Source organism: Pseudobacillus sp. FSL P4-0506, from assembly GCF_038003025.1.
Lineage (GTDB): Bacteria > Bacillota > Bacilli > Bacillales > Domibacillaceae > Pseudobacillus.
This window is the reverse complement of the sequence record NZ_JBBOOI010000001.1, coordinates 3037610-3095280: the sequence shown is the minus strand read 5'-3', so window position 1 is coordinate 3095280 and position 57671 is coordinate 3037610. Positions and strand designations below refer to the sequence as shown.

Sequence of the window (57671 nt, the reverse complement as noted above, 5' to 3'; positions counted from 1 at the left end):
TTTTTCTTCACTATTATGGCCTTGATTCCAGCCATAGGGGTTGGAATGGGTAATGCCTCGTGAAGCAGGCAAGCCGAATTCAGCGATTAATACGGGCATCGTGTGCGCCTTTTTCAAATCGTGCAAATATCCGGCGTAGCTGTTGGTTTTCCCGCGATGATCTTTATACTTTAAATAATTTTCATCGATATTTAAGAAATCCGGATAATACGGATAGACATGATAGGCAGCGAAATAGCCTGTTTTCAGTTGTTTTGTCGGATGAATGACATTTGGATTGATTCCGACTAGATCTTCCTGTTCAAGAGGCTCATAAGGATGGTCGAGTAAGTCCGTTGTCACCCAATTTGTAAAGCTGATAGGGTGCTGCGTACCATAATTTTTGGTTTCCTGCTGAAGGGTATAATCCATCATGGAGGCGAGCCAATATTCAAACGGCTGCGCTTTCTTTGTCTGCATATATGTGCCGGTGAAATCACCTTTTTCCTGGTGTTTTTTGTTCGTATGGTCGACCATATCCGGATACCATTCAATTCCAACAATCCATCCGATTAAATAAGGTGATACATCTGCTTTATATGAACCGCTGGCATGTCCCGGTTTTTCGGGAACTTCTGCATTGCCGTGCACTACATCTACAATGGTCCTAATGTCTGATTTAAACTGTTTCATAATTCCACCGTCAAAGGCATCCAGCTTTTCTTCAAGCGGCTCCTCATCTATCCAGATGCCATGGAATAAATAAATAGGTTTTTCGGCTTGTTCATTATAGCGTTTTAAAGCCCGGTAAAATCCAGGAGGGTGAAGAGTATATACCCGGATGGCATTGGCGTTCATTTCGCCGATTTGCTTGATCCATCGATAGTATTCTTCTTCTGAGATGGCTGCTTCTCCCGGCCATGCGCCTGGTTTTCCCATTCCCATATTGACCCCTTTAATCGTTAGGGGCTCCCATTTTCCATTCTTTAAAACTTGGAAACGGTCATCGGCTACTTTAGCATTGATGGAAATGCCGTCTACTTCTTCTTTATCCGTTTTGACAGCTTGTGTCTTTTTCGGAGATATGCGGGATGCTCGATCAATAAGCGTCTCCATCATCGGAGCATAAGTGTTCCAGTAAAAAGCATCACTATCTGCTGAGTTTTCGCTTGTGAATAGGCTTTTCACTTTAATGAGGCCCGTAACTTTATAAAAAGACGGCAAGTTGTTGATGTCATTATAGTCTCCTGCAAAATAAAAGGCGGGAGAGCCGTTTTTTTCTGTTTTAGTGACGGCCGCAAACGTATCAGGAATTCCATGTTCACTGAGAAGTTTTTTTCCTTTATTATTTAGTTTCCATTCATAGTTGGCCATCACCTCTTGTTGATTCCGCGGAGTAATGACATCAAACCAATAATTATAACGAGGGCTTTCTTTCAGATTGAATTCCTTCGTTCCGCGAGCTGTAAATTTTACAGTCAATTTATCAGATTTCAGATGCCGTTTCTCCAGTACAACGATTTTTCCATTTTCGTGAATAAACAAAAAGCCAGGACCAGAGCTTTTCCATTTGTGCTTTTCTTGAGTTTCGTATGCCTCAATGGCCCAACGAGGAATTTCCTTGTTTTTGGCCGGATCTAGCTCTTCAAAGCGGCGTCCAATCCATCCCGTCCAATCGATATTCAAGAAATTTAGAAAATCATTACGTATATCTTTGGAAGTAGGGGAAGCAAAGCTATTGTATTCTGAGACCCATACAGGTTGCTGATCATAATAAAGCTCTTGCAGCTCCGTCCATTCTTTTTTGCTTATTCCCCCACGGGAGCCTTTAGAGTGGGAAGTATCGATTCCATATGTATCAGCTGTATAAATGAGCTGCGGTGAGTTGGATAATTGCGAGATAGTTCGATCTGTATATTTTTTTTCGGCAATTGGCACGGTTCCCGCGTAATCTGTTTCCTTTCTATAAGGTGCGCCTGAAGGCTGATTATATTTCTTATAGTTTACTAACCACGTCAGACCTTGGTGTTCCCGGAACGTGTCGTCAGGCACCGTTTTATCAAAGATTAATAGATTTATCTTTTTGGTAGGTTTGGCGTGCCAAATGAGTATAGGGGATGTGATAATAAAAAGTAGAATGACCAACCAAAGCCACTTTCTCATCTTATCTACCTCCTTTTAGAATTGTAAATGGTTTCTGCTTATTATATCTCTCTTTTAGCTATAAAATAAACAACCGTTCATGGATCTAAATAACGTAGAAGAAATAATAGAGTGAGCCATAGATTCATTTTCCCTTTCAGTTTCCTCTTCATGTTTCTGTTTAGATCATTTGACAAATTTTCTCAAAAACTTTAAAAGCAAAAGAGTCCCCTTTAACAGCCTCTTTATAACGCAGCTGTTAAAGGGGACTAAACGATATTTAAATTTGTACATTAAGATTATCGAAAGGTATTACGCCAGATTCTTCTGAATATCGATGCCCCGAAGAGAAGGAAGGCAAGAAATCCAACTATTGCAAGGATCGTACTTAAAATATCAGCGATCTCTCCTAGGCCAATTAGTCCAAAGAAAGTAGAAGTTACCCCTAATACTGACAAGAGGAGCCAAGCCACGCCTGTTAGAAATCCAAGGAAAATTTCAGAAATGCTGCCATTCAACCCATTGCTCATAGAAGTTCACCTCCTTTTTAACAGGAATAGTGGTTCTATAATATAGTTATGCCGATAAATGGGTTTTGGTTTATAAAAAAGCGAAAAGAAGCATAAAAAGGGTCATTCTCTAATACAGGGAGGATATTGAAGGTATCGCCAACACTTAAGAACATCCTGAGAGGCTGGCGAAGTAACAGAAGTTCGCCTTTTTTCATAAATAGGCATTTACAAGCACCCGCCATCTTGTCTCAATAGCCGGCCAGCTGAAAGGTGGGGCGTAATAGGTGGCCGGTTTAGCGGGCGAATCGCAGGGGACACCAAAAGCATCATCACTACCTTATAGAAGCTTTAAGGCAGTCTTAAAGCTTCCTCGTGAATGCCCCCGGATAACTGACAACTAATCCATGAAAATCGATTTTAATATTTGTTTCATACATACCGCTTTAGTAATGAAATTCTCTTTCGTTATTTGCCTGATTTAAATGTTGATTGTTTTTTTATCTGCCTGATCACCAAAGAATATTATTCAATGTTCATTCCGAATTTGGGAGAACTTTCATAAGCTATAGTAGCTTATAACAAAGGTGGTGCGCTTAATGAGTGCAGGAGGTTATGGTGGAGGCTTCGCATTACTTGTTGTGTTGTTTATTCTGTTGATCATTATTGGAGCTGCTTATGCTGGTGGCGGTGCAGGATTCTGGTGATCAGTGAAAGAAATGTCATAAAACAAGGAACAGACAAGTAACCAGGCTGCCTCCTTGTTTTCATAAATAGCTGGCAAAGGGCAGAACATAGCAAGCAGGTGTCCTCTGCTTGCTATCTATACTAAAAACCATACAGTTTTTTTGTCAGACTCTTTTCTAAAAGATTTAACTGTGTGTAAGAAAGCAAACGGTTGATAAAGAAGCTAATTGGAGCATCCGGAAGTGGAAATCAACCACCCTTTTTTACGAAATAGCAATAAAGTTTACGAAAACAGCCTATTTTTTATTGACTACAAATTAGCGGCGTGTTCAGCATGTTTAATAATTGCTTTTTTTTGTCTATACTGCTCTCAAGGAAGAAATGAACAATAAATAGAGTGAAGCGGTAAGCATATATAGAGAAGAACTGTAGGAAACTGAATAGTTGAAAGTCCAGCATCCATACATCAATGTGACGGCATTTCTTTATGACTGAGAGGAAAGCTGGATGAATATTTTAGCAAGGACTTACAAAGCGGAGGGTCGCAATGGAGTTTTTCTTTAAAAAAAGAAAAAAACAATCACAATTAAAAGAACAGCATGCTGAAGAAACGGATAATGTACCTGCTAAGTCGGAAGATGAAAAAGAATCTTTTTATTACAATCAAGAGACGGGTCTCCATTTCTCCATCCGCTATATCTCTACTCTTATAGACGAGAAGGTCGTGGAAAAGGATGTTTTGCCGTACTTATTAGAAAAGCCATTTGCATCCATTGAAGATGTAAAAAAGATCCTTCCAATTGAAGACGTACAAGTGGAGACAGATGAAAGGCTCATTGAGGACAAGCTTTTTAAAGGATATCTCGTACTTAAAGCAAATAACGAGAAAGGATGTTTTGCTTTTATTGATGCTAAAGAAACACTCGTTCGCTCGCTCTCCCCTCCGGAGGTGGAAACGGCTGTTATTGGCCCAAAAGAAGCATTTATTGAATCGATTGATAAAAACATCAACCTTTTAAGAACAAGGCTGCCCGTTAAGGAGCTGATGATCGAAGAGTATACGATCGGTTCTATATCGAAAACAAGAACGGCGCTTTTGTATATTGAGAATATTGCCAATCTGGAAAACGTCAATACGATGCGTGAACGGCTACAGCGAATTGACTTTGATTTGATTAACGATAGTGCCTATATCGAACAAATTGTAGCTGACAATAAAAAATCATTATTTCCGCAAATGCTTGATACAGAGAGAACCGATCGAGCAGCATCCGCGCTTGTGGAAGGAAAATTGATTGTCATAGTTGACGGCTCTCCTCATGCGTTAATCGGTCCGACCAACCTGGTGGAGTTTTTTAGTTCATCTGAAGATTATCTATTAAATTGGATGATGGCTTCTGCCTTGCGTTTAATTCGCTTGTTTGCTGTTGTATTTTCCATTTTAATTACGCCGATGTATGTAGCCGTGTTGACCTATCATTATGAGCTGATTCCCAAAGACTTGATGGCTACATTGATTACTTCCAGACAGGCGATTCCTTTTCCGCCTGTGATAGAGGCGCTTATTCTTGAGCTCGTTATTGAACTGCTCAGGGAAGCTGGAGCACGGCTGCCCACTAAAATTGGGCAAACCATTGGTATCGTTGGCGGGATTGTTATCGGGACAGCCTCTGTTGAAGCAGGCTTAACGAGTAATGTTTTATTAATTCTAGTGGCTCTTGCCGCTCTTGCTTCTTTTGCCACTCCAGTCTATAAAATGGGCAATGTGATCCGCTTTCTGCGCTTTCCTTTTCTTTTGTTTGCTCAGCTTTGGGGACTGCTTGGGGTCGTCTTTTGTTTGCTTATTGTGATTACTCATTTGCTTCGTCTTACGTCATTAGGGCGCCCTTACTTTGAACCACTGTACCCGCCAAGGTGGAGAGATTTAAAAGATTCATTCATTAGAATGTCTTTTGATAAACAAATCCGGCGTCCATCTTATTTGCAGGCACAGAAGCCGATCCGCTTTAAACCGGATGAGCAAAAAAAACGTCATGATATTGAAGAGTAACCAGCGGAGGTTTTTTGTATGCAGCCAATAGAAGCACAAAGGAAGATAGATCCTTTTATTGTTTTTTTTGTTATTATCTCAACACAGATCGGTGTAGGGATTCTCGGCTTTCAGCAGTTGCTTGCCAAAAGCGCTGGGTATGACTCCTGGATATCGGTCATCATTGCCGGCGTTGCGACTCATATTGTTATGTTTATGATATATAAAATGCTCAACGAGGAAGATGCTGGTTTAGCCTCTATTCATGAGCGAGTATTTGGCAAGTGGCTCGGCAAGCTGTTCAATCTACTCTTTGCTGGTTATTTTCTGCTGGGGCTTCTTACGGTCACGCGTACGTATATTGAACTTGTACAAGTATGGATGTTTCCAGGTTTAAGCGTATTCTTGTTTACTTTTTTCTTTTTCTTGCTTGTTTTTTATATTGTCAGCGGCGGGTTTCGTGTCATTAGCGGATTATCGTTCTTTTCTGTTGTTTTGCCGATCTATCTTCTCATTGTTTTTCTCTTTGTCATTCCTTACACTGATTTTTATAACTTTTTTCCAATATATGAGCATTCCACAAAAGAGATATTGCAGGCTTCAAGGGATTTAACGTTAATTACGTTAGGGTACGAAACGCTTTTAGTCTTTTACCCTTTTATACAAAATGGCCAGCGGTCAAAAAAGTGGGCACACTTTGGTCTATTATTTACAACGATTGTTTATCTGTACTCGACAATTCTTTCTTTCGCCTATTTTAGCGAAGAGCAATTACAGGAAACGATATGGCCTACCTTGTCCATGCTAAAAATTGTTCAATTTCCATTTATAGAGCGCTTGGAATATATCGGAGTCGTCAATTGGAACATTATTATTATTCCAAACGTCTGCATTTATTTATGGTGTGCCAGCCGATTGTTTAAACAGACAGTGAAAATCAAACAACGGAAATCTGCTATCGGGGTGTTGTGCATTTTTCTTTTTATCACTCCGCAGCTGGAGACAAGGATTCAAGTGGATAAACTGAATGATTATTTTAGCAATGTCGGGTTTGTTATCAATTATCTTTATATTCCTCTTCTCTTTATCTTGCTGTTCATTGTGAAGAAGGTGAAAAAGAAATGATCAAAAAAGGTGTTTTGCTTATTCTTTGTTTTTTCCTGTCGGGGTGTATTCAAAAAAGCATCATTGATGAAGTTCATACAGAAAGAGGAGTAGGGTATGACACAGCATCGAACAATAAAATCCGCGGAACGATTTTGCTGGCAGAATACAGTTCAGATCGAACAACTAAAAATGTAACGATGAGCGTGGTGGATCAATCGAGTGTCAATATATTAAATAAGGCCCAAAGACAATCAGACGCAACCATTGTGTATGGCTCGCTGAAACTCGTACTTTTTAGTGAAGCCATTGCAAAAAAAGAGATCATTGAGATCAGCGATGCTTTTGTCCGGGATGCAAGAATTGGATCAAGAGTCTACTTTGCTATTTCAGAGGGAAGAGCTCAGGAGATGTTAGAGGGGGACTATGGAAAACAGGGAAATGCGACATACATTTCAGAGACATTAGAACACAATATTGCAAGCGGAGACGTCCCGAGAACGAACCTTCATTTATTTGTGTATAATTACACCCAGCAAGGAAAGACCGCCTACTTGCCTATGGTTAAGAAGCTGAATGAAGATAGAATCGATATTTCGGGCATTGGCTTATTAGATTGGCAAGGGCGCCTGATTGATAAAGTTTCCGCTGATGATATGTTCTATTTTAAGTTGCTCGTTGACAAATACAGCGCCGGAACGAAAACAGTCAAATTAGCCGGCGACCGGGCTACCATAAAAAGCATTCGTTCAGAAAATAAAATAAAAGTAAGCAAAAAAAATCCTTTTAGCTTTACGATTAATATCAAGATAGAAGGGATTATTCAGGAATACAGAGGGAGACGTTTAACCCCTCAAAAAATAAAGGAGTTTGAAAAGGCATTCGCTCAGCAAATTACTGAGAGCACAAAAAAACAAATCAAGCATTTTCAGTATCTTGGCATTGACCCGATTGGTTTGGGACGCAAAGCCAAGCAGCAAACGAGAAATTTTGATTTTAAAAAATGGGAAGAAGAATATAAAGATGTCACGGTTCAAGTAAATACCGATGTGGTCGTTTTGGAAAGCGGGGTTGTTCAGTAAGTTTCATAACGTAGACTTAAAGAAAATGGACGAATGATACCAAATGCATTCTTTCTTTAAGAAATGCGCTGCCAAGGATGCGGGCAGGACAACAAATCTATCCTTGGCAGTTTTCTCTGAGGAGAGTCGAACTCATAGGTGGAAATCGAAAAGGATGGGAGCAGTTTAGAGCAAGGCATTCTTTACCATAAGATGAGAAGCGCCATGTGTCCGATTTATTCCTTTTCCCTGACCAAACGTTCTCTATCGGGTACTCCGGGTGGCTGTTCAAGCCAGTTATGCTTGATCATAATATCAGCCCCACTTTTGGCGAGCCGGGAAATCTCCAGTGACAACCGTTCGTAATTAACCACCAAGTCACTTCTTTGGCTGACAGAAGCAGCAGTTGCATAATTGCCTATTCCTGTCGCACTTAGAAGAGACATATGGAACATCATTAGTTTGTCTGAGAATGTTTGAGTCGTTGAATCGCTAACTGAAATATCAGGAAGCTGAGGGGTTTGAAGCTCATTCTCTAAAAGTGTATCAGCAAAGATTTTAATATGCTTCTTGGAAATGTCTTTTCCTCGCATCATAAATTCTTTGATCTCTTTAGATGGTGAAGTTTGGGCAAAGCCAACACACAGTTTAACCCCGACTGTATTTGTCACTATATTCAGATAAAGGTGAGAGATTTCTACAGCATTTAATGGACGTTTGCTATTGAAAGGATTTAATCCGCTTAAATAGTTTTTACTATCTACATAATCAATTTCTTTTGGAACTTCAATCACAGGGTGTCTAGGGTAAATTCCTTTGGAAAGAGCAATCTCTGTCGTTTGGTTGTAAAGGGAAGAAGTCTCCATTAATCCTTTTGTAAAGTAATCGCGTATATCAGCTCTTGCACTCATAGAGAGAAAACCACTATAAGCCAGCATCCCGGCTCTTGCCATTTCATTCACATAGGTTAGACAGAATACGTCGGAAAACAGCCATGGGGCATCCATATTAACATCTTTATCAGTAAACCCATCTGGGACTGCATATTGTTCTTGATTAAAAAAAGTATGGAGCTGATTTAAATGGTTGGATGACAGGTCAAAAGCAAAGCGGATAGCAGGCTTGATTTCTTTGTCTTTAATATGTTTGAGCAAGTAGCCAAGTATGCATTTGGACATGCTGTCGTTCATATAGGAAGTCCAAAGAGAAGCGATCTCAGCTGCGGTAAGAGGAATTTCTTTATTAATTTTCATCGTAACCTCCACAAAGTAAATAGTAATTATTTTTCGTGTCTGCTGCAGGATAATCATAACTTTTCCTTTTTGGGGAGACACTATGCTAGATTTACTTGATAAGTTGAAGTAGGGGGATGGTTAAGTGACAAGTCATGATCATATTAAATTAACATCAAGTGAGTTATCCTCACTTTTTGGAGCATACGTGAGTGATACATTGTCCATTTGTGTGCTTTCGTACTTTCTGAATCATGTGGAAGATTCCGACATAAAAGATTGTGTAAAGTTTGCTCTGGAATCGGCCCAAACGCGTATGAAAAAAGAGGAGAGCATATTTAGAGCAGAAGGCATCGTTATTCCTGTGGCTTTTAGTGAACAAGATGTCAATGTGCGAGCGCCGAGGCTCTACAGCGATGAATTCATCTTGCATTATGTGAGTAACATAGGGGTCATGGGATTGAATGCATACGCCACTGCTTTACCGACTACAGCCAGACAAGACATTCGGGAATTTTTTAGTCTTTGCTTACAAGCAGCCACTGAATTATTCAATCAATCTGTAGATATATTGCTGAACAAAGGGCTGTATATTCGTCCGCCTTATATTCCTTATCCGCAGGTGACAGAGTTTGTTCATAAGCAGCACTTCTTGGCCGGTTGGGTGGGTGAGCAGCGGCCTTTAACAAGCACAGAAATTTCCTTTCTTTTTATGAATTTATACCGTAATACACTGGGAAGTGCGTTGTTAACAGGTTTTTCACAAACAGCCCATTCAAAGGAGATTCGAAAATACATGGAAAGAGGAGCAGAGATTGGGCAGCATCATAGTGCCGTATTTGCGAAATTTTTAGAGGAGAGCAACTTGCCCGTTCCTACTGCTTCCCACTTCACAGTGACTGATTCGGTGGAGGCCGTATTTTCCGACAAATTAATGATGAGCCATACGGCCGCTCTGTATAACGCGGGCAGCGGTTTTTATGGAAGGAGTATTGGAGGAAGTTCCAGAAAAGATCTGTCAGCTGCTTACAGCCGATTAATGATTGAAGTAGGAGAATACTCGCTCGACGGGGCTAAAATAATGATTGAAAATGGTTGGGTGGAAAAGCCGCCTTCCGCTCCAAACCGAAAAGACTTAGCAGGGGGTTAAACCGATGTGGATGCAAAAGAAAAATTGTTTTGGAGCATTGCCCTTCCCGGTTTTGGGCAACTCTTAAACGGAAAATACCTTAAAGGTCTCTTGTTAATTGTTTTAGAATTTCTTATTAATGTACAAGCTAATTTTAATCAGATGATCATTGCCAGTTTTCAAGGCAATATCGAACAGTCGATCGCCCAAGCCGACTTCCAATGGCTCATGTTTTACCCTTGTGTTTACTTTTTCGCCATGTGGGATGCCTTTAAAGATGCTGGAGGAGGAAAAGAGCCCTATTCTTTTTTGCCATTCGTGTTTTCTGCTTATTTTGTCACAGTAGGGCTTATTTTTTCAACGAAATTAAAGGTTTTTGGCATATTGATAGGCCCTATTTGGCTTCCGATGATGGGGGTGATTCCAGGATTACTAACAGGACAGTGGCTGAAAAAAATACTAAAAAAGACATAGGGTTAGGGATTAAACAGTCAGAGTGTATGATGCATTTTATGAGAACAGAGAAGATAACACAGATAAGCAAAAAAGGATTTCCGGAACGTTTTCGAGTGTTGGGCATGTTAGGAAAAGGTTTTTTCAAGTCATAAATGCTGCCAAATGAACGATGTTCCGGAGATTGCTGGTTTATCGAGCATAATCGAACTAGGCCTTCACAAACTCTCATGACCTGGAGGTAGCACAATCCATTTTTTCAGCAGCTCGATGCATAGATTAATGAAAGGATTTTCTTAAAGTGAATAACGGATTCCGCTTTAGCAGTATATTTAACAGCCAAGAATAAAGATACGTAAAGATCAGGCCAATAACGATAGCAGGCCACCCAAAGACAGCAAAGCCGAAGACCAGTACAATGATATTAATAAAACGAATAGATTTGGCGATATTTATTTTATTATTTCTTTTATGCAAAATAAGCGCAATGACGTCCATTCCAACGGTAGATGCATTTGTTGAAATGCAGCAATAATAGCCAAAAGCAATGAAAAGGCAGGCAAGTAAAATGTCGACGCCGATATTGATTGTGCAATTAAAGGGCAAGCTGTAAAACAAGGAAAAAGAAAGGGCATAAAATAAGCTGCTGCCAATTGATTTTACAAAGTTTTCTTTTCCTAAAAATAATAATGAGACGCTTAGTAATAATCCAGTCATTCCGTTGCTTACATATAGAAGTGGAACATGAAAGGCTTTGTCCACGATCATTGATAAGCTAGTTACTCCGCCATTAACAATATGATGAGGTACCATCCATTTGGCATAAGCAAATCCTAAAAAAATATTACCGATTAAAATGATTAATAAATCTGCCATAAACGGCTGTTTTTCCCTCATTCTCTCCCCCCTTTGAAGTACAAGTACTTATCCTTTTTCCCTCACAGCAAATAAAAATGCTTTTCTGCTTACTAACGCCAGTTAATTACTTACATACGATGCCAAAAGCTCTTTTTCCTTTTTCTCTTTTATGAGGATTTGTCATGAAGACTAAGCGATTTTTTCATAAGTAGATGCTGATTAAGAAAGGGCTGTCATTAAGAGTCAGGGTATAGTTGAAGGAGGCGTGACCTAAAGAATCATAGCGAAAGATGGATTTTTTGTCCACTAACCATAATCCTCTTCTGTATGTTTCTGTTAACAGGCGAAGGATGGAGAGAAGATGGAAAGAGATCGGTGCTATGTACGCGGGAAAGATAGCTCTACGCTTATTTTCTTCATTATTAAAAATAGAAGAAAATGTGCAACTTGATCCAGAGACAGATGCAATATCACAATAAAACGGTTCTCTATCTTGGTACATTGGCAGAGATAGGGTAATGATAGACTTTTATAAAAGCAGAAGAATGTTAGATGAAAAGGAAAGGAACATAATTCTCGATGAAAATATAATTGAATAAGAAGAATATTTTTTCTCAGCTAACGAAGCAAATTAATTATCGTGGATGGATGATAAGGAGAAGATTTTGAAAGAAATAATAACGGCCGATTTTTAGATGGATGATTATGATTAGAGCTCCCTTGTTGGAAGCTCTTTTTTTATTTTAAAGAATAGGGAAAGGCAGACGATTGAATCAACTTTCGCTGGTTAGACCTTTAATTTTTCATTACATTCAATGTAAAAAAGCCGTCATGTGTAGAAATTGCTACTTTTTGTTTCTCTTTTTCAAAAAATCTTACAGCGCCTAATTGTTCTTCTTTTAACTCTGTCCAGCCTGAGTTTTTAATTGCTTTTAAATACTCTTCGTGTATGCTGCTAATTTCATCAGCTTTTGAATAATTATATTTTTGGTATTGTAAGATGTTTGGATTACCAGATTGGCCTTCTGTTTCTTTCGCACTGGCGGGCACTGGAAAATCAGAGTTTATCGTTGAAGGGATAAACTTATTAGTATTTGAAGAGCATCCACTGATTAATAAGAGACTGAATAGCACACCGATTATTTTTTGCAAACGTAGTTAAACCTCCTATACTCATTTTTCTAAGTCAAAAACGTTCCTCATCTTTCCTTTCTTCCCGATAGTTAGTAGAATGTCTATCCCCAGCTATTGAGCGATTATTTTTAACACCTTTTGTAAGGTCATCGTATGGAGAGTAATGGCTAGAAGATAGTTTTTTCTTTCTAATCATTTTATAAAGAATTATTCCCACGCCAAGAACGATGATTAAAAGAACGATATATTGCATGCTGGACATCACTCCTTAAATAATAGGTTATTCGTTGAATGGGTGGGGGAAATTGGATGAAAACGTAACAAATGAACAGTATTACATTGATATTCTTTTATTATAGTATCAACACCCATAATGTACAAATAATGGGACATTTTGCTAGGATGCACACGAACAGCAAATTCACTCACTGGATTTTAGATTAGTCTAATCGCCAAAAAGGTGTGTTTTATGTAATCACTCTTTTTTTGGTTGTCTCCCTTTATTAGATAGAGCCTTCTTTTTCTTCTATTTATAAGAATTTTATGTTAAACGGCACCTGCTGTGTTGGTGTTACTTAGTAAAAAATAGGTATATGGTCAGAAGAATTTAAGGAAGTTATAAGAAGGAAAGTGTATTCTTGCTTTACATATAAGACTTATAGAGAAATGATAAGGAAAAAAGTCACGTTAAACAAAAAAGCTTTTGAAGATAAGAAGCTTAATTAATAACTGACATCATATTAAACTGCGTAAATGTAAAGCAGGCAAGCAAGTATAAAAATATAGAAGCAAAAAGCCGAATGTTTAAAGATTGTTCACGATAGCGGCTGTGTTCTCTATAGTAGGGGGGAAAGAAATGCAGGGGAAAGAGTATGTTGATCAAGAATGGTTAGCGCTGATGATCGAGGCCAAGAAAGCAGGTATTTCAATTGAAGAAGTGAAGAAATTTCTTAAAAGTAAGGAGACATCTAGTGAGTTTCTTAGTTTTATAAAGAAAGATAGAGTATAGAGGGGGAGTAGCTGTTTCAGATGGATATAAAAGAGGGAATGTGCAAGAGAATTCTAAGGGACCGTTCTCTTAGATGAAATTAAAAAAGATCTCTTATGGATTCAAAATATAAATCGACATTTCAGTTACTTTGTGATATCAATTATTTTTTAGCATCTTTGTTAAGCTAGTTGAAAGTCTCTGGCCTTCTAATAAGTCCAGCTGATTGTCGGCGAGTAGGGGGAGTTCATATCTTTGCCTGATCACGTAGAAAAGTGGGCCACCTTTATGGGGTCAGTTCAAGTAGCCCACCTCATGGGGGATCAAAGGAGAAGGTGCAATCGATCCTGTTTTCTCCTTTTCTTTGTTCACTTTTCGCCAGTAAACAAAGGGTCTTCTAACACTCACTTTAGAAGCTATTCTTTAAATAAAGATCATTTGAGCTTTTTTGCTGCTGCACATGATTTTTCTCCTTCTTGCTTCAGAGAATCCCATTTCTTTCTTTTAGGAATGGATGTAATTATGCACGCGATTTTATATGTATTTAACCAGCAGTCAGCTGGTTTTAAAAAGGGCTTTTTTATTAGAAGGTGACGGTGGATTAAAATAAGGAAAGCAAATGAAGAAACTAATATTCATACATGTGAACACTGGAAATTGTTTAAGCTATCCTCCCAAATAAGGAATCTCTTGCGGAATTCATCATTCAGGAGATAGTTAAAACTTAAGGTGTTTTTTTATGTTTGTCCCTGCTGAATATGCATCAAGGTCTCCACTGTTTCTTTTCCAGGATGAATACCGATTTCCTCTTTTAGTTTCTTCTCAAAATTTTCATATAAACGGATGGCATCGGCCCGCATGCCGAGATGTGCGTATCCTAGCATTAAGCGAGTGACGATGTGTTCTGAATAAGGGTTAAACTGTAATATTTTGTGCAAGCACCCTATATATTTATCCTCTAGACTATTTTGTTCATAGTAATCGGCCAATCTATGCAAAATAGCTATAAGCTTAGCCGAGAGTTCATCTGCTTTCGGCCTTGCCCATTCGTAAGCTTCTTCTTCCATAAAAGCACCTGTATAAAGCAGAAGCACCTTTTCGACGTCCTCTACATTGTTAGAAGAAATGCTTTCTGATAGCTTTTCAAATGAAGAAACATCCAGCACTGCGTCATGTAAGTGCAAGGTGTATTGCTGGCCTGCAAAAGTCAGCGTATTGCCGGGACCAAACCCCTCCAGCTGCTTGCGTACATAAGAAATACAGGTGTGAAGATGAATTTTTGCTTTTTGGTAATCATGGCCTGGCCAAAGCTGATCAATGAGTATATCCCTATGGACCGGCTTATCCAGATGGAGTGTTAAGAAAGCAAAAACTTCTTTAATCTTAGCAGTTTTCCATTTAACAGCCGTATTATTACAGACAATAGAAAATTGCTTGAAACATTGTATATAGAGGGAAGGGGACTGAGGAGACAGTATCGGCTCCTTCTCTTTTTCCAGATTTAGTTTGTCCTCAAGGCGATCAATAGTCTTAGCCAGCCGCTCTTTGAGTATAGGCTTCAGCAAGTAATCAATGGAATCTAGTTCAAATGCCTGAATGGCATAATCTCTATGTGCCGTGGTAAACACAATTTGGACATTAGGCTTTTCATCTTGAATAAGAACAGCTAAATCAAGCCCGCTAATCCCAGGAAGATCAATATCAAGGAAGGCGGCGTTGAAAGAGATGTTGTTGATATCCTTAAGAAGCGACGGTGCATCTGGGTACGTGCCAACTACCTCTACTTGAAAATGAGCCAGTCGTTTTTTCATCAATTCTAGCGCTAACGGTTCATCATCTGCTAAAATAGCCCGAATCATAGATATGCCTCTCTTTTTCTTATTAATAAGTATATTGTAAGAGAAAAAAGTGTTAAATGTAAGAGTGAAATTGCACTTTTCGCATAAATACTGGAAATTGAGAGCAGGAAAAGTAAGAGAAAAGTCCTTTTAAATGAAAAAACTATCCTTTGACGATAGAAAGAGCAAAACAATTAGAATGACACGATAAATGGATTAAGCTGCCTTATGTCGGTTGAAGAGCTTTCTTTGTGTCTTTTTCAAAGCTGCTTGTTGGCATTGATAAGCATTTTGTAAGAAAAGAATAGTAGGATGAGGACCATCCGATGTTCTGTATGTTTCTTATTCCTGTACAGCACTAGAAGTATGTATGATTACATGAAGGAGAGGACAATAAAAAATGAGAGTTTTAATAGATAAAAAAGAAAAAAAGACGATGTCTACAACAGACAAGTATGAAAAAGCATGAAAAAACGAAATACATGGCTAGCTGTCCTCTGCTTTATCGTCGTTTTGATAGGGCTTCGTTTGTCCTGGCTTTATATCTATAATGACCCTAGTATGCCAAAGGCAGAAAAAGGAATAATAGATGCGGCAAAAGTAGACCTATCAAAAAAACCTATGCAGTTAAAGGGAGAGTGGCTTTTTTATCCAGAGCAGTTGCTCACACCTGATAGTTTGTCAGAGCAAAAGAAAAAAGCTGTACAGGTCCCGATTCCCTCTGATTGGAAAGAATGGATTCAGGACAAGCAGAAACATCCATACGGGTATGGCACCTTTCAATTGTCAATTTTAACGGATCAAAATAAGCAGGAAACATACAGAATTCGATTTATGGGCATCCAATCTGCTGCTCGTATTTTTGTGAACGGTCAGTTAATAAAAGAAATGGGCAATCTCGGTACAAATAGAGTGAGCTCCCATCCAGAAAACAGTTCTTTTTCTGTGAATGTCAAGCCGAAAAACAGCAAGATTGATCTAGTGGTTCAAGTATCTAATTTTCACTATCTACGGTCAGGCGGCATTTCACGCCCAGTGTATTTCGGAACAACAGAGGCTGTCAGACATCATGAGCAAATCTCTATGTCTATGCAGCTGATCACTGCAGCTGTTCTTTTTTTTCATGGAATTTACTTAGTTATTCTATACATGTTCGTTTTTAAGAAGAAAAATTTGCTTTTGCTTGCAACAGCTGTATTTTGCATGTGTTTTTCCATACTAATTGATGATGATCAACTGCTCCGATTTGCTATTCCAATGGATATTGCTTTTGAAACAAGATTAAAACTTGCGTATCTATTGTATTTTGGCGCGGTCGTTTGCAGTTTTAGTTTCTTGAAAACACTGGTACCGGGTCAGTTCAATAGAACCTTCCGTTTGTTTCAGTTATTTACAGCTATTTATCTTATTGCTTTGATTATTTTTCCCTATCAGGAGTTTTATTATTTCAGATCGGTTATTTATAGTTTTATTACTCTTGGACTCGCGTTTCTTGTTCCAGTTCTTTTCTATAAAGTAGCTTCTCGCAAGGAACCGTACACGATTTATCTTGTTTTTACCGTGGTGGCTGTTTCGTCCAGTGCACTAGGGGGAGCGGTAAAGCAATTTTTTAAGGGGATCGCTGTACCATTCTATCCATTTGATTTACTAATTGGCACTGTTTGTTTTGCTCTCTTTTGGTTTAAGAGATTTTATTATACAGCTGAAGAAAAAACACAATTGAATGCAAAATTGCAACGTGCAGATAAAATGAAAGATGATTTTCTGGCGAATACTTCCCATGAGCTGCGCAACCCGCTTCATGCGATGATCAATATTGCTCAGTCACTATTAAGTGACCCGCTGTCTGAGGAAACGAAAAGGCAGGTGCAGATGATAGAGTCAGTTGCCCGAAAAATGTCCTATACGTTACAGGACTTAACAGATATCTCAGCGCTGAAAGAAGGCCATGTTCCTTTATCCAAGCAGCCAGTCGATCTTTACAGTATTGTTGAGTATGTGTTTGACCTGTTGGCATTTTCAAAAGAGGGGAAGCATGTGGTATTTACCAACGATGTGCCAAAGACTTTTCCATTGGTGGTTGCAGATGAGAATAGAATGGCACAAGTTATGTTCAACCTTATTCAAAATGCGTTGAAATTTACTGAAGAAGGGATGATTTCTGTCTCTGCATTGGAGAAGGAGGGACAGGCAGTGATCTCTGTTCAAGATACTGGAATAGGGATGGATGAAGAAACACAAAAACGGATTTTCCAGCCATATGAACAGGCTGATTCGAGCATGACTGCTGCGGGAGGCGGCATGGGGCTGGGCTTAAGTATTTGTGCGCAGCTAGTTGAGCTGCACGGAGGAACACTGTTTGTGATCTCTTCTCCAGGAGAAGGGTCCACTTTTACCTTTTCTCTTCCGATTAGCAGGAAAAAAAGAGAGCGGATCGAGGAACCATTAAAGCAAGACAAACTGCCTGATTTGGTGGCGGCATCATTTGCTCGAGAAGAAACTGAGTCGATTCTGGTGATTGATGATGACCCAATTAACCTCTCTGTATTAAAGAGAATGTTGGCACAAGCAGGCTATGCGGTGACAACTTGCTTAAATGGAGAAGAGGCGCTTTTACACCTGCATGATCAAAGATGGAGTTTAATCATCTCGGATGTCATGATGCCTCGAATGTCCGGCTATGAATTAACCTCTCAAGTAAGGAAAAAGTTCTCGATGTCAGAGCTTCCGATTCTACTATTGACAGCACGGGGGAAAACGGAAGATATCGAAGCCGGCTTTCAGGCAGGAGCAAATGATTATATTTTAAAACCGGTGGAGAAGGCGGAGCTCATGGCAAGGGTTTCAGCGCTTCTTCAGTTAAAGCAATCAATGCACAAGCAGGCTCGTACAGAGGCAGCTTTGCTTCAAGCGCAGATGCAGCCTCATTTTTTATACAACACTCTTAACACAATCGTGGCGCTGAGTGAAATTGATCATGATGAAATGGCCAAGTTATTGCATGAATTCGGGAACTATTTACAGAAGAGCTTTGACCGGGGCAACATGCAGGAAACGGTGACGATGGAATCAGAGCTGAACCTTGTCCAATCTTATCTATATATTGAGCGTCAGCGCTTCGGTGAACGTCTGTCCATTTGCTGGGAGGTAGAGGACGACAGCTTGCAGGCACTTGTTCCTCCGCTGTCCATCCAAACACTAGTGGAGAATGCGGTGAGACATGGAAGGTCTGAGCAGACTAACCCGTTGGTTGTTTCTTTAATTGTGAAAAGAGTAGAAGATCATATACAAGTGGTCATTAAGGATAACGGTTGTGGGATAGAGAGCGAGAAAATAAAATTGATATTAGAAGATCCTGAACAAGGAGGCATCGGTCTCTATAATACGAATAAGCGTCTTATTCAGCTGTACGGGCAAGGACTAACTATTCAAAGCGCTATAGGAAAAGGAACAAAAGTGGCTTTTTCTCTTCCTATCCCATCAAGTGGAAACCACGATGCCCATCTATAAACGGGAAGGCTAGCTAGAATGCTTGGTTCTTCTTTATTTGACCTTCGTCTTTGGATGAATCTCCCTTCAAAATTTAAACGTATCATGATTTCGCCCTATCGATAACATAAAATGGATAGGGCGCTTTATCTATGACTGGTTAAGCGAACATCATCTTACTAAATTATTTTTTCGCTCGTGAAGAGACATCAAACATATGAGACAGCTAATTTTTAGTAAAGAAGAGCGCTTTAAATATCTATGAAAGGCAACAGGTTTCTAGACAGCCTGTCTAAAAGAGGGGGATAGGGAAAGTAAAAGAGACGTAATAAGAGAGAGTCAAAAAGCGTGTCAGGAAGTCCTGGATTTAATTGTTTGAATTTTATAAAATTAAGCTTGTTACTTGCTTGGAAAGAAATAGCTATCTTATAGTCTGGCGAATGATGGGAAGGCATTTACTCTGTAAAAAGCAAGGGGAGAAGAAAGTATGCATTGGAAAGTTAAGTTAGACCAATGGATGAGCTACATTCAATTGGATGATACGTTAAAAAGTCAACTACAGGTCATTCAAGAAGATGAAAAATTACTTGAGGACAGTTTTTATAAAGAACTAGAGTTTGGAACAGGCGGTATGCGTGGTGAGATGGGGCCGGGAACGAATCGAATGAACATTTACACTGTCCGAAAAGCAGCAGAAGGCTTGGCGCAATATGTGTTGAGTCAGGGAAAAGAAGCTGTGCTTCGCGGAGTAGTTATCGCTTATGATTCTCGGCACCTGTCAGCTGAATTTGCCCTGGAGACTGCAAAAACAATGGGCAGGCATGGTATTCGGACATATATGTTCGAAGAATTGCATCCCACACCTCTATTGTCATTCGCAGTAAGGTACTTACATGCTTATGCCGGCGTAATGATTACAGCGAGCCATAATCCACCAGAGTACAATGGGTTGAAAATATATGATGAAGATGGCAGTCAAATATCGCCGGCGATGGCTGATGAAATTATTGACTATGTGAAGAAGGCAGGAAGCGAACTGACCGTTGAAACAGCTTCTGAACAAGAGCTAATAGAAAAGGACCTGCTTACTTATATAGGCCATTCAATCGATCAGGCTTATATTCGTGCGTTAAATTCGATTAGGTATAATCAGGCAGAAACTAATAAGGAGGTATCAATTGTTTTTACACCGTTACACGGAGCGGGTAATAAGCCGATCAGAGCGGCGTTGCAGGCGTTTGGCTTTGAAGATGTAAGGATCGTAAAAGAGCAAGAGCTGCCCCACCCGGATTTTCCAACGGTCGTCTCTCCTAATCCTGAAGAGCATGAGGCGTTTAAAATGGCCATTTGCTATGGGGAAGAAAGAAATGCTGATATTTTAATAGGAACAGATCCTGACGCCGATCGTCTCGGAGTAGCCGTAAAAAAACACGAGGGAAAATATATCGTTCTAACGGGCAATCAAATAGGCGCGCTAATGCTGCATTACCTGCTTGAACAGAAAAAGCGGAGCGGTACGCTGCCTGAAAATGGGGTGATAATGAAAACAATTGTTACCTCTGAGATTGGTAGGGAAATTGCGGCTGCTTTTGGCATTTTAACAGTGGATACGCTGACGGGATTCAAATTTATTGGTGAAAAGATGAAAGAATTTGAGCAGTCTGGAGAGCACACATTTTTATTCGGATATGAAGAAAGCTACGGCTATCTAATTGGGGATTTTGTACGCGATAAAGATGCAGTGCAAGCGGCAGTATGTATAGCAGAAGTGGCGGCTGATTATAAAAGGAAGGGCAAGTCATTGTATGAAGGATTAATGGAGCTCTTTGAAACATATGGGTTCTATCAAGAGTCACTTCGCTCACTGACGCTGAAAGGAAAAGAGGGAGCAGAGAAAATTGCTGCGATTATGGAGAAGTTTCGGACGGAGCCGCTAGAGGAAATCAGCGGGATAGCAGTCATTGAACTAGCGGACTATCAAACAGGGGAGTACATAAATAAGAAAACAGGTTTAATAAGGCCAACTGGTTTACCAAAATCAAATGTGCTGAAACTTAAATTGGCAGACCATTCATGGGTGTGCATACGGCCTTCAGGCACTGAGCCGAAGGTGAAAATCTATTTTGGCGTTAAAGGCAAGTCGATACCTGATAGCCAAGAAAAGCTGGCAGGTATCGAGAAAGAAATGATGAGTATCCTTCATCATTTAGTAAGAGTATAGAGAACTGAAAACGGCAAAGACTAGTATATAAAGCAGAGTAACCGCCAGCACCTTTATGGAGTGCTGGCTTATTTTTTTAGAAAAGCAAAGGGAGATGAATTCATGTTATATCTTGTCCTTGTAGATACAGCAATGATTTGCCAATTAAAATAAGCAGCTCATTGGGAACAAGCCTTCTGTTAGCTACAAAGGGCAACGAAAATAGCTTGTAAAGTGCACCAATATAGACCAGATGAAATAAAATAAATAGACAGACAGTGTTTAGTCCTGAAAAAGGATGGAGGAACGAAATTGGTGCAAATAGAGAAAATATATTCGGAAGATTTTAAAGGAGCTAACCACTCCTTGCAAATACAAAATGCGATTGAATTTGCCAGGCAAAACAATACAAAAACTGTCCTGCTTGCAGATAAGTCTTACAACATCACTGCTCCTATAATCGTTAGAGAAGGAGTAAGACTGGAATTTGGGCATGGAACAACCTTCGTCGTTTATGGAAACTTTCCAGTAATAGAGTTGGAGAGAAACGCCGTGCTTACAGGAGCATACATTGCTATTGACGATGCAGCTTTTAATTCGGACGTGATTCGTTTAGATGGTAAACACAAATATTATAATGTCTGGAATCGGACTAAAATTGAAGAATTAAATGTAATTAACTGGTCGGGTAGCCATAAAGGAACAGGAATATCCTTATTTTCAGGCGGCAGTGGACATGAAATTTCTTATGTTAATTTTGAAAATGTGAAAATAGCGGGCATGGCTACTGGTATGAAATTGAAAGCGCAAAAGCCGGCAACGGGCATGGCCTGGGTAAATGCTAACCGGTTTACCAATGCCTCATTGGATGATTGTGTGACCATGATCCACATGGAGAGCGGATTAACCGTCCCTAATGAGTGCAGTGGCAACCAATGGACAAATTTGCAAATACAGCCTTCAACAGCTACCCAAAAGATCGCAAGAATTACTGGACAGTATAATAGACTTGAAGGAATGGTGTGGGATTTAGCCTCTATTCCCCATAAAAATCCGATTATAGACTTGACTGCCGCATCAGACGCAACGGATATTCTTATCCCGTCGATCCCGCTAAACCGGATTAGCGATAATGGCACAAATAATAAAATTGGCAGATAAAGAGCAAGTGGGTCGTCAGTGTAAGAAGCTGATCAGAAAAATATAAGAACGTCATGAGATAATAAGGAAACTAGAAAGAAGGAATGTAGTTTCCTTCTTTTTATGTCGTTTCATCAATTTTCTAGCTAGCTAGCTAACTGTCTGTATTAACAGCCTTTTCTACTGAGGGCTGGTTGCTTTTTTCTCCGAAGCGGTTCAGATGCAATTAAATCATCTAGAGTGGTTTCAAGAGCCAAGGCAATTTGGGAAAGAATGCGCAGGGACGGATTGGTCATGGCTTTACTCTCCAACGTTGATAAATAGGATTTTGAAATATGAGCTTCATTAGCAAGTTTTGTCAGTGAATATCCTTTTTCCTCACGCAATTGTTTAATACGCCTACCTATCATGTTAGAATTCTCCTTTTTTGGTTTTTGTTCATTATAACGCATAATTGAATATTTTTAGGTTATTTTTTCGCCTAAAATTAAAAAAATGTTCTTTATAAAGAATAAACAGGTCTAATTACCTATTATTTATTGCGGAGCCACATGGTATACTCACATCAAGGTTGTTCTCTAAAAAGAACAAACGGGTGAAAAGATAGTCAGATATCCCAATTAAAGGTTTATTATCTATCGATGGGAGAGGAAGAAGAGAATGAGAGTGTTAGTTACAGGCGGAGCTGGATTTATTGGTTCACATATTACAGAGGAATTACTGGCGCAAGATCACCAGGTAGCAGTGGTTGACAATCTTTCCTCTGGGAAGAGAGAGCAAGTCCCTGCAGCCGCTGTATTTTATGAAGGAGACGTTAGAAAAAAAGAATTAGAGGAATTTTACTCGGATTTTCAGCCAGACTGTGTCATTCATTTAGCTGCACAGGTCTCAGTTGCTAAGTCTTTTCTAGAGCCGCTCAACGATATTGAAGAAAATATTGTTGGTACTGTGAATATGCTTGAAACGTGCGTAAAGTATGGCGTAAAAAAAGTGATTTTTTCTTCCACTGCTGCTTTATACGGCAATCCTGATTACTTGCCGGTTGATGAACGCCATCAGGTGAATCCCCTCTCTTTTTATGGATTATCAAAAAAGCATGCGGAGGCCTACATAAGGTTGTTTTCAGAGCTGCATGGATTAACGTATACGATTTTGCGTTATGCCAATGTATATGGCATGAGACAGAGTGCCAATGGAGAGGCGGGAGTGATCTCTATTTTTATTGAAAAACTTTTAAACAGCCAGCCGCTGACTGTGCTCGGAGACGGAAACCAGACGAGAGATTTTATTTTTGTTAAAGACGTGGCCAAAGCCAATGTCGCTGCGCTCACTCATGGTGAAAATGAGATTATCAACATCAGCACAGGAAAGCAAACATCAGTATTAGATATGGTAAAAGAAATGAATGAAATCGCTGGGAATGTTTCTTCTCTTATTTTTAGCGAAGAACGGACAGGAGATATTAAGGCGAGTTGTTTAACAAATAAAAAAGCAGAAACTGTGCTTGGGTGGAAGCCGGTTTATTCATTGGCAGAAGGGTTAAAAGAAACGATTTATTATTACCAGAAAGAGATGGTCATACAGAGCTGACGGAAGGAAGGAGAAGCTGTTATGCAGGAGGATATGACTATAAAGGGGTTTTTAAATTTAATCAAGAAAAGAATGATTTTGATCAGTGTAACTGCAGTGATCGTAGTAGTAGTCACTGGTTGGGCTGTCTTTTATATTTTTGAACCGACGTATGAAGCAAGTGAATATATTTTGATTGGTAATCTGCAAAATACAAATACAGAAAATTCTTATGAGGAAACACAAAAAATTCCACAAATGCTAGCGTCCTCTGTGGACTTTATAAAAAGTCCGATTGTTTTAAGCGCAGTAAAAGAAGAGCTTGATTTGAGAGGAACCTCATTAGAGGAAAAGCTGTTTATTGAAAACAATAAAGATTCTCAAATCGTTACTATAACGGTAAAAGACCGGGATGAAAAACTGGCACGAAATATTGCCAAAACTACAGCAGTCATATCACTTGAGAAAATGAACACGCTTCTCAAGTTCAACCAAGTGAAAATTTTGGAAAAAAACGATGGGATTATCAAGAAAAATAATGAAGTAGCAGCCCTGGCGATTGCCCTTATAACTGGACTATTATCGGGGATTGGTCTAGCTGTTATTCGTGAGCAATTGGATGACTCAGTGAAAAAAGAAGACGACGTGGAGAATTTACTTGGCATGCCGCTGTTAGGGAAGTTTGATAGCAAGATAGAATTCCGGAAAAGCAGCAAAGAAAAACGCCCTTACGAAGAATATGATCCAGAGAGGAGGCAATTGGTTGCTAAAGAGAAGGAAAAACAGGTGGATCAGGCGACTTCCATCTCCTGACAAGTGGTTGAGTACAGAGCAGATCCGAATGATGAAAATGAATATTCAACATGCGGTTAAACATGAAAATCTAGTTTTAATGGTGACCTCTCCAGAAGAAAATAGAAGGCAGCCGCTTATTTCTTCAAAGCTGGCCAGTTCGTTTGCAGAAGCAGGGAAAAAAGTGCTGCTGGTTGACGTGAATTTCAGAAAGCCAGTGATTCACCAGTTGTTTGGTTTCCGAAATGCTTCGGGTTTGAGCAATTTATTAAGGGGAGAAAAAGGAAAGGTCATGGAAGGAATTGTTCAAAATCTAGATATACTTTCTGCTGGATCTTTCTCCATCCATCTTGAAAGCTTAGAGAGAATAGAGCAGTTAATAACTGTTTGGCAGCGCTGCTACGACGTCATTGTCCTAGATACACCGGCGTTTTTGGATGCAGCTGACTCTCAAATCCTTTCATCTGCCTGCGATGGTGTGCTTCTTGTCATTCAAGAAAATCGAACAAAAGAAGCCGATGCTTTGCAAGTGAAAAAGATACTGGAAAGAACAAACAATAACTTTTTAGGGGCAATTTATCAAACAAGTTGAAGTTATGCAGGTGATGATGAATGGATAGCAGAAAAAAAAACTCCATTGGTAAAAATGTCTTTCACTTATTTTATAGTACCGCTTTTTCGAGTGGGTTGAACGCTGTTACACTTGTCATTTTAGCAAACTATTTGAATTCTCACAGTTATGGAATGTTCAGCATTGCCTTAGCATACTCACTAATTATGGGTTACTGTACAGATGCTGGGATCAGCGTAGCAGTGCTTCGCGAAGGGTCAAAGAAAGGGATTAGCCTCCCAGCTGTTCTTTCTTCCTTTATCAAAATTAGAGCTGTGTTATTGGGAATTACATTTGCGGGCGGCTTCTGTCTGATTCAACTGTTGTATCAAGGGCAGCCAGAGTTAATGAAAACGATGTATTTCTTGATCGTGCCCATGGTGATAGGTTTAGCTTTACAGAGCATTAGCATCACCTATTTTCAACTTACGGAAGAGATGCAATATTTAGGAGTAATCCGTATTTGTTCAGCCGTGCTGCTCGTCACTTCTATTTTGGCAGGCATAACCTTGTCGTTGCACCCATACGCCATTTGTTTTTTGTATGGTTTATCTTATTTATTAGCAGGAGTGATAGGAATTTACCTGATCGGAAAGCGGACGGCGATCCGGTTTCACTATGCTTTTCATAAAGGGATGTTGAAGAATGTGCTGTCCTTCATGATAAGTGGTTTATTAATTGTCCTCCTTCCACAGCTAGGGCCAGTTGTGCTGGAGAAAACATTAACGCTCAAACAGGTGGGATTTTTTGCTGTTGCTTACCGGATTCCTTCGGCTTTATATCAAATTCCAGGGGTATTGGCGGGCGCATTTTATCCGGCGTTATTTAAAAGCTATAACAGCAAAGGAAAGATCGAGCATTTGCAGTTAAATATGTTGCAGCTAAAAATGATGGCACTGCTAGGTATGGCGATGACGATTTCTTTATTTTACATACCGGAAATCATCATTGGCACATTGTTTGGGGAAGAGTGGTTATTCGCTGCGAAAGCTTTGCAAATATTGTCTTTTCTGCTTGTCTTGCAAAGCGTCAATATAGCGTTGGCTGATGGATTAACGACGAAAGCTTTGCAGTCTCGGCGAACAACTGTCCAGGCGCTGTCTCTTGTCGGAGGGATTTATTTTTATATGGCTTTTAGCCATCAATATGGAGTGGAAGGCGCTGCTTTTGCAGGGGTCGCTGTCGAGCTGCTGTCTTTAGCAGGCTATTGGCTCTTGAATCCGGACAGAAAAGCTTTAGCGGTTAAAGTATTGCTTCCTTATTTATTGTTCTTTCTTGCTTTTTTTGCAGTTACGAGTTCTTTCTTTTCGGCTTCTCCTATGCTTGCTGCTGTTCTTCACTTGTTATCCCTTCTAGTGATCATAGCAGTCGATCGGGGCTTAATGCGCAAATTAATGAAGCTTATTTGTAAAGACCAGAGCGAAGAGGCGGTAAAGCGAGGGATAAAAGATGGGATTTCTTAAGTCTACTAATCAAAAGCAGCGTCACACCGGTCTGTTTTTACTGCTTTTTTTCTTTATGTTAAGTAAATATAACCTATATATTGGCTTTGCCTTAAAGCCTTACATGGTCTTTTTATGTGTATATTTACTTTTTCATTTTTCTGTTTTCTCTTTTCAGAAAATGCATGCTTTCGAAATCATGATGTTATTATTCTATTTATTCTACAGTTTTACCGGCATTTTTTCCGCTTATCCTTTTGCCAGTATTCGTATTATGGCAGGCATTTTCTTACTGATCAGCTGTTATTTCATTTTAAGGTTCGTTTTAGAGAAATATTCAATTAATGCAATACAAGAGGCCATTGCCAAGTCAGGTTTATTGTTTAATATGGTAAGTCTTCTGTTATATGCCATAGGATTAAAAAAAGTGGGATTCCAAGTATCGGAAGAGATGATTTCCAGTTACGGGGTCCTTATGGACAGAAGCTATCCGCGACTGATCGGCTTGCTAGAAGATCCGAATCTGTATGTTTTTTATAATATGATTTTCTTTACATACTTTCTGACCAATATGACTAGCTGGAGAAATAAAGCGGGGTTTGCTCTCTGCATGCTCACGACGGTCTTAACCTTTTCAAGAGGCGGCATATTATCTATGCTCCTGATTATTTTGCTTTACACAGCAATCAGCCATTCTGCTGCAAGATGGCGGACACTCGGTACATTGGGCATCATTTCTATCGCGGCAGGTTACATAGCCGTAGTTGTCATGAAGGTTAATATTGTGGGGATGATCGGAAAAAGAATAGAAGACTTTTCAAGTGATGGGGGAAGCGGGCGCTTTGAATTGTGGAGTCGGGCGTGGAACTACTTTCTTGAACATCCTGTTGTTGGAATAGGGGCCGATAATTTTATTGAATATAACAAAGCGCATTATGGAGAGAGTTTATACACGCACAATACCTTTTTGCAAATATTATCGGAATCGGGTCTAATAGGGTTTTCTTTATACTTTCTATTTCTTCTTTTGGTGTTCATTCAACTTATGAATCGCCATTTAAGGAGAGCGCATTTATATTTGCTTTTATGTTTTGTAGCATTTTTACTGCAGATCATGTCTCTTTCTTTGATTATTAATGAAGTATTTCTTCTATATCTTGCTGTTCTTTCAACCGTTTTGCGAAAGGAAAAAAGAGTGCGGCTTACAAAACAGCAGAAAGTGAAGGATCGTCAACTCACTGACAAGGAGGTCTATGGAAATGAATGTGCTGTTAATGACAGATAAGCTAATAACAGGCGGAGCCGAACATTACTTTTGTAAATTGGAGAACCAATTGAACCATCCAAAACTGGTCTTTTATACAGCGGCAGGCAAGGGGGAACTATTCGGGAAAATCAGTAATAAAGAGCATTTTACGCCTCTGTCTCGCAGCAATCATCTTCTTAATCTGTTGACCATTAAAAGAAAAGTGCTGGAACATGATATTGACATTATCCATGCAAATAGTTTAAGAATGGCCCTTTATGCTATAGCAATGAAGAGGTTAATTAAAAAGGGAATAAAGATCGTTTATACCAAGCATAACGTGACAATGATGGAAAAAAATCTTCGTCCGCTCTTTGCTCAGCTGTTAAACAGGCATATAACAAAAATTATTACAGTGAGCGGCTATGAGCAGGAGAATCTTTTGCAGCTTGGTATCCAGCCAAGCAAGATAACAACGATCTACAATGGAGTAGATTTAAACCAATTCACGTATCATCAAAAAGAAAGAAAGAACGGATTTAAAGTTGGGATTTTGGCAAGGCTGTCTCCGGAGAAAAACCATACATTATTTCTGGAAATTGCGAGAAAGTTGAAAAATGATCCGGATATACAATTTTATATAGGTGGAGAGGGGCCGGAATATGTAAGAATCAGCCAAATGATTGAAGAGTGGGGCCTTACTCGCCATGTGCATATGAGGGGGGAAGTGAACGATCCGGAGAATTTTATTAAAGAGATGGACGTACTCGTTTTAACCTCTCATCGTGAAGTGTTTCCATTGGTTGTTCTCGAAGGAATGGCTGTCGGAACACCGATAGTTTCAGTGAACACAGGCGGAATTAAAGAAGCTATTATCAGCTCTGAGCTTGGTTATCTTGTACCGGACTATTCAGCAGAAAGTTTTTGTGAACATATCGTGTCACTCAAAGAAAATCAGCAGTTAAGAGTAGGAATAGCTAGGCGTGCTCGTGAATGGGTACAGAAGAATTTTTCTTTAGAAAAAATGGTCAGCTCTACCATGAAAGAGTATTTAAATGAAAAATAAAAGGAGTTTTATTGTTTGGGTGTTCTTTATAAAGAACGAAATTACCAATAGAAAGAGGGATTGGAATGAGCAGGGGGAGTGAAGGGCGGATTGGCAAAATGTCTCTTGCTGTATTGGATATTTCATTCATCCATTTAGGTTATCTAACTGTCTACTGGCTGTCGAATGAGTCGGCTGTTCCTTTTCATTATGTGCAGGCAGCTCCTTGGGTTTCAGCCATAGCCTTTATTATTTTTTATTTATTTGGTTTTTATATGGATTGGCAAAGAAAAAGCTTTCAGCAGATGGCTTGCACGATTTTATTATCACTCGGAATAGTAGCGGTCTTAATAACCATCGCTAATATTGTTTATCCAATGGCAACGTTTTCCACACAATTGATTTTAACTGCTTCGTTGATACACGCTGTTTCAATTCTATTGAGCCGTCTTATTATTTGGCAGGTAATAAGAATGGTTCACGGAAGAAAACGGTTGTTAATCATCGCAGAAGATGAAAAAAACGGCTTATCTTTAGCTGATAAACTACTTTCCCATCACAAAGGATGGTTTATTGTCAGTAAACTTGTCACCTTAAAAGAAAAAGACAAATTAACAGATTGTTTGAAAGAGATCGACGTCGTATTAATCAGTGATTCCATCAATGGAAAGCAAAGAAGTGAGCTGATTAATCTCTGCGCCAAGCAAGAGAAAGAAGTGTTGGTTGTACCCCAGCTCTTTGAAATATTTATTCACGGGTCAGTTCATCAGCAAGTGGATGATATGTTAGTCCTGTCTATTCCTCCTACAAAGCTTAGTGGAGCGAGACGTGCAGTGAAACGGGCTTTCGATTTTGTGGTAGCAGCTATCCTTCTTGTAGCTGTTAGTCCGGTGACTATTTGTTTGTGGGTGCTTATCCCGCTTACATCAAAAGGACCTGCTTTGTTTAAGCAGGAACGGCTTGGAAGGAATGGAAAGCCCTATCAAATTTATAAGTTTAGGAGCATGGTCCAAAATGCAGAAAAAGATACCGGTCCCGTATTGGCAACAGAACGTGATCCCCGAATCACAGCGATTGGCAGATTGATTCGGGCTACACGGCTCGATGAATTGCCTCAATTATACAACGTGCTTAAAGGGGAAATGAGCCTGGTGGGGCCGCGTCCGGAAAGAAAGTTTTTTTACGATCAATTCCAGCAATATTTGCCTGAATATTCAAACAGAATGACTGTGAAGCCTGGATTGACCGGGCTGGCACAAGTCATGGCCAATTATACGACTGCTCCTGAAGATAAGCTACGGTTTGATTTAATGTATATTCGCCATTATTCCTTTGGAAATGACATCAAAATTTTATTCCAAACCATCTGGGTTATCTTCCAGAAAAACAAAGCTGAAGGAGTAGTAGAAACAAACTCTCAGAAGAAAAAGAGATTATTGCAGCTGCTCAGTCAAAATCAGGCTGCCGGCCAGTAAAGGAGAATATATAGCATGAAGATCTTATTCATTACCCATCGAATGCCAAAGGTTCCGGGAAAAGGAGATCAGGTTAGAGCTTTTCAACAAATGAAAAGCCTGGTGAAGAAAGGCCATACGGTTCACTTTTTATTCCAGGAGAAAGACGAGGCACATTGGTGCTGTGCTTCTTCTTTGATAGAAGGAAGCGGCAAAGAGAAACAGAAAATGAAGGTGAAAAATAAGTCTCTTTCAATCATTAGAAGCTTTCTTCTGAAAGGCTATCCCTTAAGTGTGTCGCTCCATTCTTTTCCAGTATTGAAAGCTTTCCTTACAAGCATTACAAGCCAGGTTCACTATGACGTCATCCATATTCAATCGAAAGTTCTCCATAATTTTTCTTCATTGAATATTTCCAATTCAACAGTGGTAGTGGATTACATAGATGCCATCAGTCTTAATCTAGAAAGGCGATACCATTGGGCGAAGAACCCGCTTGAGAAATTAGCGGTTAAAGGGGAGTTGGGCCGGATGAAAAAATATGAAAGCTTTATAAGAGATCAAGGTGTAAAAACCATTATTACTTCCCCGGCTGACAAAGAATTTCTTCATTCAAGGCGGGCCAAACAAGTGAACGTGGTGCCTAATTATATTGATTTATCCTACTTCCACTTGAACCATTCAATTGAGGATAAAAAGAAAGCCTTGGTATTCACAGGGACAATGAATTATGCCCCAAATGTCGATGCAGCCATGAGGCTTGTGAAGGATATTTACCTTCCTTTAAGAGAAAAATTTTCTGATTTGGAATGCTGGCTTGTTGGAGCCTATCCTTCAGCAGATGTACAGAAACTGAGCAAAATCAGCGGTGTAATGGTTACTGGATTTGTAGAGGATATTAGACCGTGGCAATGGAAAGCGGCAGTATACGTTTGTCCCCTTCGCTTTGGAGCGGGGCAGCAAAATAAGATATTGGAGGCAGCTGCTTTAGGGTGTTCCATCGTGATGAGCAACATTACAAATTCCGGCATTGGCTTCACACACAATGAAGAAGCACTGATCTGTGAACAGAATAAAGAATTTGTAGAGCATACTGAACAGTTGCTGATTAATAGAGAGCTGGCAGCCAAATTAGCCGGGCGGGCTAGAGAGTTTGTAGCCCACCGTTTTTCAGAGGAGGTTGTGACGGACCGATTGATTTCCACTTATACAAAAGCAGATAACTATTAAAAAACGGAACGGGGGAACGATGAATGCAGCTAATCTTATTATCCGGTGGGTCGGGAAAACGCTTATGGCCCTTATCAAACGATTCGAGATCAAAACAATTTTTACAGGTGCTTGCTAATGAAGACGGCCATATGGAGTCGATGGTGCAAAGAGTATGGCGGCAGCTTGGTCACGTGGGTTTACAGCAATCAACCATGATTGCTACAAGCAAATCTCAAGTAGATATGATACAAAGTCAATTAGGTTCGCATGTGCCGCTTATTACTGAACCGGAGAGAAGAGACACATTTTCCGCTATTGCTTTAGCAGCTGTATATTTGTATTGCATAAAGGGGGTTAGCTTACAAGAAGTAATTGGTGTACTTCCCGTTGATCCATTTGTTGAGGACCGTTTTTTCCATGAAGTGGAACGGTTGGAAGAAACATTGATAACTTCTGAGGCAGACCTTGCTTTAATAGGTGTAAAGCCGACATTCCCTTCAGAAAAGTATGGTTACATTTTACCTAAAATTGAGGACATTCAACGGGCTTATATGGAAGTAAGCCATTTTAAAGAAAAGCCGTCTGCATTACAAGCAGCTGGCTTAATAGAACAGCACGCTTTATGGAACGCAGGAGTTTTTGCATTTAAGCTTGAATACATTTTATCTATCCTTGAAGAAAAGGGCTTGCCTATCCATTACGAGGAGTTATACAAACAGTATTCGCTTCTGCCAAAAAAGTCATTTGATTATGAAGTCGTTGAAAAAACAAAAAAAATAGTAACGGTTCCTTATAACGGTTATTGGAAAGATCTTGGAACGTGGAATACACTAACAGAAGAAATGTGCACAAATCAAATGGGCGATGGAGTAATCAGTCAAGATTGCACAAATACTCATATGATTAATGAGCTGGGAATACCAGTTACTGTAGTCGGTGTGACGGATCTTATCATTGCAGCGAGTCCCGACGGTATTCTCGTATCGGATAAAAATAAAAGCCCGAGGGTTAAGACATTGCTTGATGGAATTCAGAAGCGGCCAATGTATGAGGAGAGACGCTGGGGTTGGTATCGCGTGCTCGATTATACGAAAGTGGAGGACGAAGCGGAGGTATTAACCAAGCGGGTTTGCATAAAAGCTACCAAGAATTTAAGTTATCAAAAGCATCGTTTTCGCAGTGAAGTCTGGACAATTATTAAAGGAAAAGGAGAATTTGCTTTAAATGGCTTAATTTATTCTGTGAAAGCGGGAGATGTGCTTCATATTCCAGTTGGAGCAGAACATGGGTTGAAGGCAATCACAGATTTGGAATTTATCGAAGTGCAATCAGGTTCTAATTTAGTAGAAGAGGACATATACCGCATTTACATGGACTGGTATGAAGTCGTGCAGCATTGCAATAAAGTAGTAAGTTGAATAAGAAGGCAAAATTGATGCTAGAGAAGAATATGCACATTAGATGGCTGCCTATTATTTTTCTATTTGGAGCAGTTAGTTTCTATTTGCTGATAGGTTTGCGGGGGTGGGGAGAGCCCGACCTTGAACAGACGAATCGTGCATCCCGGGAACAAGTTGTAGAAGTAGAAGATTTTACAACAGATGAAAGAGGAACAGCAGACGATTATTCAAAGGCGATTCAACAGGCCATTGATTTTTGTGTTACATACAAAAAAGAAAAAGTAATGTTTAGAGCAAACAAAAAGTATGTCGTCCAGTCAGGCTTTACTGTCAAAGAAGGCGTGAAACTGGAGTTTGGCCAAAATTCTATATTGGTGGTTAAGGGAAATGAGCGTGTGATAACCGTTGAGAAGGATGCCGTCATTATAAATGGAACCGTGCAAATCGTAGATCCTGATTTTCAGTCGGAAGTTATTTTTTTAAAAGGCACGGACCGCTTCGATGCCACAAATAGGACCCGTATTGAAAACATGGCGATTATCAACAAAAGTGAAAGTTACAAAGGAACGGGTCTTTCTCTTTATGCTAAGGGTCCGTGGCACAACATTAGCTTTGTTCATTTTGAAAATATTTCTATAGTGGGCTTCCAAACAGGCATTCAACTAAAAGCCGAAAATCCTAAAGATGAGACTTACAGTTGGATTAATGCCAATCGTTTTGAAAATGTGTCATTGGATGATTGTGTTTTTGGCATCCGGTTAGTAGGTTCAATCAGCATTCCAAATGAGTGCTCAGGCAATTATTTTACAGGGCTGCAAGTACAACTGACCGAACATACAGAGCAATTCATAAAGGCGGATGGTTCATATAATAAATTTGAGGGCATGGTTTGGGATGTGCAGCGTATCAGGCATTCTGCGCCGCTCGTAGTGCTTACAGCTGAAACAGAAAATAATCAATTAGATCTAAATATAGCAGATGAATGGATCAACGATCGTGGTCAGAAAAATAGTTACTGAGAAAAAAAGTGTCTGTTTATTCCGTCGAAAGAAGTGATAAAATGTTTTACTAAAACTAATGCAAACAACTCAATCCAGGTGCTAAAATTTAAGTAGAATAAAACTTTTCTTTTTCTTGCAAAGGCGAATATCAAATCATAGAAAAAGGCAAACTTATTGAAAAATAAGGACGCAAAGCTTCAGGTCTAAGGGGAAATACGCTATGACGGCTGGGCTGCCGATATTCTAGGAGGATTTTCTTATGAAAGAAGACCAAGTCTCAGTGGACAGGGAATGGATTGTTTTAATAAAAGAAGCAAAAGAGCTAGGAATCTCTCTTCAGGAAGTGAGGGATTTTTTGAAAAGCGGCCGGTTTGAGGGGACAAGTTTTAGGCTTGCCTGAAGATGACTCTAATGGGGGACATTCCGGTGAAGCGGTCAGATCTAAATAAGCAGAAAATAGTTGAATAGAGCCCTAATAAAAACTACAGCATTACGAAAGAAGTTTGACATGCGGGATCAATTGCCTATCGTTATTTCTGAATTTTCTGCTTGTTTGTTAAAGGAAGGCAAGTGAAAAAGCCCCGTTAAAAGAGAACTTATTTATCGGGACTATTAGACTTCTGCCATTTTTGAAACTCAAGAAATTGTTTAAACTGTTCTTTGCTGATCCCGGATTCCATTGCTTCTTTGGCCAGTTCGAGCCATTCAGTATCAATTTCTTTAATAGGATTGTCACCTTCGTCTATTAATTTCTCTACACTCACATTTAATACCGAGGCAACTTTATGCAGAAATTGAATAGAAGGATTTAATTGTATTTGGCGTTCCACTGAAGAGACGTATGATTTTGCTACTCCGGCTCGATTTGCCAATTCAGTCAACGAAAGTCCTTTAGACATTCTAAGCTCACGGATTCTTTCCCCTATAGACATTATGATCACCCTTAAAATATGCTGAAAACCGAATTATACAGATTTATTTTAACATGATACCGCTTAAAAGAACAAAGCCCTTATTAAAAGTAATGGAGCATTTATGATCAGTTACAGCAGGACTGGGCTGAAATTACACAAAAACATGAGAGAAGCGACTCACTCATATTGTTTCCACAACGTACTATCTTCTTATCTGATGCTCATCGGTAAAGGAGCATTTATATGTGAAAAGATGTGTTTGGCAACAGACTGAAACCTTTTGACAGTCAAGGGAAGAACGGCAGTAAATAGCTTGAATGGCTTCTCACACGGGTGAGGGGCTTTTCTTTATGACTAAAAAAGAGTTTGCTGGTAGCTCTCTAGCTCGTACAATCAATTGGACCTGTCTTTGCCACAGGTTAAGACTTTTCCTCGTAAGGATAAAATGTGACATTCTTCCCTTTCATTAGATATATTAGCTAGGGAATAATCAACATTAACAAGTAAAATTTAACTCCTATTACGATTTTGAAGAGTAGGATGGATAGACTTGTCGGCTAACATAAGAGACCGCCTCGTTTTTATTGACTCATCCATTGTTTACCAAAGGTGTATCGTTATGTATAATCAATAACATTGGGTAATGTAAGGAGGAATACTTTTTGAAAAGACTAGCTGTATTTTGTGGATCAAGTAATGGAGCTTCTGATCTTTATATTGAAGGAGCAAAAACTTTAGGAAAAGAGCTTGCTAAGCGCCAAATCGAGCTTGTATACGGAGGCGCAAGTGTAGGAGTAATGGGAGCGGTAGCTGATGCTGTTTTGGAAGCGGGCGGTCATGTCATTGGAGTGATGCCAAGCTTTCTTGATGAAAGAGAAATTTCTCATAAACACTTATCTCAGCTAATTGTTGTTGAATCCATGCATGAGAGAAAGGCTAAGATGGCCGAATTAGCGGACGGATTTATTGCCTTACCGGGCGGACCAGGAACATTAGAGGAATTTTTTGAAATTTTCACATGGGCTCAGTTAGGACTACATCAAAAACCATGCGGCCTTTTGAATATCAATAATTATTACACCCCGCTTGTCACCTTGTTCAATCATATGACAGAAGAACAGTTTTTACAGGAAAAATACCGTTCTATGGCCCTTGTAGACACTGATCCGGCGGGTTTGCTTCATCAGTTTAATACATATCAGCCGCCTTCAGTGAAAACCTATATTACAAAATCTCAAAGCTAACTAAAAATGTTGAAAATCCCATCGTTTGTAGGGGTAGTCACTTAGCCCATAAAGGGCATTAGAAGGCTTTTAAAACTTAATAACTAGCTATAAAAGGGTTTGACCAACAAAGCGCAAGGAATCCCCGCTCAGCCAGCTGCCAGAGATGACTGATAGTTAAAAAGCCCCCTGTTTAATGGGTGATTAGACTGAGAAATGGCGATTAATCGATAACAGGCAAGGATAAAATTGATTCTAGTATAAAGTTGCTAGTTTTTCGGTAACCGACAACAACCTATGGTAGTCTAGATAGCAGAAGCAGGTTATTAAATCTGAAATAAATTAGAGGGAAAACATGAAAAAGGATATGAAGACACGGCAGACTATTCTTAAGGCTGCCCTTGAATGCTTTAGTAAGAATGGTTATGTAAACACGTCTATTAGTGATATTGTCAAGTGTTCTGGTGTAAGCAAGGGTGGCATATACTGGCATTTTAAGAGCAAAGAAGAAATGTTTGTTCAAATGATTGAAGAAGAATACGAACCATGGCTGAATAGTATCCATTCCACTTTATCAACCATATCTGATCCTATTGAAAAACTCAAAAAATATGGGGAAATGTTTTATTCTCAAATTGATATCCCGATTTTTAAATTGATACCAGAGTCATATTGGGGTGAAGTAGGAGAACAGTATCGTGAAAGACTGAATAAATGCTATTCTAAAGATGATGAATTAATCCATTCTATCTTTACAGAAGCGATTAACAAGAAACAAATCAAAGTATCCGATGCAAAAGCATTAACCTGGATTTATATCTCCATGTTAGAAGGCCTTTTTGCAAAGTTATCACTTCGATGGGAAGACAAAGAAGAATTAGTAAAGTATTTTGAACAAGGTATCGATATTTTTTTAGAGGGCCTTACAGTTAACAATGATACAAATTAAAAGCTAAAACCCCAGGCAAAATCGAGAGAACTGGAAAAACATCGTTCAAATGAGAGGGATGAATCCCCAGGCTATTTCAGGTTAAGTATCTTACATAAAGGCTTTTTCATCCTCACGGCTCGATAAGAGTTTGTGAGGTTTTTTGTGGAATTGGACTCTGGTTATTTTTCAATATAACTTCCGATCCATTCCCCATTCATATACCCACTATTTCTGAACATTTAGTCCAATAAGTTTCTTCGTTTTAGTCTTTAGTTTTTTCTATTCTTCCAATTAGAGGGGGAGGAGGTAAAGAATTACCTTACCTATATTTTATTTATAAACTTGTTATTTTGTATAAATAAAGTTGTTTAAAAAGTGCGAGGCATTTTATTCAACAACCGGGTCATTTAATTGAGTAATGAGTTGCAAAAAACATACTTTTTTATAATTGTCTTCTTACTACACAAATGTCATGAATACCAATGCTCGTGATGCCGTTCATGTGATAGGCGGGTTGGCAGTACCCCTATTAGAGCTTATTATTCTAAAAAAGAAGACGCCATCCAAAATACATCGGATAGCGCCTTGATATTTCAAGCAGTTCCATTAAGGGTTCGTCGACCAAAGTCCAGCATGTTTTAATACAACACGTGGATGAAGTTTTAGCTGTGCAACCATTAAGTCTGCTAAATCTTCCGCTTGCATCACTTTTTCTGGATTGCCGTCTGTTAAGTTTAGCTCAACAGCCATATCTGTTGCAACCGTACTTGGCGTTAACGTTGTAACACGAATATTTTTCTTGCGTACTTCAAGCATTAATGACTCACTTAGTCCGATAACTGCAGCTTTTGAAGCCGAGTATGCACTTGTAATGGGTGCCCCTTTTTGACCAGCTGTTGATGAGATATTAATGATGTCGCCTGTGTTTCGCTCCATCATTTCTGGCAATACTGCACGTGTTGTGTAGTATACACCTTTTACGTTGACATCGATGATATTTGTCCATTCTTCAGGCGTTAAGTCCATAAAGTTACCGAATTTTGAAATGCCGGCATTGTTCACTAAAATATCGATTGCCCCAAGTTCGCCACGAATTGATTCAACCGCTGTGGTAATAGAGTCTAAATCCGCTACATTTGCCGCAGCGATTGCTACCTTCACATCATACTGTTTAAGTTCCTCTGCTACTTGTTGTAAATTTTCAAGCGTACGCCCAATAAGACCTACGTGAATGCCTTCTTGTGCAAAAGCTACTGCTGTTGCACGTCCTATTCCGCGCCCTGCTCCTGTAATTAACGCCACTTTTCCTGCGATTGATTGCATGTTTTTCGCTCCTTTAAATGAGATAGTTTTATTTTAGACGAAATAAAATGTATTAAACTAAAACATTTTAATAATTAAGTAAGGTGAATTTGTTAAAATTGTTCTGGTGATATAATTAATAGTGCTGTTTTACTCATAAATGTTTGCCGCCTAAAATAGATAAAGATTTGTCTTTAAGACTAACTTCATTCTACTTACGGTTTTCTACATTGTAAAGAATGCACTTTTTTGTGCGGAGGTTACCAAAAGGTTACTTACTTATATGAAAGGGAGTTAGCTCTATGTCGGATAAATTAAGAGAAGAGATAAGAGAGAGAATATTAAATCATGATTATCATTGTGAAAAAGAACTTACCTTATCGATTATTAGTGGGAAATGGAAAGTTGTTATTTTGTGGCATTTAGGTGTAGAAGGACCACATCGCTTCAGCGAACTTCAAAGACTTTTTCCGAAAATATCTCATAAGATATTAACAAACCAATTGCGTGAACTGATGGAAGATGGCATTGTTCATAGAGAAGTGTTTCCGGAAACTCCTCCGAAAGTCGAATATTCAATGACTGAACTAGGGATGACGTTATTACCAATTGTTGAGATGATGTATGAATGGGGAAAAAAGAGAATGGATCAAATTAAAGAAGAAAACGACGATTTTGCATAAGAAAAATAACGGGATTATTTTCAATGATCTAAATTGCCTGTGCTGTTAGCAAAAGTTATATTGAATATAAAAAGGATATTTTGTTGTATGAAAAATCTCGGACTTATTCTTTACTTATGTTAAAAAAGCAGAAAGAGAAAGAAGTTTTATCTTGTTTCATAATCGGGCGCTATTGTTGAATAAAACTTAGTCTTTTAAACGACTTTATTGTTATATTTTTTAGTGTAGTAAAGTATCTTACATCAAAAATTAAACAATTATATTTTTAACCCCGTTCTAAATTTAGAACGGGGTTATCCTTGTTTGAGCTTTTAAAATTAAATAACTTTATTGTCATTTTACAGCTTCACCCCTTCATATATGGTTTGTCTAAAGGGGTCTTTTTTTATGGTTAAAAGGAAAAGAACATCGATATTGATAAGCTGGTTAAGGAACATTTGGCTAAATAATGAATTGTTCCGTTAAAAGGCCATTTAATGGAATAACAAAAAAGAACTCAATTTATCTATTTTAATACAGAGGAAGTGGACTTTTACTATTGAAATTACCTTGATGTTGTATCTGTGAATTTCCTGGCGATACCCCTTATAAGGTGTTTAGAAATATTTCATATATATTTTAGAAAGTTTTAAGATTTATGTGATATAGTTCTGTTAATTTCTTAAAAAAATGAGCTGCTTTAATTTGGATAGTGTGGCTTATAAAAGGATCTTGAATGCTAAGAATAGGAATGATCTGTCAAAAATTTATAATAGAGCGAGTGAAAGAAATGTCAATTAAAATGAGGTTTCTGTTGTCTTATGTTGGGGTGATCCTTTTTTCTATCACTTTGTTTTTGGCAGCTGGTTTTTTAATCATTTTTGCCATAACAGGTGATGTAAACTCTATAGAGCATCTTTACAAAAAAACGTATGTACAAAAACCTCTGACAACAGTAGAAGAAAGTGTGTTTCTCGATTTAAAGCTGTTTGCTAAAAATAATCCTGAACAGCTCCTCAAGGAAAAGGAGCTTAAGAAAATGGAGAAGAAAGATATTGAGATGGTTGTTAGAAAGGGCACAAAGGTCGAGTATGCTTCGCCTTCTCTAGACAAACAGGCCCTGGTTCAATCCCTTCCCGGCTTTGAAGAAACAAACATCAATACGCGAGATACGATTAAAATCAACGATTATTTTTTTACTTATGTAAAGTTTGATTTTTATTTTCCGGATAAAAGTAAAGGGAGCATTTTTGTATTGAAGAAGGCAAGTTCCTATGCTGAGCTCATTCGAGAGCTGTTTCCCATCCTATCTGGCATTTTGCTATTGCTGCTTATCATAGTCATTGGTATGTTGAACTATTTGGTTTCACAAAGTATTATTAAGCCTATTTCTATTCTTAAAGAAGGTGCTGAAAGAATAAAGTCAGGAGATTTAGATTTTGAAATAAAGGCGATTTCAAGTGATGAAATTGGACAATTAAATCGAGCATTTGAGAAAATGAGAATAAAACTAAAAGAATCTATAAACCTCCAGCTTCAGTATGAGGAAAACCGCAAAGAGCTTCTTTCCAATATTTCACATGATTTGAAGACACCGATTACTTCGATTATTGGATATGTAGAGGGGATTAAAGATGGTGTAGCAAATACCCCTGAGAAAATGGAGAAATATTTATCGACTGTGCATTCAAAAGCTATAGACATGGATTCATTGATTGATGAGCTGTTTTTATTTTCCAAGCTGGATTTAAAAAAAGAACCATTCAATTTTGAAACCGTCGAGCTGGATAGATATATGACAGACTACGTAGAAGAACTCTATTTGGATTTACACCAACAAAAAATTGACATGGACCTTCACTTTTTGAATAAACCGATCTACGTGATAGTGGATAGAGAGAAATTAAAACGAGTATTAGCCAACTTAATAAACAATTGTGTGAAATATATGGACAAGGACCAAAAGAACATTTCTATTGCGCTAAATGAACGATTAGAGGATGTAGTTGTACAAGTAACAGATAATGGACAAGGTATAGAACCTTCTGCTTTGCCACATATTTTTGAACGTTTTTACCGTGCAGAACAATCAAGAAATTCCCAGACAGGCGGAAGCGGTTTGGGACTTGCGATTGCCAAACAAATTATTGTGGAGCATGGAGGGGAGATCTGGGCCACAAGCGAGATAGGCAAAGGTACAACTTTATTTTTCTCTCTAAAGAAAGGTGAACAAATGTGAAGGAAATATTACTTATTGAAGATGATATTAGCATTGCAGAACTGCAAAGAGATTATTTAGAAATCAATGATTTCCATGTCGATATTCAACATGCTGGTGATGTAGGGCTTCAACGTGCACTGAGAGGAAACTATGATTTAATCATCCTAGATATTATGCTCCCAGGATTAAACGGATTTGAAATATGCAAACAAATACGCGTTGAAAAAAACATCCCTATTTTGTTTGTATCCGCCAAAAAGGAAGATATCGATAAAATTCGAGGTCTTGGTTTAGGAGCAGATGATTATATTACTAAGCCTTTTAGTCCGAGTGAGCTGGTTGCTAGAGTGAAAGCACATTTAGCGCGCTATGAACGTTTAGCAGGGAACCAAACTCATTCAAATACAATTTTCGTTCACGGAATATCGATTGATAAGTCAGCGCGTAGAGTTCATATTAACGGAGAAGGTGTTCCCTTCACAACAAAAGAATTCGATTTGCTTGTATTTCTTGTGATGCATCCAAATCAAGTATTGAACAAAGAACAGCTTTATGAAAATATATGGGGATTAGAATCGGCAGCAGATGTTTCAACTGTGACCGTTCATATCAAGAAAATACGAGGGAAAATTGAAAGAGATCCTGCCCACCCGAAATTCTTGGAAACCGTTTGGGGAGCCGGGTATCGATTTAATGTTTAATTAAATAGGGCATGTTAGGAACCGTTACAAAAGTGACGGTTTTTTTATTAATTTTAAGAAACTTTCTTAAAAAGTTTATCTTTTTTTAAGAAATTATTTAGATGGAGTTCAAAATTAAGCTTTAACATTATTTAAGCAATCACACTAAAGGTAGGTGAAATTTTCATGTGGAGGGGGCTAACCATAGTCATTGGATGTTTTTTCATTCTTCAGGGATGTGTTTCTGATAATGAGGGAGATCCAAAGAAACAGGAAAAACAAATAAAAGGAGAAATAGATGTGAATGAACAACTAATTCAAGCTGCAGAACGCAAAGAAGCGGATGCCATAAGAAGATTGATCAAGAAAGGTGTCGATATTAATCTGCAGGACTCAGAAGGACGAACTGCGACAATGATAGCCACTTATAACAATGATGTTGAAACCGCTAAAGTCTTGATTAAAGCGGGAGCGGATGTCAACATACAGGACGACATGAACAACAATCCTTTTTTATATGCGGGTGCAGAGGGATATATTGAAATTCTAAAGCTTACGATTGCAGCTGGTGCTGACCCAACGATTACAAACCGGTATGGAGGAACTGCTTTAATCCCTGCCTCTGAGCATGGATATGTGGATGTAGTCAAGGAACTTCTTACTAAAACGGATATAGATGTTAATCATGTAAACAATCTAGGTTGGACTGCATTAATGGAAGCTATTGTGTTGAATAATGGAGATAAAAAACAACAGCAAACTATACAACTGCTCATCGATCATGGGGCGGATGTGAATATTCCAGATAAAAATAATGTGACTCCATTAGAGCATGCACGAAAGAATGGATTTAAAGAGATTGAGAGCATTTTGTTAAAAGCAGGAGCAGAATAACCGGATTGTAAAAGACTCTACCAATGAAATCAGATTCCTTTATTAGATTTAATAAGGATTATAATCAAAATTATAGAATGAGGAGATGAAACAATGAACCAAACAGCAAAAAGATTATCGCCTTTACTACTCGGATTAACTTTAGCTTTAGCAGGATGCAATACGAATGCACAGGCCGGTGAAAGTGAACAAAAACAAGAAACAAAAACAGAACAAACGAACGCGAATAAATTCCATAGTTCAAATAAAGAGAAACAATCCGAAAATAAACTGACTAAAGGCCAGAAAATGGCTAACATTCTTAGCCGTACAAATTGGCAAGGGACAAGAGTGTATGACAAAAAGAATAATGACTTAACAAAAGAGAATGCAAACTTCATTGGTCTTGCAAAATATGATGCGAAGTCAGGAAGGTATGAATTTTTTAATGCTCAGACAGGTGAAAGTCGTGGTGATACAGGAACGTTCTTTATCACCAACGATGGGAAGAAGAGAATATTGATTTCAGAATCAATGAATTACCAAGCTGTTGTTGACATGACAAAACTAAATAAAGATGTCTTTACTTATAAAAGAATGGGAAAAGATGCTAATGGCAACGATGTAGAAGTATTTGTTGAACATGTGCCATATAAAGAAAAAGAGCTGGATTTTACCGATCCGGACAAGCAGTTAGACACTACTACAGGAGATATTGTTAAAGACGTTGATGGAGATAATATTTTAGGCAGCACTCTTTGGAACGGAACAAAGGTATTAGATGAAGACGGCAATGAGGTAACAAAGTATAATTCGATGTTTATAAGCCTGGCAAAATTTGATGACAAGACGAATAAATATGAGTTTTTCAATGCTAAAACAGGCAAAAGCCGTGGTGATTATGGCTACTTCGATATTGTACACGAAAATAAAATAAGAGCCCATGCTTCGATTGGAAATAATAAATATGGTGTCGCTCTTGAACTTACCGAACTTAATAATAATAAATTTACGTATAAAAGAACGGGTAAAGACAAAGACGGCAAGGACATAACTGTATTCGTGGAACATGAACCTTATAAAGGTGACCTTAAACCAAAATTTACCAAATAATGTAAAAAGGGCTTGACATGCAACTGAAAAGAAGATGGATTTCTCTGTTACTGGACGCTGTTTTTTGAATAAAACTTAAATTCTTAAACGAATGTATGGTTATATTTTTTAGTGTAGTGACGTACATCAAAATTAAACAACTAAACTTTCCCCCCGTCCGAAGCTGTGGACGGGGGGATAATTATTTAAATTTCTTAAAATTTACTAACTTTATTGTCCTTTCATGCTTGTTTTATAAGTATTCGTCGTTATTTATTTTTCTGAAATTTCAAAAAAATAAATTGACTTTCGATCAATGGGTGCATTAAAATAATTACAGACCGGTCGTTCGGTTTGTAAAAAATATTGAATGAACAGAGGTGGTAGTAGGAGTGACTCATCCTATACATTATAGCTTTTAGGAGAGAAGCCCTCTAAATTTTAAAGGCTAGATATCTCATTATTAAAATGAAAAGGGGAAAGACAAAATGGCAAGAGTAATTAAAAGTACCACACCTAAAAAGGATGGCTTTAGAATGCCAGGAGAGTTTGAGGAACATAAGGGGTCAATTATCATATGGCCGGAAAAAGGTTTTGCGTTCAGAAACGGAGGCAAGCCTGCACAGGAAGTGTGCGTGATGGTTGCAAATACAATTGCTGAGTATGAGGAAATGACAGTCATCTGCTCTGCAGCGCAATATGAAAATGCAAGAGCAAGATTGTCAGAAAAAGTGCGTGTGATTGAAATGTCAACAAACGAATCATGGGCCCAAGATAAAGGAGCTTTTTATGTGATTAACGATGAGGGGGAAATAAGAGGGGTTCAGTTTGGTTTTAATGCGTATGGAGGTTTAAATGAGGGGCTTTACTTTCCTTGGGATTTAGATAAGCAATTTGCACAAAAACTATTTGAGCTTGAAAATATAGATTCCTATGATGCAAGGCATTTTATTCTTGAGGGCGGGGCTACACAAGTAGACGGAGAAGGCACGATTATTTTGACAGAACAATGCAATCTGAATCCAAACCGAAACGGTAATATGTCTAAAGAAGAAGTGGAAAGAAATTGCAAAGAATACCTCGGTTTGGATAAAGTCATTTGGATTAAAAGAGGGATGCTATACGATGAAACAGATGGTCACATTGATGACATTTGTTTTTTTGTTAAGCCAGGAGTGATTGCTCTTTCATGGGTTGATGATGAAAGTCATCCGCAATATCCAGTATTTAAAGAGGCGTATGAGACTTTAAGTAAGGAGACAGATGCAAAAGGCAGGAACTTCGAGATTCATAAAATACACATACCGGAAATTATTTATATTACAGAAGAAGAAAACAGAGGCTTTGATGTAGTCGCGGATGCGGCACCTCGTGAGTCCAATCAGCCATTAGCTGTAACTTATATTAATGGATGTTTTATTAATGGGGCATTTTTAGTACCACAATTTAATGATCCGCGGGATCAAGAGGCGATAAAAAAATATCAAGAAATGATGCCGGACAGAAAAATAATTGGTCTCCCGACAAAAGAGTGGTCTCTAAGTGGCGGCAATATTCATTGCATGACTCTAGCTCAGCCTAAACCATAAACATTTAAAAGGAAAAAAGGTTATAGACTAAGTAAAGATGGAGGATGCAGCTCTGGTGTCTTAATTGGGTCATCTGTATATCTATAAAGAATTCTTTTGTTTCTCTTTTTTAAAAAGGAAGCGTTTCCATTAAAGGTTGAATCTCAATTTCTATGTGATTACTCAAAAAGAGTTGCAGGGGTGGCGCAAGGTATTTTTATCCGCCATGTTCAGGTTCGATCGTTATGAAATGACAAAGCATCAACAAATGAGCGATTTTTATGAAGCTGTTTATGTAATAGATAAAAGAATATAACTATTCAATTACCGTTGTATACTATTCGAATCTTAAAATTAAAGCCATACACCGGGAGGAATGAGTGTGGATAGTGCCATAAAAAAAATGAATACGGATGTTAATGAAGGTCAATTAAAACGCACATTAAAATTAAGGCACGTTATTTTTATTGGGCTGGCGTATATGGCTCCACTGGCCGTTTTTGATACCTTTGGGATTGTGTCTGACATAACAAACGGACATGTTCCAGCAGCTTATGTATTAATTACGATTGCGGTGCTATTCACTGCCTACAGCTATGGTCGAATGGTTAAAGTCTATCCCACATCAGGATCCGCTTACACCTATACGAGAAAGACAATGAACTCTTATCTAGGTTTTTTAGTCGGCTGGGTCGCCTTGCTAGATTATCTCTTTTTGCCTATGATTAACGCGCTGCTTTCTAGCATCTATCTTTCAGCGGCATTTCCGAATGTGCCACCGTGGATATGGATTTTTGCTACCATTGTCATTACTACGGGACTGAATCTTGCTGATATTAAGCTGGCCGTTCTCGTCAACTATTTTATGGTTATTATTGAATTTCTTGTTGCGATTCTTTTTGTGGTCTTTACTATTCGTGGGATTATAAATACTGAGGATGGAAAGTTATTCTCTGCTATGCCGTTCTTCAGTGGAGACATGTCCTTTTCTAACATTTTTGCAGGAGCATCCGTACTGGCACTATCATTCCTAGGATTCGATGCAGTCACGACGTTGTCAGAGGAAACAGTTGAACCTAAAAAAAACATACCTAAGGCGATCTTCATTATTGCTTTTGTGGCGGGTCTCTTTTTTATCGCAGTAACTTATTTTATGCAGACTTTGTTTCCTGACATTTCTGTTATAGAAAACATAGCTGGCGCCTCTCCAGAAATCGCCAAGTATATCGGTGGCGCTCTCTTTCAGGCCATATTTATCGCTGGTTATCTCATCGCCGTCCTCGCCTGTGGATTAACTCAACAAATGAGTGCTTCTCGCTTATTATATGCGATGGGTCGGGATGGTGTTTTACCGAAAAGGTTTTTCGGTTACATCCACCCACGTACAGGAGTTCCCATTTTAAATATTTTATTAATCGGAGTATTAGCATGCTCGGCTATGTTTTTAGATTTGGCAAGGGCAGCCTCCCTTATTAACTTTGGCGCCTTTATCGCTTTTTCTTTTGTTAACTTATCTGTTATCATGTTTTTCCTCAAATACGAGAAAAGTAAAAGAAATACACTAAAGTCGATTATCGCCTCAATTATTTTACCGCTAATAGGGTTGGGATTCAATTTGTATTTATGGTTTGAACTTGATTTTGCCGCTAAAGTAGTAGGGTTTGTATGGGCTGCCATTGGCATATTGTATCTGTTGCGTGTCACTAACTTTTTTAGGGTCCAGCCTCCCCAATTTAATGAAGAGAAATGAAAAAGAAATTTATCAGACAAACGTTTGAGTCTAATGGGCCTTTTTCTGTAAATAGAAAAAGGCCCATTAGTTTTTTTGTTTGATTTATCATTTCATTTTAAGTAATTTCAAAAGGAGGGAATGAATAACGAGAGAACAATAGATCAGTAAATCGAATGGTACGGCAATTTCTGTTGGAGATAGTACACAATGCGCTCCTTGGAGAAATTTCGCTATATTTTATAGAGGGTTTAGTAGATGATTATTCCGAGATTCGATAAAACCATAGCTAAAAAAGAGGCGGCCTGCCCCCTATATACCTAGCAGGGGCAGACAGTTGAAATTGATAAAATACAAGTGTTTCTCTAAATAAGAGTTAAATTTTACTCAGATCGATTCCCAGTCGTTTGATTTTTTGATAAAGAAGGGGACGGGAGATCTTTAATACCTGAGCAGCTTTTGTACGATTCCCATTGCATTTTTTTAGCACTTGGATGATCGCCTCTTTTTCAGCTCGTTTCTTTACCTCTTCAAGCGGCTTTTCTGCTGATTGAGGGATGAGAGGTTCTTGGCGGCTTGATAAATTCTCTTCGATAAACGATTCGAAATGTTGAGCATCGAGCTGATGAGTGTTTGTATCTATACTGTTCATTGCTCTTTCTAAAGTATTCTGCAGTTCTCTCACATTACCAGGCCAATCGTATTGCTGTAGGATATCGAGCACTTCACTGGAAGCCGATTCAACATTACGAGAGAGAAAGTGATTGAGATTTTCAATACAGAGCTGCACAAGTGCGGGAATATCTTCTTTTCTCTCTCTTAATGGCGGGATGCGAATGTGGAAAACATTAAGTCGATAAAATAGATCTTCTCTAAATTTCCCCTTTTTAATTAAGTCTCTTAAGTCTTGATTCGTAGCACATAGAATCCTTGTATCAATAGGGATGCTATGTTTTCCGCCAATTCTGTCAATTTCTTTTTCTTGTAATGTCCGCAAAATCTTCGGCTGCAGTGCAAGAGGCATTTGGTTAATTTCATCTAAAAACAATGTTCCCTTACTGGCTAGTTGAAATTTCCCCATTTTCCCACCTTTTCGAGCGTTTGTAAACGATCCCTCTTCATAGCCGAACAGCTCTGATTCAAACAGCTCTAATGGAATAGCAGAGCAATTCAAGCTAACAAAATGACCCTGACTCCTTTTGCTTAATGCGTGAATCGAATGAGCAACCAATTCTTTTCCGGTTCCCGTTTCGCCAGTGATCAATACAGTTGAATTTGAATGGGCGGCATTCACAATCTCCTTGCGAAGCTTCTTCATTTGAGGGCTGTCGCCAACAATATTTTCAATGGAGTACTTATTTCCTTTTAGTCGTTTTTGTTCTTGCTTGAAAAAGCTAAGTTCAGTAGGGAGACTATCAATTTTTTTAATGAAGTTTTTCAATAGTTGATAATTATCAAACAGATCATATTCTACTACGCCAGCAAACCTGTCTCCCTCGTAATAGGGGAAGCGGCTGCTTACAATTGTTGTATGTTTCAAGAAATAAAAATCAGCAATCGAGGGTTCTCTCATTTGAACGGCCTGGTGAATTTTTGAAGTAGGAATGACATCAAGAATGTGCTTTCCGATAACTTGATCACGGTTAATTCCTACGTCTTCGGCTAAGCGCTTTGTCATAAACATGATTCTTGCTTGATCATCTACAATAACTAATCCTTCAATTTGTTCCATAATAGTTAAGCAAGTTTCCAATGTTAACATGTACATAATCTCCTGAAAAATAGTGACCTTCTTCCACATATTTATCATAACAAATAATCAAGTAAAGAATAAACTTAGGATAATTTCTCTATATCTTTATTTGAATCTAAATACTCTGCCTCGTTAAAGTTCATGTGGGGCGGCTGTTTTGTAAAGAATTTTGTTAGGTAAAGAAGGTAGGCGACCCCGGCTGCCACCCATATAGAACCTAAGCTAAGGGCATTTTTACTCAAATTCGCCAAAATCCATATATTAAAACCAGCCCCGGTTAAGGGAAGAGCTAAATATAATAGAAAGTTTTTTATACCGCGGCGCTTTTCTTTAATAAAGTAATGAGCAATAACAGATAAATTAACAAATGTAAAGGCAAGCAAGGCTCCGAAATTTACTAACGAAAAGGCTGTTTCTAAATCTATGAAAAAACCTAATAAGCATATTACGGCGATAATTAAAACATTTCGCAGCGGTGTCATAAGTTTCGGATGAATGTAACCAAATATTTTTTTCGGAAGAACGCCATCTCGCCCCATAACGTACAGAAGACGGGCACCACTTGCATGTGAAGTTAAGGACATTCCGATAGAAGCGATAATAAAACCTGCGGTGAAAAAAGAAGTGAGCAATGCACTGCCTAGAAAATAAACAATTTCATAGCCTCCTGCTTCGGGATCTTTAAATGAATCAAAATCGGGATGTACCATATGAAGTAAGTAAGATAATCCGATAAACATGGCACCTCCTATTAAAGCGATAAGAAGAATGGCTCTCGGTACGGTTTTTCTTGGGTTGACCGTTTCTTCTGTAAACGTTGTGACTGCATCAAAACCAAGAAAGGAGGTACAAACGATAGAGGCACCCGCCAGCACGAGGGAAAATGAGTGTTCAGGATTGTAAAATGGAAGGGTAGAAAATAGCTCTCCCGCCCCCATGCCGGTTTGGATTCTTTGAATCGCAAATCCAGCAAAAAAGGCTACGACTAAAAATTGGAATAAAACCACTAAAGTATTAACTTTAGCATTTAATTTCACTCCAAACATGTTAACAATCGTAACCGTACCAAGCAGCAGTAACATACCTGCCCATAAAGGAATTTGCGGAAAGGTTGCATGAATAAAGATACCCGAGGCTAATATGTTTAATACCGGCAGGAAAATATAGTCTGTTAAAACAGCCCAGCCAACTAGAAAACCGACACTCGGATTAATTGTTTTAGAAGCATACGTATAAGCGGAACCAGACGAAGGGAAGGCTTTTACCATTTTTCCGTAACTATAGGCAGTAAATAAAACCATGATAAGCGCTACTAAATAGGCAGCCGCCGCTCTTCCTTGTGTCCCTTGAGCAACGATACCATAGGGAGAAAATACGGCCATCGGGGACATATAGGCTAATCCCATAAACACCAAGGGAAAAAGAGTTAACGTTCGATTTAATTGTGGTGCAGCATGACTCTTTGTATTTTTGACATGATCCATGTTATAGCCTCCTCGTAGTTTATTGAAATATTTTTGGCTATTCAGACTAATTTTAGTGTTTTTCAGCCCCTATAGCCTTGGGACTTAAAAAGTTGATATATGTTTGATAAAAATGTGTATCTTTAACGGGTATATTGCTTCATCACTTTAAGCAACTTTTCGTGATCAATGGCATAAGCTTTCTTTCCAAAGGGTTTCACTAAAGACATTGTTTTGGCTGCGATCATCGCATTAATGACTGATTCATCAACAGATTGACAGACGGCTTCATAAATAGGATCAAAACTCTCATCGTTGACAAAGGTCATTGTCAATTTGTCTTCTGAAAGTTGGGGGATATCCATTTCATTTGCTGTTGAAAAGGCCAGGAAAATATCACCGGAATTGTTTCCGCCAGGGCTTCCGCTCCTGCCAATCCCAATCGCCGCCCGCTTTGCAAGGCGCTTAAGCTGATGGGGAAGCATCGGAATATCTGTCCCGATAATAACGATGATGGAGCCTTGCTCTTTAGAAAGGATTTTATGCTCAGTTAAATGTTTTCCAACAGGTACACCTAAAACGGTAAGCCAGTCGCGGATACCATAGTTTGCTTGAACTAACACTCCCACATGATGCTGTTCGCCATTTAGTTCAACTATGCGGGATGATGTACCCGTTCCGCCTTTAAATTCATAACAAATCATGCCAGTTCCTCCACCAACATTGCCTTCAGCGATGGCCCCGGACTTTGCTGAATGGATAGCTGATAGGACATGTTCCTCTTTGATATGCTGGCCATTAATGTCGTTTAACAATCCATCATATGTTTCTGCAATAACTGGCATTGCCCAAAGGTGATGCTCACTGAACTGTTCTTTATACTTCTCAATCATCCATTTGGTTGTGGCATGATGAGCCATGCCGACAGAATGTGTATTCGTAAGACAGATCGGGCTTAAGAAATAGCCGCCGTCATTTACCCAATGCATTCCTGTCATTTCGCCATTTCCATTTAAGCTGTATGTGCCGGCCCAAATAGGCTGCATCTTTTCCTTTGTTCCTCGCGGCAAAATAGCCGTTACGCCCGTACGGATCGGGCCCTCCCCAATTACAACAGGACCTTCTCCTTCTATAATCGTTGTATAGCCGACCTTAACACCTGGAACATCGGTAATCGCATTAAAGTGCCCCGGCACACCAGGAAAATCTAATCCAATATCACGTGCTCGTTTTCTCGCGGACATATGTATTCCTCCTGTCTAGCAGATTATTTGGCATGTATAAAAAGTTTTTGTGCTCCTCTACACCTTTAAGTTAGGGGAGGGAGACTTTAAAACATTCACAAAAAGTATTGCTAATGCACAAAACAAAGGAAAAGAAAAATGACGGCAATTCATTAAACCCTCCTTTCAGACAGTATTAACTAAAATTTTTAGTGCCATATAGTGCGGCCTTCATACATTTAAGATGACAAGGCAATGATCGCCAGCTATCAATCTTTTCTCTTAAATGAGTTAAAGCAAGAATCATTCCACGCAATGAATGATTCAAATTCCCTTTTAAATCAAGGTGTTTCTACTAACTGAAAAATGCCATATAAAAGTAATGTTAGTTTAAACTTACATCTATGGACCTTTAATCATACGAATATGGGGCCTTTCATTCTATCAACCATACTGTCAGTTTAAACATACAGTGTAATGACAAACTTTCATAAAATGCTTTCAATGAACCTACTTGAAGAAGGTTCTTCAGTAACTTATCTCTTGCTCCATATCGAAAGTAAAGTTGTAGCTTCTTCCGTATGTAAATTATGAACGCTTGAGAGCGGAGAGGTTGGCGTCATTTGGACAAGAGTAAACTGAAAAGTATGTCTGGAAAGGGTTAGTGAACATGCCGGCATCGTTTTGTGGTAATATGTAGAAAAGTGAATATTTTTTGAATAGGTGCTGTGCGTATATTAAAGATGGACAGCTTAAAAGGGAAGCTTGGTGAAAATCCAACACGGTTCCCGCCACTGTAAATTCAGAGCAACCTGCATAACGTCACTGCTTTTATAAAAGAAAAAGTGGGAAGGCGCGGGTTGTGTAGAAGATAAGTCAGGAAACCTGCCTATTTAAAGAGCACAGATGGACCTACGGGATATAGGGAGGTGTTTACGGAAAGAAGATAATGGCTGGGTTTTATATAAGGGCATGCACTCTTTTTTTGTAAGCATTTAAACTATACAGGTTTAAATGCTTTTTTATTGCTGCTTTTTTGGGTCACTGTAAGAGAACATTCATATGAATAGCCAGGAATACTTTTAGTTAAAGGAGAGGAATGGAAAATGACTATTTTAACAGATCTACAGCAACGAAGAGCGATCCGTAATTATGATGGGCGCGAAGTAGAGGATGAAAAAATCTTTAAGCTATTAGAAGCAGCTACATGGGCACCCAACGATAGAATGAGAGAGCCGTGGACATTTTATGTCGTAAAAGGGGAAGCCAAGAGCAGGTATAACCAACTAGCAGAAGATTACTTAAAAGAGCGATTTCCTACAAAGCCCAATCTCATTGAAAGCTCTTTAAAGGTCGTTCAGAATACGCCACTACATATTATTGTAACGAGCGATGTTATTCCTGATGATGAAGACGCCACAAAAGACAACGAGTTTGCGGTCTGTTGTGCGATCCATTCGATGTGGCTGGCGGCTCATGAGTTAGGGCTAGGTTTTGTATGGCGGACGCGGGGCGTAGGACTTGTACATGACGAACGACTTTATCGATTTATCGGATCCCCGGAGCATAAAAAGGTAGTGGGTAATTTATTTATTGGCTATCCAGATCCTGAGTCATTAAAGAAAGTAAAAGTGCCCATTCGCACATCATTCGAAGACAAAACAATTTGGATGGGGACAAGTCAATAATAAGGGTTTCAATTGGGTTGCTTTTTTATGATCTTGATGTGGATCGTTAAACCTTTGATTAACGGATAAAGGGACGGATATAAAAGACGCGAAAAAGAAGGCTATTTTTAAATCTGTTTGAACGATGAAAGAGTCTTCTTTTACTTTAAAAAAGCATTTCTATCCTCTTCAATGGTTAGAAATGCTTTTTTATAAAGGGCATTTCAGAAAATGTACAGTTTTTATATGTGGATCAAGCCTTGATAGTAATTTACGTTATCCGGAATAAAAAGCTGAGGAGCTTATAACCCTTTGTTTTTTATATAACCTAAGCAAATACAAAAAGAAGGAGCATTGGATAGATGAATAGTATAAGCACATCTTTAGGACGTAACTACATTGACTTATGGAAAGAAAATATGAAAGAGTGGGACGGAACGCTTTCTAACCGAATGATAAATGATGAAGCGGAAGATGCCTTTTGGAACGCTTTTTTGGAAAAAAAGCAGCAAAATGGCACAGTCGATACAAATGCTTATGCACACATCATCCGAGAAGAGCTGTTGAAGCTGCTCCATGAAAGTGATCATGTACTGGAGATTGGGCCCGGCTGGGGTAATTATACATTCTGTGTGTCTGAACATGTCAAACAGCTTACATGCGTTGATATTTCCCAAAGCATTATCGATTTTTTAAAACATAAAACCGAAAAGATGCAATTAAACAATATAAGCTTTATACATGAAAAATGGGAACAGCTCAACATTAAGCAAACGTGTGATGTAGTGTTTGGAATAAACTGTTATTATCGCATCCGCGATATCGATAAAGCTTTACTTAAAATGAATCAGGCTGCCTCTCGGCTTGTTATAGCGGGTATGACAAGCGGTCCAGAAAAGCCTCACTATATAGATTTACATAGAGAACACGGTTATTCCATAAAGTTTAGACGCAGGGATTATATTGATTTGCAAAATATTCTGTATCAGCTTGGAATTATGGCCAATTGTAGAATTATTGAGATCCCGCGCGTGAGTATATATGAATCGTTTGAAGCTCTTATACGTGATAACGTCAGCAAAATTCTAACAAGAGACTATAATCAACAAGAAGTTGAGCAAGCGCTAAGCCGATACGTAGTAGAGAAAAATGGGCAATATGAATATTCCTATACCATTCATGCGGCGCTGCTTTATTGGAAGCCGGTAAACATTTGATGGGGTGTGTATCCTGGAAAATAAATCCATTTATCATACGGATGTGCCATGCTTCAATCAAGCGGTTATTTTGGTTTCTCGTTGGCCAAAATCTTAATTTGGGTAAATCAGTAATAATCGTTTACGTTTTGATCAGTCAGCGTTTTATTCACTTCAAAGTGTGGGCAAAATAATTAAACAGGCATAAATACATGATCGGCTAGCCACGATAGGCAGGAGATCTTTTTACATAGGGAATCATGATAAGGCAAATAGTGAATAGGCAAGGCTTTGCTTCATACATTCTCCAAGGGAGACGCATTTTCGTATTTCTTCTCGTATCTTTATGGTACAATCATGGGGTACCTCCGGTATGTATCATGGACACATTTGTAAGTATGAAAAATTTTAAAGATAAGCTGGTGATACTTATATGAACCATTCTGAAGAGACGAAAACAACTCATAGATCAACAAAAGAAAAAGATCAGCTAATTACCCGGTTAAAAAGAATAGAGGGACAAGTGCGCGGCATTCAAAATATGATTGAAAACGACCGATATTGTGTAGATATTCTTACTCAAATTTCAGCTATTAATGCAGCGATGAATAAGGTTGGTCTGCATTTATTAGAAAGGCACACCCAGCATTGTGTAGCGGATGCTATAAGAGATGGGGATGAAGAAGAAGCGATTCAAGAATTGATGGAAGTATTTAAACGATTCTCTAAATCTTTATAGTAAAAAGCCAGCTTTCAGTAGTTGGTTTTTTTTCTTGGGCAGATGTATACGAGGAGAGGGAATAGCGAAGAGATAAATAAGCGAACATTTTAGTAGTTTTTTTACACAGGGAGAGGGTATTACATCAAAAGAATGGATACTGCTTCCTCGTATAAAAGACAAATAAACCATAAGGAGAAGAAAGAGTGATCCAGTGACTTACACATACTACATAAAAGAAGAAAAAGAGCGAGACGAATAAGAAAATTATTTTCAGGGAAAATTATTGTAGCGATCCGTTTGTACCGATTTTTATTACTGAATCAGCATTAGACCCTATTAGTGTGGGGCTTTGTTAAGCGTATCAAGTCAAACATTTGGGACAAGTTGATCTGAACAGCAGGAAAGAATGCCTGATTATCGCAAAACAAATTTTATTTTCCTATTTACTACCCTACAGGGGTATGGTAATATAAGAATTGTAAAAAGTTAGATCATCACTTAAGGAGGGGTTCTTATGCAACAAGTCACACTTAATGTAAAAGGGATGTCTTGCGGACATTGTGTTAATTCTATTGAAGGAAATGTAGGTCAGTTAAAAGGGGTAGAATCTGTCAATGTTCATCTAAACGAAGGAAAAGTGGATATTGCATTTGATGCGAATGAAGTAAGCTTAAAAGAGATTACCGAGGTTATTGAAGATCAAGGATACGATGTTGAGTAGCCTGCCCAAGCAAAAATAATCATTAAATAAAAATGAAAATAAATCGTGCTAAAATGGCACGATTTATTTTCAGAAAAAATATACCCCTGCGGAGTATGCGGAAGATAGGAGTGGATAATATGACTCAAAAAGAAGCAACCCTGAAAATAGAGGGGATGACTTGTGCAGCTTGTGCTACACGAATTGAAAAAGGGTTGAAGAAGATAGATGGCGTGGAAGATGCAAATGTAAATTTTGCTCTTGAGAAAACAAAGATTAAATATGACCCCGATAAAACAGATACAGCAACATTTAAGGAGAAAGTCCAATCTTTAGGATATAACGTGGTAACGGATAAAGCAGGATTTGATATTACTGGAATGACTTGTGCGGCCTGCGCAAATAGAATTGAGAAACGGCTGAATAAATTAGATGGCGTCGAAAAAGCCGTGGTGAACTTTGCATTAGAGTCGGTTCTTGTGGAATATAACGCTGATCAAGTCTCTATTTCTGATATGAGGGAGGCCATTAAAAAACTGGGCTATACCCTTGAACAAAAGCAGGAAAAAACCGGAGAGGAAGCCGACCATCGACAAAAGGAAATCGAGCGGCAAACCGGCAAATTTATTTTCTCGGCTATTTTATCTTTTCCATTATTATGGGCAATGGTTAGTCACTTTGAATTCACCTCTTTTATTTGGCTGCCAGATATGTTTATGAACCCTTGGGTACAATTCGCCCTCGCCACACCGGTTCAATTCATTATCGGAAGACAGTTTTATGTCGGTGCCTTTAAAGCTCTAAGAAATAAAAGTGCCAACATGGATGTGTTGGTTGCCTTAGGAACATCAGCTGCTTATTTCTATAGTCTGTATTTAAGCATTATGTCAATTGGCTCAGAAGACCACATGGTTGAGCTTTATTATGAAACGAGTGCGGTTTTGATTACCTTAATTATTTTAGGCAAATTGTTTGAAGCGAAGGCAAAAGGCCGGTCGTCTGAGGCCATTAAGAAACTAATGGGGTTACAGGCAAAAAATGCAACTGTCGTCCGTGATGGGCAAGAAATGATCATTCCTATAGAAGACGTTTTGCAAGGTGATATTGTTTTTGTGAAGCCTGGCGAAAAGGTGCCAGTAGATGGTGAGATTGTCGAAGGTCAATCAGCGCTTGATGAATCGATGTTGACCGGAGAAAGCATTCCAATCGACAAAACGATTGGAGACCATGTAATCGGATCAACCATTAACAAGAATGGTTTCTTAAAAATTAAAGCGACGAAAGTAGGGAAAGACACAGCTTTAGCCCAAATTATTAAAGTTGTTGAAGAAGCCCAAGGCTCTAAAGCGCCTATTCAACGATTAGCTGATGTAATTTCGGGTATTTTCGTGCCGATCGTTGTAGGAATAGCCATTATTACCTTCCTAGTGTGGTATTTTGCCGTAAGTCCTGGAGAGTTTGCGGAAGCACTTGAGAAGTTTATCGCAGTGTTAGTTATTGCCTGCCCATGCGCGCTTGGTCTGGCTACACCAACTTCTATTATGGCCGGTTCAGGCCGTGCGGCTGAGTTTGGGATTTTATTCAAGGGTGGAGAACACCTGGAAACGACCCATCGTTTAGATACAATTATTCTGGATAAAACAGGAACAGTTACAAATGGGAAACCTTCCTTGACGGATGTTGTTTTAGCAGAGGGCGTGAATGAAACGGAATTTCTTACACTAGTAGGTACGGCTGAGAGAAATTCAGAGCACCCACTCGCTGAAGCGATCGTGGAGGGAATTAAAGAAAAAGGAATTGAGCTCGGATCACCGGCGACCTTTGAAGCCCTTCCCGGTTACGGTATTCAATCGACAGTGAACGGCAAAGAATTACTCATTGGTACACGCAGATTGATGGCGAAATATAACATTTATGTACAACAAGTATTACCGAAAATGGAGAGTTTAGAGAAGCAAGGGAAAACAGCTATGTTAGTAGCCATTGACGGACGCTACGCAGGGATTGTTG

General features: G+C 38.8%; 49 protein-coding genes and 2 riboswitches (2 of these 51 running past the window's edge). Of the genes, 36 read left to right on the top strand and 13 right to left on the bottom strand.

Going from position 1 to position 57671, the window contains the following annotated elements:
- Together MKZ02_RS15510 and MKZ02_RS15505 are read right to left on the bottom strand one after the other, a co-directional pair.
- Positions 1–2142: the 5' portion of a hypothetical protein gene (locus MKZ02_RS15510; RefSeq protein ID WP_340854354.1), read on the bottom strand. The gene continues 1023 nt to the left of window position 1, outside the view; only the first 2142 of its 3165 coding nucleotides appear in the window; its start codon is at positions 2140–2142; the stop codon falls past the left edge of the window.
- A 278-nt stretch (positions 2143–2420) separates the two neighbouring features.
- Complete coding sequence (locus MKZ02_RS15505; protein WP_120030822.1) at positions 2421–2651, bottom strand: ABC transporter; 231 nt, start codon at positions 2649–2651, stop codon at positions 2421–2423.
- A gap of 578 nt (positions 2652–3229) precedes the next feature.
- On the opposite strand from MKZ02_RS15505, the gene MKZ02_RS15500 reads away from it, so the two are divergent.
- The 4 genes from MKZ02_RS15500 to MKZ02_RS15485 all read left to right on the top strand — a co-directional run bounded on the left by MKZ02_RS15500 (position 3230) and on the right by MKZ02_RS15485 (position 7532).
- The gene (locus tag MKZ02_RS15500; RefSeq protein ID WP_340854353.1) at positions 3230–3337 is read left to right on the top strand and encodes a YjcZ family sporulation protein; all 108 of its coding nucleotides are present in this window, start codon (positions 3230–3232) and stop codon (positions 3335–3337) included.
- A 527-nt stretch (positions 3338–3864) separates the two neighbouring features.
- On the top strand, positions 3865–5367 hold the full coding sequence (locus MKZ02_RS15495) for a spore germination protein (protein WP_340854352.1): 1503 nt from the start codon (positions 3865–3867) through the stop codon (positions 5365–5367).
- A gap of 18 nt (positions 5368–5385) precedes the next feature.
- Positions 5386–6471 (top strand): GerAB/ArcD/ProY family transporter, encoded by a 1086-nt coding sequence (locus tag MKZ02_RS15490; protein WP_340854351.1) that lies wholly within the window; start codon positions 5386–5388, stop codon positions 6469–6471.
- Entirely contained in the window at positions 6468–7532 is a 1065-nt protein-coding gene (locus tag MKZ02_RS15485; protein WP_340854350.1) for a Ger(x)C family spore germination protein, read from the top strand. The genes MKZ02_RS15490 and MKZ02_RS15485 overlap by 4 nt, the downstream gene beginning before the upstream one ends.
- A 215-nt stretch (positions 7533–7747) precedes the next feature.
- On the opposite strand, the gene MKZ02_RS15480 is transcribed toward MKZ02_RS15485, so the two are convergent.
- The gene (locus tag MKZ02_RS15480) at positions 7748–8764 is read right to left on the bottom strand and encodes a DUF3231 family protein (protein ID WP_340854349.1); all 1017 of its coding nucleotides are present in this window, start codon (positions 8762–8764) and stop codon (positions 7748–7750) included.
- A gap of 124 nt (positions 8765–8888) precedes the next feature.
- Between MKZ02_RS15480 and MKZ02_RS15475 the strand changes: the two genes are divergently transcribed.
- Entirely contained in the window at positions 8889–9893 is a 1005-nt protein-coding gene (locus MKZ02_RS15475; RefSeq protein ID WP_340854348.1) for a DUF3231 family protein, read from the top strand.
- Between the two features lie 6 nt (positions 9894–9899).
- Positions 9900–10346, top strand: a complete 447-nt coding sequence (locus MKZ02_RS15470) for a hypothetical protein (protein ID WP_120030834.1) — start codon at positions 9900–9902, stop codon at positions 10344–10346.
- Positions 10347–10604: 258 nt separating this feature from the next.
- On the opposite strand, the gene MKZ02_RS15465 is transcribed toward MKZ02_RS15470, so the two are convergent.
- Positions 10605–11222, bottom strand: a complete 618-nt coding sequence (locus MKZ02_RS15465) for a YitT family protein (RefSeq protein ID WP_120030836.1) — start codon at positions 11220–11222, stop codon at positions 10605–10607.
- Positions 11223–11533: 311 nt separating this feature from the next.
- Here MKZ02_RS15465 and MKZ02_RS15460 point away from each other — a divergent pair, with 311 nt between their 5' ends.
- A complete protein-coding gene (locus MKZ02_RS15460; RefSeq protein ID WP_340854347.1) occupies positions 11534–11662 on the top strand; it encodes a hypothetical protein in 129 nt (42 codons plus the stop codon).
- Positions 11663–11978: 316 nt separating this feature from the next.
- Here the strand turns inward: MKZ02_RS15460 and MKZ02_RS15455 are convergent, their stop codons facing one another.
- Positions 11979–12335 (bottom strand): hypothetical protein, encoded by a 357-nt coding sequence (locus MKZ02_RS15455; protein WP_120030840.1) that lies wholly within the window; start codon positions 12333–12335, stop codon positions 11979–11981.
- Positions 12336–12369: 34 nt separating this feature from the next.
- Positions 12370–12570, bottom strand: a complete 201-nt coding sequence (locus MKZ02_RS15450; protein WP_120030842.1) for a FeoB-associated Cys-rich membrane protein — start codon at positions 12568–12570, stop codon at positions 12370–12372.
- 603 nt (positions 12571–13173) lie between these two features.
- Here MKZ02_RS15450 and MKZ02_RS15445 point away from each other — a divergent pair.
- A complete protein-coding gene (locus MKZ02_RS15445; protein WP_340854346.1) occupies positions 13174–13326 on the top strand; it encodes an anti-repressor SinI family protein in 153 nt (50 codons plus the stop codon).
- A 716-nt stretch (positions 13327–14042) separates the two neighbouring features.
- On the opposite strand, the gene MKZ02_RS15440 is transcribed toward MKZ02_RS15445, so the two are convergent.
- Positions 14043–15164 (bottom strand): response regulator, encoded by a 1122-nt coding sequence (locus MKZ02_RS15440; RefSeq protein WP_340854345.1) that lies wholly within the window; start codon positions 15162–15164, stop codon positions 14043–14045.
- A gap of 444 nt (positions 15165–15608) precedes the next feature.
- Here MKZ02_RS15440 and MKZ02_RS15435 point away from each other — a divergent pair, with 444 nt between their 5' ends.
- From MKZ02_RS15435 to MKZ02_RS15425, 3 genes are all read left to right on the top strand, one after another.
- Positions 15609–18653: an ATP-binding protein gene (locus MKZ02_RS15435; protein ID WP_340854344.1), complete on the top strand. Its 3045-nt coding sequence runs from the start codon at positions 15609–15611 to the stop codon at positions 18651–18653.
- A 466-nt stretch (positions 18654–19119) separates the two neighbouring features.
- Positions 19120–20853 carry a phospho-sugar mutase gene (locus MKZ02_RS15430; RefSeq protein ID WP_340854343.1) on the top strand — a complete coding sequence of 578 codons (1734 nt, stop codon included), beginning with the start codon at positions 19120–19122 and terminating at the stop codon, positions 20851–20853.
- Positions 20854–21099: 246 nt separating this feature from the next.
- Entirely contained in the window at positions 21100–21993 is an 894-nt protein-coding gene (locus tag MKZ02_RS15425; RefSeq protein ID WP_406909510.1) for a hypothetical protein, read from the top strand.
- Between the two features lie 146 nt (positions 21994–22139).
- Here MKZ02_RS15425 and MKZ02_RS15420 read toward each other — a convergent pair whose 3' ends face one another.
- Positions 22140–22382 carry a helix-turn-helix domain-containing protein gene (locus MKZ02_RS15420; protein WP_120030854.1) on the bottom strand — a complete coding sequence of 81 codons (243 nt, stop codon included), beginning with the start codon at positions 22380–22382 and terminating at the stop codon, positions 22140–22142.
- Between the two features lie 250 nt (positions 22383–22632).
- Here MKZ02_RS15420 and MKZ02_RS15415 point away from each other — a divergent pair, with 250 nt between their 5' ends.
- From MKZ02_RS15415 to MKZ02_RS15365, 11 genes are all read left to right on the top strand, one after another.
- Positions 22633–23562: an NAD-dependent epimerase/dehydratase family protein gene (locus tag MKZ02_RS15415; protein ID WP_340854342.1), complete on the top strand. Its 930-nt coding sequence runs from the start codon at positions 22633–22635 to the stop codon at positions 23560–23562.
- A gap of 21 nt (positions 23563–23583) precedes the next feature.
- Positions 23584–24354, top strand: coding sequence for a YveK family protein (locus MKZ02_RS15410; protein ID WP_120030858.1), 771 nt, complete (start codon positions 23584–23586; stop codon positions 24352–24354).
- Between the two features lie 28 nt (positions 24355–24382).
- Positions 24383–24925, top strand: a complete 543-nt coding sequence (locus tag MKZ02_RS15405; protein ID WP_340854341.1) for a CpsD/CapB family tyrosine-protein kinase — start codon at positions 24383–24385, stop codon at positions 24923–24925.
- 20 nt (positions 24926–24945) lie between these two features.
- The gene (locus MKZ02_RS15400) at positions 24946–26406 is read left to right on the top strand and encodes an oligosaccharide flippase family protein (protein WP_340854340.1); all 1461 of its coding nucleotides are present in this window, start codon (positions 24946–24948) and stop codon (positions 26404–26406) included.
- Entirely contained in the window at positions 26393–27670 is a 1278-nt protein-coding gene (locus tag MKZ02_RS15395) for an O-antigen ligase family protein (protein ID WP_340854339.1), read from the top strand. The genes MKZ02_RS15400 and MKZ02_RS15395 overlap by 14 nt, the downstream gene beginning before the upstream one ends.
- Positions 27645–28697, top strand: coding sequence for a glycosyltransferase family 4 protein (locus tag MKZ02_RS15390; protein ID WP_340854338.1), 1053 nt, complete (start codon positions 27645–27647; stop codon positions 28695–28697). The genes MKZ02_RS15395 and MKZ02_RS15390 overlap by 26 nt, the downstream gene beginning before the upstream one ends.
- Positions 28698–28762: 65 nt before the next feature.
- Positions 28763–30151, top strand: coding sequence for a sugar transferase (locus tag MKZ02_RS15385; RefSeq protein ID WP_340854337.1), 1389 nt, complete (start codon positions 28763–28765; stop codon positions 30149–30151).
- Positions 30152–30166: 15 nt separating this feature from the next.
- Entirely contained in the window at positions 30167–31360 is a 1194-nt protein-coding gene (locus MKZ02_RS15380; RefSeq protein ID WP_340854336.1) for a glycosyltransferase, read from the top strand.
- 23 nt (positions 31361–31383) lie between these two features.
- On the top strand, positions 31384–32760 hold the full coding sequence (locus tag MKZ02_RS15375; protein ID WP_340854335.1) for a sugar phosphate nucleotidyltransferase: 1377 nt from the start codon (positions 31384–31386) through the stop codon (positions 32758–32760).
- A gap of 17 nt (positions 32761–32777) precedes the next feature.
- On the top strand, positions 32778–33761 hold the full coding sequence (locus MKZ02_RS15370; protein WP_340854334.1) for a hypothetical protein: 984 nt from the start codon (positions 32778–32780) through the stop codon (positions 33759–33761).
- Between the two features lie 136 nt (positions 33762–33897).
- Positions 33898–33983: riboswitch (cyclic di-GMP riboswitch) on the top strand.
- A 19-nt stretch (positions 33984–34002) separates the two neighbouring features.
- Positions 34003–34143 (top strand): anti-repressor SinI family protein, encoded by a 141-nt coding sequence (locus MKZ02_RS15365; RefSeq protein WP_340854333.1) that lies wholly within the window; start codon positions 34003–34005, stop codon positions 34141–34143.
- Between the two features lie 196 nt (positions 34144–34339).
- On the opposite strand, the gene MKZ02_RS15360 is transcribed toward MKZ02_RS15365, so the two are convergent.
- Entirely contained in the window at positions 34340–34675 is a 336-nt protein-coding gene (locus tag MKZ02_RS15360) for a helix-turn-helix domain-containing protein (RefSeq protein ID WP_340854332.1), read from the bottom strand.
- A 644-nt stretch (positions 34676–35319) separates the two neighbouring features.
- Here MKZ02_RS15360 and MKZ02_RS15355 point away from each other — a divergent pair.
- Together MKZ02_RS15355 and MKZ02_RS15350 are read left to right on the top strand one after the other, a co-directional pair.
- Positions 35320–35901 (top strand): LOG family protein, encoded by a 582-nt coding sequence (locus MKZ02_RS15355; protein WP_340854331.1) that lies wholly within the window; start codon positions 35320–35322, stop codon positions 35899–35901.
- Positions 35902–36235: 334 nt separating this feature from the next.
- Positions 36236–36829, top strand: coding sequence for a TetR/AcrR family transcriptional regulator (locus tag MKZ02_RS15350; RefSeq protein ID WP_120030886.1), 594 nt, complete (start codon positions 36236–36238; stop codon positions 36827–36829).
- A 588-nt stretch (positions 36830–37417) separates the two neighbouring features.
- On the opposite strand, the gene MKZ02_RS15345 is transcribed toward MKZ02_RS15350, so the two are convergent.
- A complete protein-coding gene (locus tag MKZ02_RS15345; RefSeq protein WP_340854330.1) occupies positions 37418–38134 on the bottom strand; it encodes a 3-ketoacyl-ACP reductase in 717 nt (238 codons plus the stop codon).
- 281 nt (positions 38135–38415) lie between these two features.
- Here MKZ02_RS15345 and MKZ02_RS15340 point away from each other — a divergent pair, with 281 nt between their 5' ends.
- The 7 genes from MKZ02_RS15340 (at position 38416) to MKZ02_RS15310 (ending at position 46959) form a co-directional block, all read left to right on the top strand.
- Positions 38416–38796, top strand: coding sequence for a winged helix-turn-helix transcriptional regulator (locus tag MKZ02_RS15340; protein ID WP_340854329.1), 381 nt, complete (start codon positions 38416–38418; stop codon positions 38794–38796).
- 769 nt (positions 38797–39565) lie between these two features.
- Entirely contained in the window at positions 39566–41014 is a 1449-nt protein-coding gene (locus tag MKZ02_RS15335; protein ID WP_340854328.1) for a sensor histidine kinase, read from the top strand.
- Entirely contained in the window at positions 41011–41697 is a 687-nt protein-coding gene (locus MKZ02_RS15330; RefSeq protein WP_120030892.1) for a response regulator transcription factor, read from the top strand. Before MKZ02_RS15335 ends, MKZ02_RS15330 begins: the two co-directional genes overlap by 4 nt.
- Positions 41698–41862: 165 nt before the next feature.
- Complete coding sequence (locus MKZ02_RS15325; RefSeq protein ID WP_340854327.1) at positions 41863–42570, top strand: ankyrin repeat domain-containing protein; 708 nt, start codon at positions 41863–41865, stop codon at positions 42568–42570.
- Positions 42571–42663: 93 nt separating this feature from the next.
- Positions 42664–43662, top strand: coding sequence for a DUF4822 domain-containing protein (locus tag MKZ02_RS15320; RefSeq protein WP_340854326.1), 999 nt, complete (start codon positions 42664–42666; stop codon positions 43660–43662).
- Positions 43663–44129: 467 nt separating this feature from the next.
- Positions 44130–45230: an agmatine deiminase gene (aguA, locus tag MKZ02_RS15315; protein WP_340854325.1), complete on the top strand. Its 1101-nt coding sequence runs from the start codon at positions 44130–44132 to the stop codon at positions 45228–45230.
- Between the two features lie 382 nt (positions 45231–45612).
- Positions 45613–46959, top strand: a complete 1347-nt coding sequence (locus MKZ02_RS15310; protein ID WP_406909509.1) for an APC family permease — start codon at positions 45613–45615, stop codon at positions 46957–46959.
- Positions 46960–47314: 355 nt separating this feature from the next.
- Here the strand turns inward: MKZ02_RS15310 and MKZ02_RS15305 are convergent, their stop codons facing one another.
- The 3 genes from MKZ02_RS15305 to MKZ02_RS15295 all read right to left on the bottom strand — a co-directional run bounded on the left by MKZ02_RS15305 (position 47315) and on the right by MKZ02_RS15295 (position 51398).
- Positions 47315–48700 (bottom strand): sigma-54 interaction domain-containing protein, encoded by a 1386-nt coding sequence (locus tag MKZ02_RS15305; protein ID WP_340854324.1) that lies wholly within the window; start codon positions 48698–48700, stop codon positions 47315–47317.
- Positions 48701–48774: 74 nt separating this feature from the next.
- Positions 48775–50175: an APC family permease gene (locus MKZ02_RS15300; protein ID WP_120030909.1), complete on the bottom strand. Its 1401-nt coding sequence runs from the start codon at positions 50173–50175 to the stop codon at positions 48775–48777.
- 122 nt (positions 50176–50297) lie between these two features.
- The gene (locus tag MKZ02_RS15295) at positions 50298–51398 is read right to left on the bottom strand and encodes a DmpA family aminopeptidase (protein WP_340854323.1); all 1101 of its coding nucleotides are present in this window, start codon (positions 51396–51398) and stop codon (positions 50298–50300) included.
- Between the two features lie 683 nt (positions 51399–52081).
- A riboswitch (cobalamin riboswitch) is annotated at positions 52082–52284 on the top strand.
- Between the two features lie 199 nt (positions 52285–52483).
- On the opposite strand from MKZ02_RS15295, the gene MKZ02_RS15290 reads away from it, so the two are divergent.
- The 5 genes from MKZ02_RS15290 to MKZ02_RS15270 all read left to right on the top strand — a co-directional run.
- Positions 52484–53065, top strand: coding sequence for a nitroreductase family protein (locus MKZ02_RS15290; RefSeq protein ID WP_120030913.1), 582 nt, complete (start codon positions 52484–52486; stop codon positions 53063–53065).
- Between the two features lie 341 nt (positions 53066–53406).
- On the top strand, positions 53407–54261 hold the full coding sequence (locus MKZ02_RS15285; RefSeq protein WP_340854322.1) for a class I SAM-dependent methyltransferase: 855 nt from the start codon (positions 53407–53409) through the stop codon (positions 54259–54261).
- Between the two features lie 412 nt (positions 54262–54673).
- Positions 54674–54979, top strand: coding sequence for a metal-sensing transcriptional repressor (locus tag MKZ02_RS15280; RefSeq protein WP_120030917.1), 306 nt, complete (start codon positions 54674–54676; stop codon positions 54977–54979).
- A gap of 496 nt (positions 54980–55475) precedes the next feature.
- Positions 55476–55682 carry a copper chaperone CopZ gene (gene copZ / locus MKZ02_RS15275; protein ID WP_120030919.1) on the top strand — a complete coding sequence of 69 codons (207 nt, stop codon included), beginning with the start codon at positions 55476–55478 and terminating at the stop codon, positions 55680–55682.
- A 119-nt stretch (positions 55683–55801) separates the two neighbouring features.
- Positions 55802–57671, top strand: the 5' portion of a protein-coding gene (locus MKZ02_RS15270; RefSeq protein WP_340854321.1) for a heavy metal translocating P-type ATPase. It continues 548 nt past the right edge of the window; 1870 of the gene's 2418 nt are visible here — the first part of the coding sequence; its start codon is at positions 55802–55804; its stop codon lies beyond the right edge, outside the window.

Bases quoted from the DNA above. Each gene is read 5' to 3' on its own strand.
- MKZ02_RS15480 (WP_340854349.1), bottom strand. From the start codon at position 8,764: ATGAAAATTAATAAAGAAATTCCTCTTACCGCAGCTGAGATCGCTTCT.
- MKZ02_RS15430 (WP_340854343.1), top strand. From the start codon at position 19,120: ATGCATTGGAAAGTTAAGTTAGACCAATGGATGAGCTACATTCAATTG.
- MKZ02_RS15280 (WP_120030917.1), top strand. From the start codon at position 54,674: ATGAACCATTCTGAAGAGACGAAAACAACTCATAGATCAACAAAAGAA.
- MKZ02_RS15440 (WP_340854345.1), bottom strand. From the start codon at position 15,164: ATGATTCGGGCTATTTTAGCAGATGATGAACCGTTAGCGCTAGAATTG.
- MKZ02_RS15385 (WP_340854337.1), top strand. From the start codon at position 28,763: ATGAGCAGGGGGAGTGAAGGGCGGATTGGCAAAATGTCTCTTGCTGTA.
- MKZ02_RS15350 (WP_120030886.1), top strand. From the start codon at position 36,236: ATGAAAAAGGATATGAAGACACGGCAGACTATTCTTAAGGCTGCCCTT.
- MKZ02_RS15465 (WP_120030836.1), bottom strand. From the start codon at position 11,222: ATGAGGGAAAAACAGCCGTTTATGGCAGATTTATTAATCATTTTAATC.
- MKZ02_RS15360 (WP_340854332.1), bottom strand. From the start codon at position 34,675: ATGTCTATAGGGGAAAGAATCCGTGAGCTTAGAATGTCTAAAGGACTT.
- MKZ02_RS15285 (WP_340854322.1), top strand. From the start codon at position 53,407: ATGAATAGTATAAGCACATCTTTAGGACGTAACTACATTGACTTATGG.
- MKZ02_RS15325 (WP_340854327.1), top strand. From the start codon at position 41,863: ATGTGGAGGGGGCTAACCATAGTCATTGGATGTTTTTTCATTCTTCAG.
- MKZ02_RS15370 (WP_340854334.1), top strand. From the start codon at position 32,778: ATGCTAGAGAAGAATATGCACATTAGATGGCTGCCTATTATTTTTCTA.
- MKZ02_RS15395 (WP_340854339.1), top strand. From the start codon at position 26,393: ATGGGATTTCTTAAGTCTACTAATCAAAAGCAGCGTCACACCGGTCTG.
- MKZ02_RS15295 (WP_340854323.1), bottom strand. From the start codon at position 51,398: ATGTCCGCGAGAAAACGAGCACGTGATATTGGATTAGATTTTCCTGGT.
- copZ (WP_120030919.1), top strand. From the start codon at position 55,476: ATGCAACAAGTCACACTTAATGTAAAAGGGATGTCTTGCGGACATTGT.
- MKZ02_RS15300 (WP_120030909.1), bottom strand. From the start codon at position 50,175: ATGGATCATGTCAAAAATACAAAGAGTCATGCTGCACCACAATTAAAT.
- MKZ02_RS15460 (WP_340854347.1), top strand. From the start codon at position 11,534: ATGGAGAGAAGATGGAAAGAGATCGGTGCTATGTACGCGGGAAAGATA.
- MKZ02_RS15345 (WP_340854330.1), bottom strand. From the start codon at position 38,134: ATGCAATCAATCGCAGGAAAAGTGGCGTTAATTACAGGAGCAGGGCGC.
- MKZ02_RS15500 (WP_340854353.1), top strand. From the start codon at position 3,230: ATGAGTGCAGGAGGTTATGGTGGAGGCTTCGCATTACTTGTTGTGTTG.
- MKZ02_RS15505 (WP_120030822.1), bottom strand. From the start codon at position 2,651: ATGAGCAATGGGTTGAATGGCAGCATTTCTGAAATTTTCCTTGGATTT.
- MKZ02_RS15380 (WP_340854336.1), top strand. From the start codon at position 30,167: ATGAAGATCTTATTCATTACCCATCGAATGCCAAAGGTTCCGGGAAAA.
- MKZ02_RS15435 (WP_340854344.1), top strand. From the start codon at position 15,609: ATGAAAAAACGAAATACATGGCTAGCTGTCCTCTGCTTTATCGTCGTT.
- MKZ02_RS15305 (WP_340854324.1), bottom strand. From the start codon at position 48,700: ATGTTAACATTGGAAACTTGCTTAACTATTATGGAACAAATTGAAGGA.
- MKZ02_RS15365 (WP_340854333.1), top strand. From the start codon at position 34,003: ATGAAAGAAGACCAAGTCTCAGTGGACAGGGAATGGATTGTTTTAATA.
- MKZ02_RS15420 (WP_120030854.1), bottom strand. From the start codon at position 22,382: ATGATAGGTAGGCGTATTAAACAATTGCGTGAGGAAAAAGGATATTCA.
- MKZ02_RS15445 (WP_340854346.1), top strand. From the start codon at position 13,174: ATGCAGGGGAAAGAGTATGTTGATCAAGAATGGTTAGCGCTGATGATC.
- MKZ02_RS15450 (WP_120030842.1), bottom strand. From the start codon at position 12,570: ATGCAATATATCGTTCTTTTAATCATCGTTCTTGGCGTGGGAATAATT.
- MKZ02_RS15375 (WP_340854335.1), top strand. From the start codon at position 31,384: ATGCAGCTAATCTTATTATCCGGTGGGTCGGGAAAACGCTTATGGCCC.
- MKZ02_RS15405 (WP_340854341.1), top strand. From the start codon at position 24,383: ATGATGAAAATGAATATTCAACATGCGGTTAAACATGAAAATCTAGTT.
- MKZ02_RS15490 (WP_340854351.1), top strand. From the start codon at position 5,386: ATGCAGCCAATAGAAGCACAAAGGAAGATAGATCCTTTTATTGTTTTT.
- MKZ02_RS15310 (WP_406909509.1), top strand. From the start codon at position 45,613: ATGAATACGGATGTTAATGAAGGTCAATTAAAACGCACATTAAAATTA.
- MKZ02_RS15410 (WP_120030858.1), top strand. From the start codon at position 23,584: ATGCAGGAGGATATGACTATAAAGGGGTTTTTAAATTTAATCAAGAAA.
- MKZ02_RS15290 (WP_120030913.1), top strand. From the start codon at position 52,484: ATGACTATTTTAACAGATCTACAGCAACGAAGAGCGATCCGTAATTAT.
- MKZ02_RS15400 (WP_340854340.1), top strand. From the start codon at position 24,946: ATGGATAGCAGAAAAAAAAACTCCATTGGTAAAAATGTCTTTCACTTA.
- MKZ02_RS15340 (WP_340854329.1), top strand. From the start codon at position 38,416: ATGTCGGATAAATTAAGAGAAGAGATAAGAGAGAGAATATTAAATCAT.
- MKZ02_RS15415 (WP_340854342.1), top strand. From the start codon at position 22,633: ATGAGAGTGTTAGTTACAGGCGGAGCTGGATTTATTGGTTCACATATT.
- MKZ02_RS15495 (WP_340854352.1), top strand. From the start codon at position 3,865: ATGGAGTTTTTCTTTAAAAAAAGAAAAAAACAATCACAATTAAAAGAA.
- MKZ02_RS15320 (WP_340854326.1), top strand. From the start codon at position 42,664: ATGAACCAAACAGCAAAAAGATTATCGCCTTTACTACTCGGATTAACT.
- aguA (WP_340854325.1), top strand. From the start codon at position 44,130: ATGGCAAGAGTAATTAAAAGTACCACACCTAAAAAGGATGGCTTTAGA.
- MKZ02_RS15335 (WP_340854328.1), top strand. From the start codon at position 39,566: ATGTCAATTAAAATGAGGTTTCTGTTGTCTTATGTTGGGGTGATCCTT.
- MKZ02_RS15390 (WP_340854338.1), top strand. From the start codon at position 27,645: ATGAATGTGCTGTTAATGACAGATAAGCTAATAACAGGCGGAGCCGAA.
- MKZ02_RS15485 (WP_340854350.1), top strand. From the start codon at position 6,468: ATGATCAAAAAAGGTGTTTTGCTTATTCTTTGTTTTTTCCTGTCGGGG.